General features: G+C 62.5%; 49 protein-coding genes and 6 pseudogenes. 11 read left to right on the top strand and 44 right to left on the bottom strand.

Annotated features, from left to right (window positions below):
* Window positions 1–252 precede the first annotated feature (252 nt).
* Window positions 253–1,343, bottom strand: a pseudogene (locus BVER_RS05520) (amidohydrolase family protein).
* A gap of 478 nt (window positions 1,344–1,821) precedes the next feature.
* Between BVER_RS05520 and uraH the strand changes: the two are divergent.
* Entirely contained in the window at window positions 1,822–2,175 is a 354-nt protein-coding gene (gene uraH, locus BVER_RS05515) for a hydroxyisourate hydrolase (protein WP_050452421.1), read from the top strand.
* Between the two features lie 91 nt (window positions 2,176–2,266).
* A complete protein-coding gene (locus BVER_RS05510) occupies window positions 2,267–3,460 on the top strand; it encodes a urate hydroxylase PuuD (protein ID WP_050452420.1) in 1,194 nt (397 codons plus the stop codon).
* A 72-nt stretch (window positions 3,461–3,532) separates the two neighbouring features.
* Here the strand turns inward: BVER_RS05510 and ltaE are convergent, their stop codons facing one another.
* From ltaE to thpR, 18 genes and pseudogenes are all read right to left on the bottom strand, one after another.
* On the bottom strand, window positions 3,533–4,540 hold the full coding sequence (gene ltaE, locus BVER_RS05505; protein WP_050452419.1) for a low-specificity L-threonine aldolase: 1,008 nt from the start codon (window positions 4,538–4,540) through the stop codon (window positions 3,533–3,535).
* A 103-nt stretch (window positions 4,541–4,643) separates the two neighbouring features.
* Complete coding sequence (locus tag BVER_RS05500; RefSeq protein WP_050452418.1) at window positions 4,644–5,144, bottom strand: ureidoglycolate lyase; 501 nt, start codon at window positions 5,142–5,144, stop codon at window positions 4,644–4,646.
* Window positions 5,144–6,157, bottom strand: a pseudogene (gene alc / locus BVER_RS05495) (allantoicase). The gene BVER_RS05500 and the pseudogene alc overlap by 1 nt, the downstream one beginning before the upstream one ends.
* A gap of 33 nt (window positions 6,158–6,190) precedes the next feature.
* Complete coding sequence (gene uraD / locus BVER_RS05490; RefSeq protein ID WP_050452417.1) at window positions 6,191–6,712, bottom strand: 2-oxo-4-hydroxy-4-carboxy-5-ureidoimidazoline decarboxylase; 522 nt, start codon at window positions 6,710–6,712, stop codon at window positions 6,191–6,193.
* Window positions 6,709–7,656, bottom strand: a complete 948-nt coding sequence (gene puuE, locus BVER_RS05485) for an allantoinase PuuE (protein ID WP_050452416.1) — start codon at window positions 7,654–7,656, stop codon at window positions 6,709–6,711. The genes uraD and puuE overlap by 4 nt, the downstream gene beginning before the upstream one ends.
* A 125-nt stretch (window positions 7,657–7,781) precedes the next feature.
* The gene (locus BVER_RS05480; protein ID WP_050452415.1) at window positions 7,782–8,516 is read right to left on the bottom strand and encodes an aspartate/glutamate racemase family protein; all 735 of its coding nucleotides are present in this window, start codon (window positions 8,514–8,516) and stop codon (window positions 7,782–7,784) included.
* Window positions 8,517–8,571: 55 nt separating this feature from the next.
* Complete coding sequence (locus BVER_RS05475; RefSeq protein WP_050452414.1) at window positions 8,572–10,077, bottom strand: NCS1 family nucleobase:cation symporter-1; 1,506 nt, start codon at window positions 10,075–10,077, stop codon at window positions 8,572–8,574.
* 333 nt (window positions 10,078–10,410) lie between these two features.
* Window positions 10,411–11,166 (bottom strand): GntR family transcriptional regulator, encoded by a 756-nt coding sequence (locus BVER_RS05470; RefSeq protein ID WP_232316398.1) that lies wholly within the window; start codon window positions 11,164–11,166, stop codon window positions 10,411–10,413.
* Window positions 11,167–11,463: 297 nt separating this feature from the next.
* Window positions 11,464–12,393 carry a muramoyltetrapeptide carboxypeptidase gene (gene ldcA / locus BVER_RS05465; protein ID WP_198155162.1) on the bottom strand — a complete coding sequence of 310 codons (930 nt, stop codon included), beginning with the start codon at window positions 12,391–12,393 and terminating at the stop codon, window positions 11,464–11,466.
* Window positions 12,394–12,984, bottom strand: coding sequence for a tRNA adenosine(34) deaminase TadA (tadA, locus tag BVER_RS05460; RefSeq protein WP_050452413.1), 591 nt, complete (start codon window positions 12,982–12,984; stop codon window positions 12,394–12,396).
* The gene (locus BVER_RS05455; RefSeq protein ID WP_050452412.1) at window positions 12,981–13,376 is read right to left on the bottom strand and encodes a DnaJ family domain-containing protein; all 396 of its coding nucleotides are present in this window, start codon (window positions 13,374–13,376) and stop codon (window positions 12,981–12,983) included. The genes tadA and BVER_RS05455 overlap by 4 nt, the downstream gene beginning before the upstream one ends.
* Window positions 13,377–13,661: 285 nt before the next feature.
* Entirely contained in the window at window positions 13,662–14,399 is a 738-nt protein-coding gene (locus BVER_RS05450) for an ABC transporter ATP-binding protein (protein WP_050452411.1), read from the bottom strand.
* Window positions 14,396–15,257 (bottom strand): annotated as a pseudogene (locus BVER_RS05445) (ABC transporter ATP-binding protein). The gene BVER_RS05450 and the pseudogene BVER_RS05445 overlap by 4 nt, the downstream one beginning before the upstream one ends.
* A 1-nt stretch (window position 15,258) precedes the next feature.
* Window positions 15,259–16,158 (bottom strand): ABC transporter permease, encoded by a 900-nt coding sequence (locus BVER_RS05440; protein ID WP_050452428.1) that lies wholly within the window; start codon window positions 16,156–16,158, stop codon window positions 15,259–15,261.
* Between the two features lie 45 nt (window positions 16,159–16,203).
* Window positions 16,204–17,274, bottom strand: a complete 1,071-nt coding sequence (locus tag BVER_RS05435; RefSeq protein WP_050452410.1) for an ABC transporter permease — start codon at window positions 17,272–17,274, stop codon at window positions 16,204–16,206.
* A pseudogene (locus BVER_RS05430) lies at window positions 17,271–18,805 on the bottom strand (ABC transporter substrate-binding protein). The gene BVER_RS05435 and the pseudogene BVER_RS05430 overlap by 4 nt, the downstream one beginning before the upstream one ends.
* A 79-nt stretch (window positions 18,806–18,884) precedes the next feature.
* Window positions 18,885–19,448 (bottom strand): D-alanyl-D-alanine dipeptidase, encoded by a 564-nt coding sequence (gene ddpX, locus BVER_RS05425; RefSeq protein ID WP_050452409.1) that lies wholly within the window; start codon window positions 19,446–19,448, stop codon window positions 18,885–18,887.
* A 92-nt stretch (window positions 19,449–19,540) separates the two neighbouring features.
* Entirely contained in the window at window positions 19,541–20,083 is a 543-nt protein-coding gene (gene thpR / locus BVER_RS05420) for an RNA 2',3'-cyclic phosphodiesterase (protein WP_232316397.1), read from the bottom strand.
* A gap of 53 nt (window positions 20,084–20,136) precedes the next feature.
* Here thpR and BVER_RS05415 point away from each other — a divergent pair, with 53 nt between their 5' ends.
* Together BVER_RS05415 and BVER_RS05410 are read left to right on the top strand one after the other, a co-directional pair.
* On the top strand, window positions 20,137–20,361 hold the full coding sequence (locus BVER_RS05415; protein WP_050452408.1) for a DUF2399 domain-containing protein: 225 nt from the start codon (window positions 20,137–20,139) through the stop codon (window positions 20,359–20,361).
* A gap of 186 nt (window positions 20,362–20,547) precedes the next feature.
* Window positions 20,548–20,820 carry a type II toxin-antitoxin system TacA family antitoxin gene (locus BVER_RS05410; protein ID WP_050452426.1) on the top strand — a complete coding sequence of 91 codons (273 nt, stop codon included), beginning with the start codon at window positions 20,548–20,550 and terminating at the stop codon, window positions 20,818–20,820.
* 420 nt (window positions 20,821–21,240) lie between these two features.
* Here the strand turns inward: BVER_RS05410 and guaA are convergent, their stop codons facing one another.
* The 4 genes from guaA to guaB form a co-directional block, all read right to left on the bottom strand.
* On the bottom strand, window positions 21,241–22,824 hold the full coding sequence (gene guaA, locus BVER_RS05400) for a glutamine-hydrolyzing GMP synthase (protein WP_050452407.1): 1,584 nt from the start codon (window positions 22,822–22,824) through the stop codon (window positions 21,241–21,243).
* Between the two features lie 129 nt (window positions 22,825–22,953).
* Entirely contained in the window at window positions 22,954–23,145 is a 192-nt protein-coding gene (locus BVER_RS33440) for a hypothetical protein (protein WP_232316396.1), read from the bottom strand.
* Entirely contained in the window at window positions 23,142–23,783 is a 642-nt protein-coding gene (locus tag BVER_RS05395) for a hypothetical protein (RefSeq protein WP_232316395.1), read from the bottom strand. Before BVER_RS05395 ends, BVER_RS33440 begins: the two co-directional genes overlap by 4 nt.
* 27 nt (window positions 23,784–23,810) lie before the next feature.
* Window positions 23,811–25,271, bottom strand: a complete 1,461-nt coding sequence (gene guaB / locus BVER_RS05390; protein ID WP_050452406.1) for an IMP dehydrogenase — start codon at window positions 25,269–25,271, stop codon at window positions 23,811–23,813.
* A 213-nt stretch (window positions 25,272–25,484) separates the two neighbouring features.
* Here guaB and BVER_RS05385 point away from each other — a divergent pair, with 213 nt between their 5' ends.
* Complete coding sequence (locus BVER_RS05385) at window positions 25,485–26,465, top strand: DMT family transporter (protein WP_050452405.1); 981 nt, start codon at window positions 25,485–25,487, stop codon at window positions 26,463–26,465.
* A 7-nt stretch (window positions 26,466–26,472) separates the two neighbouring features.
* On the opposite strand, the gene BVER_RS05380 is transcribed toward BVER_RS05385, so the two are convergent.
* Both BVER_RS05380 and BVER_RS05375 read right to left on the bottom strand, forming a co-directional pair.
* Window positions 26,473–26,802 (bottom strand): RnfH family protein, encoded by a 330-nt coding sequence (locus tag BVER_RS05380; RefSeq protein ID WP_050452404.1) that lies wholly within the window; start codon window positions 26,800–26,802, stop codon window positions 26,473–26,475.
* On the bottom strand, window positions 26,799–27,236 hold the full coding sequence (locus BVER_RS05375; RefSeq protein WP_050452425.1) for a type II toxin-antitoxin system RatA family toxin: 438 nt from the start codon (window positions 27,234–27,236) through the stop codon (window positions 26,799–26,801). The genes BVER_RS05380 and BVER_RS05375 overlap by 4 nt, the downstream gene beginning before the upstream one ends.
* A gap of 126 nt (window positions 27,237–27,362) precedes the next feature.
* Between BVER_RS05375 and smpB the strand changes: the two genes are divergently transcribed.
* A complete protein-coding gene (gene smpB / locus BVER_RS05370; protein ID WP_050452403.1) occupies window positions 27,363–27,812 on the top strand; it encodes an SsrA-binding protein SmpB in 450 nt (149 codons plus the stop codon).
* A 36-nt stretch (window positions 27,813–27,848) separates the two neighbouring features.
* On the opposite strand, the gene BVER_RS05365 is transcribed toward smpB, so the two are convergent.
* The 3 genes from BVER_RS05365 to ppsA form a co-directional block, all read right to left on the bottom strand.
* A complete protein-coding gene (locus tag BVER_RS05365; RefSeq protein WP_157055934.1) occupies window positions 27,849–28,775 on the bottom strand; it encodes an SPFH domain-containing protein in 927 nt (308 codons plus the stop codon).
* 22 nt (window positions 28,776–28,797) lie between these two features.
* Complete coding sequence (locus BVER_RS05360) at window positions 28,798–29,226, bottom strand: NfeD family protein (protein ID WP_050452424.1); 429 nt, start codon at window positions 29,224–29,226, stop codon at window positions 28,798–28,800.
* A 97-nt stretch (window positions 29,227–29,323) separates the two neighbouring features.
* Window positions 29,324–31,741, bottom strand: a complete 2,418-nt coding sequence (ppsA, locus tag BVER_RS05355) for a phosphoenolpyruvate synthase (RefSeq protein WP_050452401.1) — start codon at window positions 31,739–31,741, stop codon at window positions 29,324–29,326.
* Window positions 31,742–32,243: 502 nt separating this feature from the next.
* On the opposite strand from ppsA, the gene ppsR reads away from it, so the two are divergent.
* Entirely contained in the window at window positions 32,244–33,062 is an 819-nt protein-coding gene (gene ppsR, locus BVER_RS05350; RefSeq protein WP_050452400.1) for a posphoenolpyruvate synthetase regulatory kinase/phosphorylase PpsR, read from the top strand.
* 7 nt (window positions 33,063–33,069) lie between these two features.
* Here the strand turns inward: ppsR and BVER_RS05345 are convergent.
* The 16 genes and pseudogenes from BVER_RS05345 to rpsB all read right to left on the bottom strand — a co-directional run bounded on the left by BVER_RS05345 (window position 33,070) and on the right by rpsB (window position 49,068).
* Window positions 33,070–33,842, bottom strand: a pseudogene (locus tag BVER_RS05345) (TrmH family RNA methyltransferase).
* A 31-nt stretch (window positions 33,843–33,873) separates the two neighbouring features.
* On the bottom strand, window positions 33,874–34,584 hold the full coding sequence (rnhB, locus tag BVER_RS05340) for a ribonuclease HII (protein WP_050452399.1): 711 nt from the start codon (window positions 34,582–34,584) through the stop codon (window positions 33,874–33,876).
* Window positions 34,584–35,750, bottom strand: coding sequence for a lipid-A-disaccharide synthase (lpxB, locus tag BVER_RS05335; protein ID WP_050452398.1), 1,167 nt, complete (start codon window positions 35,748–35,750; stop codon window positions 34,584–34,586). Before lpxB ends, rnhB begins: the two co-directional genes overlap by 1 nt.
* Window positions 35,751–35,762: 12 nt before the next feature.
* A complete protein-coding gene (lpxA, locus tag BVER_RS05330; RefSeq protein ID WP_050452397.1) occupies window positions 35,763–36,551 on the bottom strand; it encodes an acyl-ACP--UDP-N-acetylglucosamine O-acyltransferase in 789 nt (262 codons plus the stop codon).
* 62 nt (window positions 36,552–36,613) lie between these two features.
* Window positions 36,614–37,072 carry a 3-hydroxyacyl-ACP dehydratase FabZ gene (gene fabZ / locus BVER_RS05325; protein ID WP_050452423.1) on the bottom strand — a complete coding sequence of 153 codons (459 nt, stop codon included), beginning with the start codon at window positions 37,070–37,072 and terminating at the stop codon, window positions 36,614–36,616.
* Window positions 37,073–37,225: 153 nt separating this feature from the next.
* Complete coding sequence (gene lpxD, locus BVER_RS05320) at window positions 37,226–38,311, bottom strand: UDP-3-O-(3-hydroxymyristoyl)glucosamine N-acyltransferase (protein ID WP_050452396.1); 1,086 nt, start codon at window positions 38,309–38,311, stop codon at window positions 37,226–37,228.
* A 29-nt stretch (window positions 38,312–38,340) separates the two neighbouring features.
* Window positions 38,341–38,865: an OmpH/Skp family outer membrane protein gene (locus BVER_RS05315; protein ID WP_050452395.1), complete on the bottom strand. Its 525-nt coding sequence runs from the start codon at window positions 38,863–38,865 to the stop codon at window positions 38,341–38,343.
* Window positions 38,866–38,946: 81 nt separating this feature from the next.
* Window positions 38,947–41,259, bottom strand: a complete 2,313-nt coding sequence (bamA, locus tag BVER_RS05310; protein ID WP_050452394.1) for an outer membrane protein assembly factor BamA — start codon at window positions 41,257–41,259, stop codon at window positions 38,947–38,949.
* Window positions 41,260–41,348: 89 nt separating this feature from the next.
* Window positions 41,349–42,719: an RIP metalloprotease RseP gene (gene rseP / locus BVER_RS05305; RefSeq protein WP_050452393.1), complete on the bottom strand. Its 1,371-nt coding sequence runs from the start codon at window positions 42,717–42,719 to the stop codon at window positions 41,349–41,351.
* A 15-nt stretch (window positions 42,720–42,734) separates the two neighbouring features.
* Window positions 42,735–43,955, bottom strand: coding sequence for a 1-deoxy-D-xylulose-5-phosphate reductoisomerase (locus tag BVER_RS05300; protein WP_050452392.1), 1,221 nt, complete (start codon window positions 43,953–43,955; stop codon window positions 42,735–42,737).
* Window positions 43,956–43,974: 19 nt separating this feature from the next.
* Window positions 43,975–44,787 carry a phosphatidate cytidylyltransferase gene (locus BVER_RS05295; protein ID WP_050452391.1) on the bottom strand — a complete coding sequence of 271 codons (813 nt, stop codon included), beginning with the start codon at window positions 44,785–44,787 and terminating at the stop codon, window positions 43,975–43,977.
* Window positions 44,781–45,563, bottom strand: coding sequence for a polyprenyl diphosphate synthase (uppS, locus tag BVER_RS05290; protein ID WP_050452390.1), 783 nt, complete (start codon window positions 45,561–45,563; stop codon window positions 44,781–44,783). The genes BVER_RS05295 and uppS overlap by 7 nt, the downstream gene beginning before the upstream one ends.
* An 82-nt stretch (window positions 45,564–45,645) precedes the next feature.
* Entirely contained in the window at window positions 45,646–46,206 is a 561-nt protein-coding gene (gene frr, locus BVER_RS05285) for a ribosome recycling factor (protein WP_050452389.1), read from the bottom strand.
* Window positions 46,207–46,318: 112 nt separating this feature from the next.
* Window positions 46,319–47,032, bottom strand: coding sequence for a UMP kinase (pyrH, locus tag BVER_RS05280; RefSeq protein WP_050452388.1), 714 nt, complete (start codon window positions 47,030–47,032; stop codon window positions 46,319–46,321).
* A 261-nt stretch (window positions 47,033–47,293) separates the two neighbouring features.
* Window positions 47,294–48,175, bottom strand: a complete 882-nt coding sequence (tsf, locus tag BVER_RS05275) for a translation elongation factor Ts (protein ID WP_050452422.1) — start codon at window positions 48,173–48,175, stop codon at window positions 47,294–47,296.
* A gap of 140 nt (window positions 48,176–48,315) precedes the next feature.
* Window positions 48,316–49,068: a 30S ribosomal protein S2 gene (gene rpsB, locus BVER_RS05270; protein ID WP_050452387.1), complete on the bottom strand. Its 753-nt coding sequence runs from the start codon at window positions 49,066–49,068 to the stop codon at window positions 48,316–48,318.
* A 437-nt stretch (window positions 49,069–49,505) separates the two neighbouring features.
* On the opposite strand from rpsB, the gene map reads away from it, so the two are divergent.
* The 4 genes and pseudogenes from map to BVER_RS31185 all read left to right on the top strand — a co-directional run bounded on the left by map (window position 49,506) and on the right by BVER_RS31185 (window position 55,265).
* On the top strand, window positions 49,506–50,315 hold the full coding sequence (map, locus tag BVER_RS05265; RefSeq protein ID WP_050452386.1) for a type I methionyl aminopeptidase: 810 nt from the start codon (window positions 49,506–49,508) through the stop codon (window positions 50,313–50,315).
* Window positions 50,316–50,397: 82 nt separating this feature from the next.
* Window positions 50,398–52,980, top strand: a complete 2,583-nt coding sequence (locus BVER_RS05260; protein WP_050452385.1) for a [protein-PII] uridylyltransferase — start codon at window positions 50,398–50,400, stop codon at window positions 52,978–52,980.
* A 6-nt stretch (window positions 52,981–52,986) separates the two neighbouring features.
* Window positions 52,987–54,768: pseudogene (locus BVER_RS36435) on the top strand (pseudouridine synthase).
* A 260-nt stretch (window positions 54,769–55,028) separates the two neighbouring features.
* Entirely contained in the window at window positions 55,029–55,265 is a 237-nt protein-coding gene (locus BVER_RS31185) for a hypothetical protein (protein WP_157055932.1), read from the top strand.
* The last annotated feature ends 124 nt before the right edge of the window (window positions 55,266–55,389 follow it).

The following is a 55,389-nucleotide window of genomic DNA, read 5'->3' as shown; positions in this document are numbered from 1 at the left end:
GCTGCTGCATAGCGGCCGCGCGGCGTTCGGCGCTGCGGGCTACGCCCTTCGCGCCGCACGTCGCACAGAAGGATCAACTGAAACCACCGGCATCCGATTTCTGCACAACTTGACGCACACAACTTGTCAACCATGTCCCCGACAGACCGTTAGCTATGTCCCCGGTCTATACACCGCCGCAAAGAAAGTGACCCCACCGCCGAGGAAGCGGTTACTGCATAAAACCCAGCGACAAGCAAACAAACAGAACCATCACCGCCCAGCAACAAGCGAAGACGAAAGCGCATTGTGCCGCTCAACCACACGCCCAAGATCGACAGTAACCAGCCGTCCATCCCGTACAACAACCCGCCCATCAACAACACTATTAGCCACCTGCGAAGGCGCACAAAACACCAGCGCAGCAACAGGATCGTGCAAAGAACCAGCAAACGCCGGCTGCGAAAGATCGAACGACACGAAATCCGCCGCCATACCCGGCGCCAACGCCCCGATATCATCGCGATTCAAAACCCGGGCCCCGCCCAAAGTAGCGATCTCGAGCGCCTCGCGCGCCGTCATGGCATCAGGTCCAAAGCCCACGCGCTGGAGCAACAAAGCCTGCCGCACTTCGCCGACCATCTGCGCGCCATCGTTGGATGCGGAACCATCGACGCCCAATCCCACAGGCACACCCGCATCGCGCATCGAACGAATCGGCGCGATGCCCGACGCCAGTCGCATATTCGAACAAGGACAATGCGCGACGACCACGCGTGGCATCGCGTAACGTCCTTCGTCGTGGTACGTCTCGATCAGCCGCTGCGTGTCCTTCAAAATCGCGTCTTCTTTTTCGACGACCGAATCCGGCGGCAAACCGCCATCCTTCTGACCGACGCTCATGCTTCCGCGCGCCGCGTGAAAGCGCATGCCGATCTCGCGCGCCGCCGCGATGCTGTCGTCCAGCCGGCTGCCGTTAGATGATCGCTCGACGTCGTGCAGCCCGACAGCAGCAGTTCGGCCATTGCCGTCGTCGTCGAAACATTGATCATCTCGGGCGTCAGATGCGCCCAGATCTTGTACAGATTCGTGAGCCAGCCGAACAACTCGGCGTTCTGCGCGGCGGGAATCGCGCGCGTCAGGCTCTGGTACATATAGTGATGCGTGTTGATCAGGCCCGGAATCACCAGATGCCCGCGCAAATCGAGCACTTTATCGGCCGATTGCGGCAGTTCGCTCGTCGGCCCGACCGCGACGATGCGGTTGCCTTCGACAAAAAGACCGCCGTCGGCGATCTCGCGGCGCTGCGCATCCATCGTGACGAGCACGCGGGCATTCTTGACCAGCAGGGTTTTGTGTTGCATAGACAGCTCTCCCAAAAACGGTGGACGGGTTCCGGTTGAAGCCCCGGTTACCCAGCGTCGATCGCCGTCTTCGGGACGCCGCGAATATCGCGCGCATCGACACTTTCCCCAGCCAAAAATTAGTCCGCAATCAGCCTGGTGTGATGTTCGTCCTCAGGCCCGCAATATATTCGCGAATTTTGGCGCAGGTAGCATCGCCGGAGAAGCCGTTTCGACTCCGTTTGCCTGTGTTTGCCGCCTCGCCGCGCGAGGCTTACGGTGCGCTGTCATGTCGCGGCGATTATCTTTCCTATCGGGGCCGCACAGCGCGTCTCGAATTTCTACAATGCTGTTCACGGCGCGCATCTGATACGCCGACGGGTATGTAGCCACTGACGTGGAGCCTCGATCCGCCGAGAGACGCACCGTATCTATCACGGTGCGGAATTTCGGATCGATGCGCAAAAGCCGGAACTCGCACACACCAAGGAAACTGCGAATGGGCAAGCTCACCACCCACGTCCTCGACACCGCGAACGGCCGCCCCGGCGCCGACATCAAGATCGAGTTGTTCGCGCTGAACGGCGACACGCGCCGCGCGATCAAAACCATCCACACGAATCACGACGGCCGCGCCGATGCGCCGCTGCTCGAAGGCGCCGAGTTCGAAACCGGCGAATACGAACTCGTGTTCCATGCAGGCGATTACTTCGCGGCCATCGGCGTAAAGGTGCCGGAACCGCGCTTCGTCGATCGCGTCGTGCTGCGCTTCGGTATCGCGGATGCGGGCGCGCACTATCACGTGCCGCTGCTGGTTTCGCCCTGGGCGTACAGCACGTATCGCGGCAGCTGAATCGAACACATCGTCAAAGACATCGGCTTGGACCCCACAAGCGCATAACAGACCCCACAAGCGCATAACAAATCGGTAGTTGGAGGAGTACATGGAAGGCTTTGTCACCGACTGGCTCAATCTGGCGTTGCGCTGTCTGCACGTCATCGTCGCGATCGCCTGGACCGGCGAATCGTTCTATTTCGTAGCGCTCGATAACAGCCTCAAACCGCCGACCGATCCCAACGCGCGACGTCGCGGCGTGTTCGGCGATTTCTGGCATGTGCACGGCGGCGGCTTCTATCACATGCAGAAGTATTCGGTCGCGCCGTCCGATATGCCCGAGCATCTGCACTGGTCGTTCTGGCCGTCGTACACCACGTGGATGTCCGGCTTCGGCCTGTTCTTCGTGCTGTATCTGCTCTCGCCCAGCACGTATCTGATCGACAAGAGCGTGCTCGATATGGGTCTGGTCGTCGCGGTATCCGCCGCGCTCGGTTTCCTGATGGCGGGCTGGATCGTCTACGACACGCTGTGCCGCGTGCTCGGGACGAACGACAAGCTGCTCGGCATTTGCGTCGGCATTTATGTGCTGGTTGCCGCGTTTATCGCGTGCCATGTGTTCGCGGGCCGCGCGGCGTATCTGATTACCGGCGCGATGATCGCGACGATCATGTCGGCGAACGTGTTCTTCGTGATCATTCCGGGTCAGCGCAAGATGGTCGCGGCGATGCTCAAGGGCGAAACGCCGAACCCGATCTACGGCAAGCGCGGCAAGCAGCGCTCGGTGCACAACACGTATTTCACGTTGCCGGTAGTGTTCGCGATGCTGTCGAACCACTACGCGATGACCTACACGCACAAGTACAACTGGGTCATCCTCGTGCTAATCATGCTGGCCGGCGCGCTGATTCGTCAGTTCTTCGTGATGCGTCACCGTGGCCAGGTGCTGTGGTACATGCCGGTCGCGGGTCTGGTGCTGGTGTTGGGCGCATTCGCCTGGACGATGCTCGCGCCGACCGTGCCGGTCGCGCAAGCCGCCGGTGCGCCGTCGATCAAGGTCTCGGATATTCAGCCGATCATCCAGCAGCGTTGCGCAACCTGCCACTCCGCGCATCCGACGATGATGGGCAGCGCGCCCGCCGGCGTGTTGCTCGATACGCCCGCCGAGATCAAGCAGAACGCGCAGCGCGTGCATCAGCAGGCTGTGACGCTCAAGGCGATGCCGTTGGGCAATGTCACGCAGATGACGGACGCGGAGCGTCAGAAGGTGGCCGCGTGGTTCGATGGCGGCACGGTGGAGTAAATCGTCTGCTACAAGTAAAAACGCCCCGCGCTCGAAAGACGCGGGGCGTTTTTTTTCGACGAACGATGACGCTCAACGCGACGCGAAATACGCCTTCACCGCGTCAACAGCCGTATCGATATCCTCACGCGACACATCCCGATGCGTGACAAATCGCGACGCATAAAGCATCTGCGTCAGCACGCCGCGCTCTTTCAAAAACGCTTCGAGCGGCGCGCAATGCGCCTGCGGAATCTGCGCGAACACCATGTTCGTCGCGTGCGATTGCACCTTGATCTGATCGATCTGCGCGAGCCCTTCCGCGAGACGCGCCGCATTGTCGTGATCCTGCGCGAGACTCTCGACGTGATGATCCAGCGCATACAGACACGCCGCCGCGAGCACGCCCGCCTGCCGCATGCCGCCGCCCAGCACCTTGCGCCAGCGATGCGCGATATCGATCAATTCACGCTTGCCGACCAGCACCGAGCCGACCGGCGCGCCGAGACCTTTCGAGCAGCAGATGGACACGGTATCGAACGCGGCGCACAATTCGGCGACCGGCTTGCCCGATCCGACCGCCGCGTTGAACACGCGCGCGCCGTCGAGGTGAGTGTTCAGACCTTTGTCGCGCGCAAGCTGCATCGCTTCCGCCACATACGATGCAGGCAGAATCTTCCCGCCGATGGTGTTTTCCAGCGCCAGCAGTTTCGTCCGCGCGAAGTGATCGTCGATCGGCTTGATTGCCGCCGCGATCTTTTCCAGCGGCAGCGAGCCGTCGGCGGCGTTTTCGATCGGCTGCGGCTGGATGCTGCCGAGCACCGCCGCGCCGCCGCCTTCGTATTTGTACGTGTGCGCCATCTGGCCGACGATGTATTCGTCGCCACGCGCGCAATGCGCCATCAACGCAGCGAGATTGCTTTGCGTGCCGCTCGGGAAAAACAGCCCGGCTTCCTTGCCGGTGCGCTCCGCGAGCGTGGTTTGCAGCTCGATGACAGTGGGATCGTCGCCCCAGACATCGTCGCCGACTTCGGCGGCTGACATGGCGGCCAGCATCGGCTTGCTCGGACGGGTGACGGTATCGCTGCGGAGGTCGATCATCGTGATGGGCTCGTCGGGGAAATGAGCCGACTATCATAACGCCATCAAAAGAAAAGGACCGGCCTCGACTGCGCCGGTCCTTTCATGCTTCAGGCATTGACGTTCAACGCAACGCGTCTTCCGTCAGCCAGAGCGATTCTCTCAGGTCTTGCTCGTTCAGATTCTTCCCTTCTCCACCGCGATCCACGACGATGTAATCGCTCACCTTGTCCAACGCGAGCAGCGGATGATGCCAGACGCCCTTCGCGTAATTCACGCCCTGCCAGCCCTTCGTGACGAACGCGCGAATCTCGGATTCGACCAGATCGCCGGCAGGCGCGACGACGACCAGATACGGCCGATCGTCGAGCGGAATGAACGCCTGACTGCCGAGCGGATGCCGCTCCATCATCTTGCATTCGAAGGGCAGCGTGCGCGGCTGTCCGCGAAACAGGTTGACGATGGCATGACCGCCCTGATCTGTCACGTCGACGTTGCAGAGATCGTGAAAGCGCATCGTCGTGCCGAGGTTGATCGGAATCTGCTTCGCGCCATCGAGTTCGATGACATCGCCATAAGGCTTGAACGCAGCGCGCGTCAACGGTTCGATAGCGAGTTTTTTCATTATGCAAGCGTTCCAAAGAGACGCAGACGCGACACGCCACCGTCAGGGAAAATATTGAAGCGAACGTGCGTCACGGGACCGAGCGCCGCGAGTTCCGACTCGTAGACATGCTGCTTGTCCATCTACAGCTTCTGCTCGCCGAGCAGCACCGGCCAGAACATCGCTTGCGTGACGAGCGAACTGTCCGTGCCGCCCTTCACGTGGACCGCCTGCAGCGAGCAACGGTCCGGGAAATTGCCCTTGAAGTGCGCCGTATCGACTTCCACTTTCTTGATGATACCCGGCTGCGCGAGCGCGACGATACACCAGTCGTTGCCCGGCTCGCGACGGCGGCGCGTTTCCCAGCCATCGCCCATGTTGACGCCGCGGCCCGGCATCAGAAGGGTCGAAGCCAAACCGAAGTGCTGGTTGTTGGTGCCGACCATGTACGCGCCGTTTTCCATCGCGCCGAGATCGACCAGCGTGTTCTTGTCGGCGTTGCGCCAGTCGAGTTGCGGCTGACCATACACACGCAGCCGCGCGATGCCGCCATCCGGATAGATATTCACGCGCAGATGCGTGATCGGCTGTTCGGCGCTGACTTCCAGATAGTGGTGGCTGTTGCCTTGCAGCGTCGTCGACGGAACGATTTCGGTCCATTGCGTCGAGCCGCACGGCGCGTCGCCGTTCGGCACATGCGCGCCGTCGATCGATGCCGCCGGCGGGAAATTACCCGTGAAGTGGCTCGTATCGACGTCGATACCCTTGATCACGCCCGGACGCGCCAGCTTGACGATGCACCAGTCATAGCCGGTCGTGCGCTTGCGGCGCGTTTCCCAGCCGTCCATCCACTTGCCGTGATCGTCGAACTTGCCGGGGATGAACACGGCCGGTTCCGGGTTCAGCATGCGCTCTTTCGGCGCGAAGAAATCGTCGCTCGTCTCGAGTGCCTGCGCGCCCAGACGCGGGTCCGCGAGATTCACATAGCGACGCGTGAATTCGGGTGCGTTGGGGTCGAGTGTCGGAATTGCCATGTCTTCGTCCTTTTCGGTTGCGGTGAAAGCGGATCAAGCCTTGATCAGGTCGTTCAACCTGAAGCCGGCGATCCGGTAAATCTGATCGAGACTCGTGCGAAGCTCTTCGGCGCGATCGTGATTCACGCGCGCCTCGAAGTTCGCGATGATGCCGTGACGGTCGTAACCGCGCACGGCGAGAATGAACGGAAAGCCGAACTTGTCGCGATACTGCGCGTTCAGCGTTTGCAATCTGTCGAATTCTTCCTGCGTGCAGAGATTCAGCCCCGCGCCGCTTTGTTCGCGCGTCGATTCGGCGGTGAGTTCGCCGCGCACCGCCGCCTTGCCCGCGAGTTCCGGGTGAGCGTTGATGAGCGCGAGCTGCTTCTCGTTGCCCGATTGTTCGACGATCCGCGACATCGCCGCATGCAGCGCGTCGATGCTCTTGAACGGACGCTGTTGCGCGGCCTGTTCGGGAACCCACGGCGAATGCTCGAAAATGCCCGCGAGCACCGTCACGAAAGTGTCGGACGGCATCGTGTTGATCTGGTCGAGTGTGTAATCCATCGCCTTCATGCCGCCGTCCCGTTGTTGTTATTGAAAGGATGCTGCTCGCGCCAGTGACGCGCGATATCCACGCGACGCGTCACCCACACGCGGTCATGCTTCTCGATGTGATCGAGGAATTTCTGCAGGCCGCGGAAGCGTCCCGGACGGCCGAGCAAGCGGCAGTGCATGCCGATGGACAGCATCTTCGGCGCTTCGTCGCCTTCTTCGTAGAGCACGTCGAACGCGTCTTTCAGATACGTGAAGAAGTGATCGCCCGTGTTGTAGCCTTGCGGCGTGGCGAAGCGCATGTCGTTGGTATCGAGCGTGTAAGGCACGATCAGATGCGGCTTCTTCTCGCCGCCCGTTACTTCGACTTCGGTCCAGAACGGCAGGTCGTCGCCGTAATAATCCGAGTCGTACAGAAAGCCGCCGTATTCCGCCACCAGACGATGCGTATTCGGACTGTCGCGGCCCGTGTACCAGCCGAGCGGACGCTGCCCCGTCACGCGCTCGATCGCTTCCATGCCGAGGCGCATATGCTCCGCTTCGCGCTCCGGCGTCATGTCCTGATAGTGAATCCAGCGATAGCCGTGGCACGCGATTTCATGCCCCAGTTCGACGAACGCGCGCGCCAGTTCCGGATGACGCTCCATCGCCATGCCGACGCCGAAAATGGTCAGCGGCATGTCGCGCTTTTCGAATTCGCGCAGAATGCGCCATACGCCCACACGCGAGCCGTATTCATAAATCGACTCCATGCTCATGTGACGCGACGGATACGCGGCCGCGCCGACGATTTCCGACAGAAACTGCTCGGAGCCCGGATCACCGTGCAGCACGCAGTTTTCACCGCCTTCTTCGTAATTGAGCACGAATTGCACGGCGATGCGTGCGCGTCCCGGCCAGTTGGCCTGCACCGGATGACGGCCGTAGCCGATCAGGTCGCGTGGATAGTTCGGATCGAGTGACATGACGGTAAGCGATGGAAAGACGGGATTGTCAACGATTCAGTGTAGCCAAAACACCCCGGCGCGCCCATACATCAGGGCCAATATTGCGGGTCACGCCGGTGGTATGTGCGCTTGCACAAAAACCATCAGCGCGGGCTGAAATCCGACAAAACGCCGTCGTACCGTTTCGCGAGCGGACGCGCGTAATCGCCGCGTTTCGCCGTGTTCAGCTTCAGCGCGACCAGCGCTTCCGCCCATTTCACGGCCGCCGTCACGCCTTCCACGACGGGCGCGCCGATCGCCTGCTCCACTTCGCGGCAAAACTCCGCCATGCCCGCGCAGCCGAGCACGATGGCGTCCGAGCCGTCTTCGTCGAGCGCGCGGCGGCATTCGTCGATGATCGTCTGACGCGCGGCCGAGCCCGGTTCGTCCAGTTCGAGCACGGCGACATCCGTTGCGCGCACGTTCTTGCAGAAGCGCGTCATGCCGTAGCGTTCCGCCAGGTGCCACGCCATGTTGCAGGTGCGTTGCAGCGTCGTCACGACCGAAAATCCCGGCGCGATGACGCTCGCCGCGTGCATCGCCGCTTCCGCGATGCCGATCACCGGGCCGCGCGCCAACTCGCGCGCCGCGTACAGCGCCGGATCGCCGAAGCACGCGATCACATAGCCGTCGATGCCCTGCTTCTCTCCCGCTTCCACTTCCGCCAGCAGACCGAGCGAGGCGACCGCTTCGTCGTAATAGCCTTCGATGGACGGCGGCCCCATCGTCGGCGATACCGCGATGATTTCCGTGCCGGGCGCGGCGATTTCGCGGGCGCAACGGGCCATCGAATCGGTCATGCGTTGCGTGGTATTCGGGTTGATCAGTTTGATACGCATTGCTGTTCTCCAACTACTTTGGGTGTGCTCTCAGGTTCCGACGTGCTTTATGTGTTTAAACCGGCTGCTTGCGGTCCGCGAGGAACCAGTAGAACACCGCCGCCAGCCCCGCGCCGATAAACCACGAGAAGTTCGCGGAGCTTTCGAGCGACGGCAACATCACGCACAGCGTCGCGATGATCGCGGCGGGCACCAGCGCCATCACCGCACGGCGATTCACGCCCTTCGTGTACCAGTACTTGCCGGTTTCCGACGTCGTATAGAGATCGTCGACGACCAGCTTGCCGCGCTTGACCAGATAGAAGTCGACGATCAGCACGCCATACAACGGTCCGATAAAGCTGCCGAGAATGTACAGCGTGTAGTGAATCACGGCCGGGTTGTTGAACAGGTTCCACGGCGTGATGAAGATCGACGCGGTCGCCGCCATCATGCCGCCCATGCGCCACGAGATCAGTTTCGGCGCGACGTTGGAGAAGTCGAACGCCGGCGACACGAAGTTCGCCACAATATTGATACCGATGGTCGCGATCGTGAACGTCAGCGCGCCGAGAATCACCGCCGTCGGATGATCGATGCGGCCGACCGTTTCCACCGGATCGGTGATCAACTGGCCGAACACCGGCAGCGTCGCGGCCGTCGTGATCACCGTCACCAGCGAAAACGCCAGGAAGTTGACCGGCAAGCCCCAGAAGTTACCGCGCTTCACGCTGCGATAGCTCTTGCAGTAGCGCGAGAAGTCGCCGAAGTTGAGCATCGGGCCGGAGAAATACGACACGACCAGCGAGACGGCGGTGATCATCACCGGAATCACTTCCGCGCCGTGATACTTCACGCCGCCGAGATTCAGCCCGATGTTCTGGATGCCCGCGCGCCACACCATATAACCGGCGAGCGCGAACATCACAACATACACGGCGGGACCGGCGAAGTCGATGAACTTCTTGATCATCTCCATGCCGCGCCAGAACACGACGGCCAGCAACACCCACAGCAGCATGAAGCCCGCCCAGCCGAGCGCCGACAGGCCGACGAAGCCGTACTTGTGGACATCGGCGTAAGGCATCAGCGACGGGATGAACTTCAGCACGACGATCACCAGCGCGCTCGATGCGAGATACGTCTGAATCCCGTACCACGCCACCGCGATCAAGCCGCGAATGACAGCCGGAATATTCGCGCCCAACACGCCGAACGTGGCGCGCGCCGCGACCGGATACGGCACGCCCGCGACCTGACTCGGCTTCGCGATGAGGTTACACAACACGTTGACGAAACCGATGCCGATCAACAACGACACCAGCACTTGCCAGCTCGTCAGACCGAGCGCGAACAGACTGCCAGCGAAAACATATCCGCCGACGCTGTGCACGTCGGACATCCAGAACGCGAAGATGTTGTACGCGCCCCAGGTTTGGGCTTTGAGCGGGGCGAGGTCCTCGTTGTAGAGACGATCGCTGTAGCCGGCGGGCATGCCGTGCTCGGGTTCGCTCGACGGTCCGCCGAACTCCTCTTCATAGGGTGGCAGGGCTGAGCTGCCGGATGCGCTGAACTGGGCCATGACGACTCCTTCGATAGGCGGCTTGCGTGATGAAAAACCTGCAAATACTCGGGCTTTCAAGCTTCGATTGGATACCTTCGCCACGGTCCGGCGGCTCGGCATTCTTTTGGATTTGCGTAGCGTCCATGACGTCTTGCCAAGAGCGCGGGCCGATGCCCGGACGCCCGTCGTGGACGGTTTTCATTGCACGCTCGGATGAGCGTATCGTTCAGTCAGCGCATGCTGCGCTTGTGTTTCTTAGCGTGCTTTGCGCTCGCGCACAGGGCACCGTCTCCATTTATTTAGTCCTGCTTTATTCCTTCGATGGCAGACCGCGTGCGGCCCGCCCCTGCTTCACGCGTCGAGCAGCTTTTCGCGCTCGGCGGGTCGTGCGAATACTTCCCTCAGATCGACCGCGCCACGTGCGGGCCGCTCCAGCATTTTCAATTCGACGTCGCGCAGATGTTGCGCCATCAGATCGGCGGCTTTGGCTGCGTCGCCTGCGTCGAGTGCGGCGAGAATGTGCTCGTGGTCTTCGAACGAACACGAACTCTTGCCGAGCGATTCATACAGCGCCGAAATCAGCGTCGAGCGCGCCACCAGTCCCGACAGGCATTCGCACAACACTGTATTACCCGTCAGCGAAGCCAGTTCCGTATGAAACTCGCCGGAAAGCCGGATCCACGCAGAAAAGTCGTGGTTTTCGAACGCGCGGCGTTCCCGCCCGATGGTCGCGCCGATCGACTTCAAGCGCCGCGTGCCGTGACCCTGCGCGATCCGTTCCACCACCGCCAATTCGATGATCCGACGCATCTCGAACACTTCATGCACTTCCTGCAGCGACGGACTCGCGACGAACGCCCCGCGATTCGGTTCCAGATCCACCAGCCGTTCGCCCGCCAGTTGCGCCAGCGCCTGACGCACCGTGCCGCGCTTGACGGCGAACACTTCGCACAATTGCGCTTCGGTCAGCTTCGCGCCCGGTGCGAGCCGATGCTCGAGGATCGCGGCGCGGATGTTCTCGGCAATCGACTCGGCATTGGCTCCGCCGGCGCCGTTGGCAGCGCCCGATGAAGCGTTCGATGCAGCACTCGGTTTTGGTTCGGACATGATGTGCTCGCTTGCATGTTGACCATCTTAGAATCGACATAAAGATTGTCAACAATTCAATTTAAAAATGGGCGATGTCGCGCCCGGATTTCATGCTGACGGCGCCTGCCGAGCCAATAGATACAAGGCATAGCGGCCATTCATCAAGTTTTTGTCAGCATTGCCGCCACTTTTTTGTCGACAATCACGAGAGCGCGTTTGGTGCACTGCACGTTCGTAAATGGTGCAAAAACATACGATTAGTTGTGCTTTAAAGCTTAAAAGAAGGCGCTCTTTCGAAGCGCCCTCAGTGTAGCGTCAAGCCAGATGCGGATAGTCCGTCATCCGGAGCGTGAAGCCCTGCTCCGTCGCCCTCAGGTGCGCGGATGCACCGAATGGCAACGTCAGCATGTCCTCAATATGCCCGAACGGCAAACCCGTCACGATCGGCACGCCCGTTACGTTGCCAATCTGGTCGATCACCGAATCGAGGGTGAAGCCGTTGTCGTAATCCGACAGCTTGGCGCCCATGAAATCGCCCATCACGATTGCCTGCTGGCGCGACAGCACGCCCGCCTGATGCAGCTGATACAGCATCCGCTCGACGCGAAACGGATGCTCGTTCACATCTTCGAGGAACAGAATCCCGCCTTCGACCGGCGGCAGATACGGCGTGCCGACCAGCGACGCCAGCATCGCCAGATTGCCGCCCCACAGCATGCCGCTCGCGTCCACCGCGCGGCGTTGCGGCGTGTTGCTCGTCACCGTCAGCGTCGATTGAGAGATGGCCTGCCAGAAGTGATGCATCGTGAAATCGCTCAACTCTTCCGCGCCGAAATCGCCGTTGAACATCGGGCCGCCGAAGCTCTTGATGCCCGCCTGCGCGAACAGCGCGCATTGGATCGCGGTGAAGTCGCTATGTCCGACGATGGCGATCGGCTGACCGGCGAGCCGTCGCTGCAAGCCCTGATAATCCAGCCCGTGCAACAGCCGCGACGCACCGTAACCGCCGCGCACCGCCAGCACGATATCCGGCAGCGCGCGCGACGGATCGGCGAGACGGTTCAGATCGGACGCGCACTCGTAGTCCGTGCCGCCGAAGCGCTGAAACTTGCGCTGCGCCGCTTCGACGTTCTCGACGCGATGCCCTTGCTCGCGCAAACGTTTCAACGCCCGCTCGATGTTGGCCGGATCTTGCGGATAGCCGGACGGCGCCACGAGTTCGATGGTGCGTGATTTCACGGTCATTCAGTTCGTTTTGGTTTGGGATGGATCGCCCGACGTCGCTTCGCGCGCACGACGCGCATCGCGTTCCTCGCGCGCAAGACGCCTGCGCTCCGCGAAGAAGTTCTGCAGCGCGCGGCCGCATTCGTCGGCGAGCACGCCGCCCGTCACGCTGGCGTGGTGATTCAGCCGCTCGTTCGCGAACATGTCGACGACGCTGCCGCACGCGCCGGTCTTGGAATCGGACGCGCCGAACACCACGCGCGCGATCCGCGCATGCATGATCGCGCCCGCGCACATCAGACAGGGTTCGAGCGTGACGTAGAGTTCGCAGCCGGGCAAGCGATAGTTCTGCAGCGCCTGCGCGGCCGCGCGCAAGGCGACCATTTCGGCGTGCGCGGACGGATCGTGACCGCGAATCGGATGATTGAAACCGGTGGCGATGACGTCGTCGCCGCGCACGATCACCGCGCCCACCGGCACTTCGCCGGCGCGGCGCGCGTCTTCCGCGGTGGCTTGCGCGATCGCCATGAAACGGCGATCGCGTTCGCTCGCGGTATCCGCGATGGGGGATGGATCAGGAACGGCGCCGCACGGCGAATCGTGCGACGTCAAGGTTGATTCGGCTCCGGCTCGCCACGCGAATGACGTTCGGACAGCCGCTTCGCGATGTGCCGGCGATACTCGTGCGGCACGCAGCCGCCGCCGCGCAGCGACTCGAGCGCCATATCCAGCGCGAGCATCTTGACCTGAATGCGGCAGCGGGCGGCGGGGTCGGTCACGCGATCGAGCTCATCCTGCAGGCCGCGCAGCGCGCGAAGCTGCTCGACGGCCGGCAGGACGAAGCCCGCGTTCTTGAGGATGCGATTGGCGACGCGGACTTCCTCGGGAACGAGGAGATCGTCGTCGAATTCGAGCGGTTTTCCCGCGCCCGGCAGATCGTTGAAGGTACCGCGCGATGCGGCTTCGTTGATCCGCTGTTCGACTAAAGCATCTAGCAATTTCATCGGGGGATAAGACCGTTTCTCGCTGCTGGGCGGAAGCAGTCAGACACGATTTCCGTTGGTTAGCCTGAAGTCGGAGGGCAGCCGGATACTCACGCATAAGGCGTTGGTCGGCGCGTCTCGACACTCTTGTCGCGTATTTTAACAGCGGCTGGCGTTCGGCTTTCGTCGAACATCCGGATGACCGCTGTAAGACATGGTATACCGGTTATACGCGTGGTTTTCACAACAGTGAGCGGCACTGCACAAACAATTTTGGCTTGACATCGCAAAAACTACCGAAACGGTTCACGAGGTCCGCGACTCGCGCGAATAGCCATCCGTCGCCATCAAAAGACGGCGCGTGTACTCGTGCCGGACGTCGCGCGCGCGCACGGCTTCGATCGCCAGTTGCTCGACGATGCCGCCCTCTTTCATCACCGCCACGCGCTGACAGAGAAAGCCCACGACGGCCAGATTGTGGCTGACGAGAATCATCGTCAGCTTGCGCTGCGCGTGCAGCCGGCGCAGGAGATTGAGGATTTCCGCCTGCATGGAGACATCGAGCGCGGAAGTCGGTTCGTCGAGCAGCAAGACGCGCGGCTCGACGATCAGCGCCCGCGCGATCGACACGCGTTGCCGCTGTCCGTCGGACAACTGATGAGGATACCGAAAGCGATACGCCGCCCCGAGTCCGACCTCGGCGAGCGCGGCCAAAATACGCGCATCCTGATCGCCGATGCCGTTGATCGCGAGCGATTCGCGCAAGGTCCTGTCGACCGTGAAGCGCGGATGCAGCGAGCCGTACGGGTCCTGGAATACCATCTGCACGTCGCGCTTATCGGTGTGCGAAGCGATTCGCATGCTGCCTTCGCTGAGCGGCGTGAGGCCGGCGAGCGCGCGCAACAGCGTCGATTTTCCGCTGCCCGATTCGCCGACCAGGCCGAATACTTCGCCCTCCTCCACGCGCAGCGTCACGTCGCGCACGGCATCGACGTGGCCGGTCTTGGTGCGGAAACGGATGGACGCCTTTTCGATGTCGATCATGACTCGAACGACTCGGTGAGCCATGCCGGATCGCGCCGCAAAGTCGGCAATTCGTCGGGCGGATCGGTCAGCGGCGGATTGGCGGCCAGCAAGCCGCGCGTGTACGGATGACGCGCCTGCGCGAGATCGCGCGCGGCGCAGATCTCGACGATACGTCCGCCGTACATCACCGCGACGCGGTCGCAGAAGGACATCACCAGCGGCAGATCGTGGCTGATGAAGACGAGGCCCGTGTCGTGGCGCGCGATCATTTCATCGAGCACGGCGAGCACCTGCATCGACACCAGGACGTCGAGCGCGCTGATCGGCTCGTCGGCGATCAACAGACGGCGGGCCCGCGAACACCATCATCGCGATCATCACGCGCTGGCCCATGCCGCCCGACAGTTCGTGCGGATAGGCATCCGCGACGCGCTGCGGATCGCGGATATGCACGGCGGCCAGCGCCTCCACGATGCGTTCGCGCATCGCCTTCGCGCTGAGCCGTTCGCCCTGCCGCGCGAAGGTTTCGCGCATTTGCTGCGCGACGGTCATCACCGGATTGAGCGAGTATTTCGGGTCCTGCAGGATCATGCTCATCTGCGTGCCGCAGAGTGTGCGGCGCTCTTTCGGGCGCATTGCGAGCAGATCGCGGCCGTCGAAGCGCAGCGCATTCGCGGACCATTTCGCCTCGGGCGGCAGCAGTCCGAGCAGCGCGCGCCCCGTCAGCGATTTGCCCGATCCCGATTCCCCGACGATACCCAGCCGCTCGCCGCGCCGCACCGTCAGCGACACACCGCGAACGGCGGGCGCGAGTTCGCCGTCGTGACCCGCGAAGGCGACCTGCAAACCATCGATTTCGGCCAGGACGTCGGACATCTCAGCCTCCGTGACGCGGATCGAAGACGTCGCGCAGACCGTCGCCGAGCAGGTTGAACGCGAGAATCGCCAGGCCCGGAATGGTCGCGACCCACCATGCGTCGAGCAGCACGTTGCGGCCCGACGCGACCATGTAGCCCCACTCCGGGCTCGGCGGCTGCGCGCCCAGCCCCAGAAAACCGAGACCGGCGACCGCGAAGATGATGCCCGCCATATCGAGCGTCGCGCGCACGATCACGGACGACGAACACAGCGGCACGATATAGCGCAGCAAGATCCGCGTATGCGATGCGCCCGCCAGCCGCGCCGCGTGGATATAGTCCGCGTTGGCCAGCCGCAGCGATTCGGCGCGCGCCAGCCGCGCATACGGCGGCCACGCGGTGATCGACAGCGCGATCACCGCGTTGAGCACGCCCGGCCCGAGCGCCGCCGCGAACGCGAGCGCGAGCACGATCTTCGGAAACGCGAGCGCGATGTCGGTGATCCGCATGAGGACCGTATCGACGAAACCGCCGCAATAGCCCGCGACCGTGCCGATCAGCAGGCCAAGCGGCACGACCAGCACCACCACCAGCATCGCGATGCTCAAGGTCAGGCGCGAGCCGTGCACGAGCCTCGACAGGATGTCGCGTCCGAGCTGATCGGTGCCGAACCAGTGCGCGGCGCCCGGCGGCGTCAGACGTTCGGCCAGCACTTGCCGGAACGGATCGTCCGATACGACCGACGGCCCGATCAACGCCACCACGACCAGCAGCAGCAAAATTGCCAGCCCGAGCATGCTCAGCGGATTCGACGAAAACCGTCGCCAGCGCTGATACGCGCGCCCGAACGCGGCCTGACGCGGCGACGCGGGCGTATCGGTCAAAAGCCAGGCGCGCCAGTTCGTGGACGATGGTTTCATCGGCGCGCTCTCGACAGGCAATGGCATGCGTAAGCGGTCTCCATGTCAGCGTGCGCGCGGATCGAACACGCGATACAGCGCATCCGTCAGCAAATTGAGCGCGATGAAGGTCGCGCCGATCACGAGCGTCGAGCCGAGCACGGCGTTCATGTCGGCGTTGAGCAGCGCGCCCGTCAGATACGAGCCGATGCCCGGCCACGCGAACACGATCTCCGTCAGCACCGAGCCTTCGAGCAGATAGCTGTACGCGAGCGCGATCACCGTCAGCAGCGGCACCGCGATATTGCCGAACGCGTGCCGCCAGATCACGCGCGGCTCGGTCAAACCTTTGGCGCGCGCGGTCGTCACGTATTCCTGACTGAGTTGTTCGAGCATGAACGAACGCGTCATCCGCGACAGATACGCGATCGAATAGAACGCCAGCACGCTCGCCGGCAGCGCGATATGCAAGAACGCGTTTCTGAACACGTCCCACTCGCCCGCCAGCGCCGAATCGATCAGTAAGCTGCCGGTGCGCGTATCGACCATGCCGTCGTACATCGGATCGATGCGCCCCGGTCCCGATACCCAATGCAGACGCGCGTAGAACAGCAGCAGACCCATCAGCGCGAGCCAGAACACCGGCACCGAACTGCCCGCCAGCCCGATCACGCGCGCGATGTGATCGACCGCGCGATCGTGCTTCACGGCCGCCGCGACGCCCAGCGGCACACCGATCGCGATGCCCAGAAAGGTCGACAGCGTGGCGAGTTCGAGCGTGGCGGGAAACACGCGCTTGATATCGTCGATGACAGGATTGGCCGTCAGCAGCGATACGCCGAGATGACCGTGCAGCACGTCGCGCGCGTAGATCGCGAACTGGTCGATGAGCGGCTTGTCCAGCCCGAGCTGCAGGCGCGCCGCCGCGTACGCCGCCGCCGACGCGCGATCGCCGAGAATCGCCAGCACCGGATCGATCGGAATCTTGCGGCCGATAAAAAACGTGATCGCCAGCAGCCCCGTGAAGGTGATCACGAGCATCGCGATCCAGCGCAGCAGCGCGAACGCCACACGCACGCCGCCGCGATGCGCGTTCGCGGCGCGCACGCGGTCCGCGAGGATCGTGAAGGCGCTCACTGCTTCTTGATGTTCCGATATGACACGAGATCGTTGATCGGCCCGACTTCGAGACCCGTCACGCCCGGCCGCGCCGCCACTTGCGACACTTTCTGGAACATGATCACGAACGGCGATTTCGCGAGCACTTCCTTCTGCATCGACAGATACAGTTGCGCGCGCTTTTTCGTATCGCTTTCGGCGAGCGCGGCGTTGGTTTCCTTCTTGAGACCGGGAATGTCCCACGCGTTGCGCCACGCCAGCATCTTGTAGCTCGATGCATCCGAGTTGTCCGGGTTCCAGACGAATCCCTGCGCATTGCTGTGCGGATCGATATAGTCCGCCGACCATTCGCCGATGTAGATATCGTGCGCGCGTGCGCGATAGCGTCCGAGCGTCTGCTTGTTGTCGTTCGGCATGAGTTGCACCTTGATATTGGCGAGCGCGAAATTGGCCTGCACCGCCTGCGCGATCTCGCTATACGGATAGTCGTTGCGCACGTCCATCTTCACGGTGAAGCCGTTTGCGAGACCCGCTTTTGCGAGCAGCGCCTTCGCCTTCGCGACATCCTGGTGTACGGATTCTCGTTGTCCGCGCCGAGAAAGCCCTCGGGCAAGAACGCCTGATGCACCTTGTACGTCGTGCGGATCACGTTCTTCTGGATGCCCTGATAATCGATCAGCCACTTCATCGCTTCCCAGACTTCGGGCTTGGCGAGATTCGGGTTCTTGTTGTTCAGACCGAGATACATCAGCGTCGCCTGCGGCACGGCGGTCGCGTTGATCTTGCCCGCTTTCGAGAGCGTGTCGAGATCGTCGGGGCTGAGATCGCGCGCCACGTCGATATCGCCGTTTTCGATCATCAGACGCTGGCTCGCGGCTTCGGTCACGTGACGCAGTACGATGCGCTTCATCGCGAGCGGAATGCGATAACCGTCGAAGCGCTGCAACACGATGCTGTCGTTCGCCGTCCATTTGACGAGCTTGTACGCGCCCGAGCCGGCTTCATTGGTCTTGAGCCATTCGTTGCCGTAGTCGCTGCCCTTCGCGTGCGATTCGACGAGCTTGCGATCCACCACCGACGCCGGCCACGAGCCGAGCACGTTCAGCACGAACGTCGGCGCGTAACGCTGATCCGTCATGATGGAGACCGTGGTGTCGTCGATCTTCTTCACGTTCTGCATCGCGTTGGCCTTGGTCAGCCCGATGCCCGCGAGCACCGCGGCCGCGCCTTTGTCCAGCAGCGCCGTGCGTTGAATGGACCACGCGACGTCATCGGCCGTCAGCGGATTGCCCGAATGGAACTTGAGGCCCGGGCGAAGCTTAAAGGTGAACGTGAGACCGTCCGGGCTCACGGTCCACGACTGCGCGACATCGCCGTTGAATTTCGAAGGATCTTTCAGATCGACGCGAATCAGCCGGTCGTAGGTATTCGCGACGTACTCTTCCGGCACGAGTTCGTAGATTTCGCCCGGATCGAGCGAAGTGAATTCGTCGAGCAGCGTCGCCATCACGAACATGTCCTTCGGCGTTGCCGCGTGCGTCGTCTGCATACCGGTCAAACCCAGCGCCGCTGCGAACAGGACCGCTGCCCATGCTTTTTTCATGTGATTTCGTCCTCGTGAAGTCGGATTACATCAGCCGCAGCGGGCCGCTTTCGTCGTTGTCGATCAAAGCAAGTTCGCGCGAGCCTGGCAATTCGTAATGCCACCACTCGCTCTTGATATGCGTGAAGCCCGCGCCGTGCATCACGCCCAACAGCAGCGTGCGATTGCGCTGGACATGCTCCGGCAATCCCGCATGAAAATGTTCGGACTCGGGGACCATCGCGTCGAAACCGGTGCCCATGTCGAGTTCGTGGCCGTCTGCATCGACGAGCGTGAGATCGAGCGCGGTGCCGCGACTGTGATTCGAGCCGCGATCGAGCGGCGCGACGAAGGTCGGATCGGGCAGAAAGTCCCACAGTTTTTGCTGCGCTTGCGGCGGACGATAGGCATCGAAAATCTTGATCGACATGCCGAAGCTCTGCGCGATGCCGACCGCGCGGCGCAACGCGGCTTCGGCCGGTGCGAGCAGCAGACAATGCGCGGCTTTGTAGATGGGCTTGCCGGTGAGATTGCGATCGGTCGCGTAGACGAGATCGATCTGGACGTGATGCGTGTCGGGCGTGATGTGCAGCAGCGGGGATTGGGTCATGTAAGCGGTTCGTATCGATTCATTCCGATAGACGAACCATAACCCGTTAGAAAAATCCGCGAAACCCTCCTGTACGGGTAGTTTCGTTCAATTCACGCGCCGAGCGGCCAGCGCACGACGATTTCATACCGCGATTGGCCGAGAAAACTGCGCACGAGCGCGAATTCGGTCGCGGTCCATGTCACGGGTTGCACCGTTTGCCGGGCGATGCGGCGTTCGTCGTAAAGCAGCGTGACGTGCGGGGTGAAATGCGGATGGCGTTTGCTGTCGATGCGCGCTGCGTCGAGCGCTTTTCCGAGCGTCTGCTCGAGTTCGACAAGCGATTCGCTTGCGTTTCCCGCGAGGACGAGCGGATGTTTGCCGCGTCCGCCCGAGAAGCTTTCGATGTGGTCGAGCGTGATGTCGACGGCAGGCAGCCGGATGGTCGATGCGACGCGTCGCGCGTGCTCGACGATATCGGCCGGCCGGCCATCGAACGCGCCGAGGTGATGCAGCGTGACGTGCAGGCGATCGGATGGAATCGCCCTCGCCTTCAGTGCGTGTTCGACGCGAAGCCGCGCGGCCAGATCGGTGAGACGAAGGGCGGTGGCTTCGTCGGGGTAGAGGGCGAAGAAGAGCGATGTGTTCGGACGCAATATGTCTGAATGCGGTGCTGTAGTGATACACATATCGTCACGCAAGTTGACGGATGGCGTGCGCTGCATTTGCTTTGAATCCCGCCCGCCACTTCTCGCTCAACATAGATGCCGGTGACAACCTGATCATGCGCATCTGGAATGCCAGTCCCTGGCGATTCAGCTCCGCCGATTACGACGCTGCAGTCGCATTGGCATCACCGGAACGGCACGAGTTGATTGGCAAACCGGTGGGCGCGTCCTGGGATGCTGCGCTGAGCATCACTATGGAGCGATGAGGCTTGGCTATCGCTGAAGAAGCGGTTGGGACCCAATTGCTCAATGACTTGCGCAATGGCTGAATACTGTAGCGCACCCGACCCGACACGATATGTCGCGCTGTCCGCCCCCTCAGGCTGCGTATTGACAATACTACACGCAGACATAAAATGTGTAGCTGTGTCTTTACAACAAAGGAGGATGCCATGCGTGACGCTTCTATCAACTTGCAGGCGCTGCCCGAACAGCGCGACTTGATTGACCACGCTGCTCGGCTGCTTGGCAAGAATCGTTCGGACTTTATGCTGGAAGTCGCCTGCGAGCGTGCAAAAGCAATCGTGCTGGATCAAGTCTTTTTTGCGCTGGACGAGAACAAGTTCCAGCAGTTCACTGCTTTGCTCGATGCACCACAAGAAAGTAACCCTGGCCTTGAGCGCCTCATGGCGATTAAAGCTCCGTGGAGTACAGGCAAAGCGTAACTATGCAGCTTTCAGCACCGACGTCACTCACTGCAACACATTTACTCGATGAGTTTACTTGTGGCGAACCATCCTTGGACGATTGGCTAAGACGACGCGCCTTGACGAATCACCTCAACGGAGCCAGCAGGACGTTCGTCGTAGAGGATGCGGATCAGCGCGTGGTCGGGTATTACGCACTCGCTGCAGGTGCCGTTGCTCACCAGGAAGCCACAAGTGCCGTCAGGCGCAACATGCCAGATCCCGTGCCGGTGATGGTACTTGCGAGGCTTGCAGTCGATGTCCGCGCTCAAGGTATCAAGCTGGGCGCGGCCTTGCTAACCGTTTCTACTACTAAGCGTTAGTCCCAGAAAAATGCCGCAGCGTAGTCGGCATGAAACCAACACGCTGCGACAATTTCCTATACTTAATGCGGCGAAATCACTCCCACTCAATCGTCGCCGGCGGTTTCCCCGAAATGTCATACACAACACGATTCACGCCACGCACTTCATTGATGATCCGATTGCTCACATGTCCGAGCAATTCATGCGGCAGATGCGCCCAGTGCGCGGTCATGAAATCGAGCGTTTGCACCGCGCGCAGCGCGACGACGTATTCGTAAGTGCGCTCGTCGCCCATCACGCCGACGCTCTTCACCGGCAGGAACACCGCGAACGCCTGACTCGTGAGTTCGTACCACGACTTGCCCGTCTCCTTGTCGATGGTATTGCGCAGCGTCTCGATGAAAATCGCATCCGCGCGACGCAGCAAATCGGCGAACTCGCGCTTCACTTCGCCGAGAATCCGCACGCCAAGGCCCGGTCCCGGGAACGGATGGCGATACACCATCGCGGGCGGCAGACCGAGCTTCACGCCGAGTTCGCGCACTTCGTCCTTGAAGAGTTCGCGCAGCGGTTCGAGCAGCTTCAGGTTCAGCGTTTCCGGCAGACCGCCAACGTTGTGGTGGCTCTTGATCGTGTGCGCGCCCTTCTTTCCCTTGCCCGCCGATTCGATCACGTCCGGATAAATCGTGCCCTGCGCGAGCCACTTCGCGTCCGTCAGCTTGTCCGATTCCTGATGGAACACTTCGACGAATTCCGCGCCGATGATCTTGCGCTTCGCTTCCGGATCGGTCACGCCGGCGAGCTTTTGCAGGAACACTTCGCTCGCGTCGACATGGATGACCTTCACGCCGAGGTGATCGGCGAACGTCGACATCACCTGTGTGGCTTCGTCCTGACGCAGCAGACCGTGATCGACGAACACGCACGTCAGCTGATCGCCGATCGCGCGATGCAGCAGCGCCGCCACCACCGACGAATCCACGCCACCCGACAGGCCGAGAATCACGTGTTCCTTGCCGACTTGCGCGCGAATCTTCTCGACGGCTTCATCGATGTAATGGCCCATCTCCCAGTCGGCGTTCGCGCCGCACAGTTCGAGCACGAAGCGGTCGAGCATCTGCTTGCCCTTCACCGTGTGCGTGACTTCCGGATGCCATTGCACGCCGTAGAAACGACGGTCGTCGTCGGCCATTGCGGCGATCGGGCACGACGGCGTCGACGCCATCAGCTTGAAGCCGGCCGGCATGTCCGCGACCTTGTCGCCGTGGCTCATCCAGACCTTGAGCATCGGTTCGCTCTGCGCGTTCGCGAAATCGGCGATGCCTTCCAGAAAGCCCGTGTGATTGAGCGCTTGCACTTCCGCATAGCCGAACTCGCGGAGCTTGCCGAGTTCGACCTTGCCGCCGAGCTGTTCGGCCATCGTCTGCATGCCGTAGCAGATGCCCAGCACCGGCACGCCGAGATCGAAGACGATTTGCGGCGCGCGCGGCGAATTCGCTTCGGTGACCGAGTTCGGGCCGCCCGACAGGATGATGCCCTTCGGCGCGAATTCGCGGATGAACGATTCGTCGACGTCGTACGGATGAATTTCCGAATAGACGTGCGACTCGCGGATGCGCCGGGCGATCAGCTGGGTGACTTGGGAGCCGAAATCGAGGATCAGGATTTTGTCGTGCATGGCTGCGGCCAAAGGCTAAGTGAACGAATGATGTGGGCGCCGACACGACGCGCTGGCGCGCCACGACGGCAGATAAATCGACGGCCGGCGCAGTGGCCGACCGTTCTGGTATGTCCTGCATGCGCGCGCTCAGCGCGGCGCTCCGCTCGCCGGATCGGCGGTGGCGCGGCCGGTCAGCGGATCGATGCGCCGGCCCGTCGCCGGATCGATATCCCCGCTGATGACCGGCTCGATGCGCTTGCCCGTCACCGGATCGATTTCTCGTCCGCTGACGGGATCGAACGTGCGGCCCGTGAGCGGATCGAGCGTGCCGCCCGTCACGGATCGACCGCGCCGCCGTCCATTCCGTGGTGCGCCACGATAGGCGCCGTCGAATCGACGACGCGTCCGGTGACCGGATCGACCGCCGACGCATTCGGCGCACGCGCCGACGGACGCAGTGCGGAATCCGGCGGCGATACCGTGCTCGTTTCGACGGCGGGCGTAGTCTTGCGCGTCTTGGCGGCACGCTTTTCCGCGCGATCCGCCGATGCCGCGCCGGCCTTCTCCGCGCGCTCGCGCCGCCGCACCGCCGACGACAAGCGCACGCTGCCGAGCCCGACCACCAGCAACACGACGCCGACGGCCGCCGCGCTCATCTGGCCGAAGCCATCGACTTGCGGCGTGTGCAAACCGAGCAGCCAGACCATCACGACGATGCCCGACAGCCACTGCACATGCCCCGCCACTCGCGCCGCGCGGGCGGTTAGCGCGCCGTCGATCGCCGCGTGAAACGCGAGCCACGCCAGACCGAGCAGCGCGATGCCGAACAACTGCCCGGCGAACACCGGCTCCACGCGCATCGAAGCCAGTTGCAACGCGTCGTACAGCCCTGACCAGGGCGTCAGCACGAACAGCACGCCGAACGCCAGGAAAATCAGGGCATTGACGAAAAGCACGACCCGCAGCAACGGTTTCATGATCGGCCTGCGCGATGAGCGACTGGGTTAATCGACGTGATAGTTGGGCGCTTCTTTCGTGATTTGCACGTCATGGACATGCGATTCGCGCATGCCCGCCGCCGTGATCTGCACGAATTCCGCCTTGTCGTGCAGTTCGGCGATGGTGCGGCAACCGCAGTAACCCATGCTCGCGCGCACGCCGCCGACGACCTGGAACAGAATGGCGTTGACCGAGCCCTTGTAGGCCACGCGGCCTTCGATGCCTTCCGGCACGAGCTTGTCGATATTCGCCGAATTGTCCTGGAAGTAGCGATCCGCCGCGCCGTCCTTCATCGCGCCGACCGAACCCATGCCGCGATACGCCTTGTACTGGCGACCCTGATACAGAAACACGTCGCCCGGCGATTCTTCCGTGCCGGCGAGCATGCTGCCCATCATCACGACATTCGCGCCTGCCGCGAGCGCCTTGGAGACATCGCCCGAAAAGCGCACGCCGCCGTCCGCGATCGCCGGAATGCCCGTACCGCGCAGCGCTTCCGACACGTTGGCGATCGCCGTGATCTGCGGCACGCCCACGCCCGCGACGATCCGCGTCGTGCAGATCGAGCCCGGGCCGATGCCGACCTTGACCGCATCCGCGCCGTATTCGACCAGCGACTTCGCCGCCGCCGCCGTCGCGATATTGCCGCCGATCACCTGCACCTTCGGATAGTTTTGCTTGACCCAGCGCACGCGCTCCAGCACGCCCTGGCTATGGCCGTGCGCCGTATCGACCACGATCACGTCGACGCCCGCCGCCGCGAGCAGTTCCACGCGCTCTTCGTTGTCGGCACCGACGCCCACCGCCGCACCCACGCGCAGCTTGCCGTCTTCGTCCTTGCAGGCATCCGGGTTTTCGGTCTGCTTGGTGATGTCCTTCACCGTCATCAGGCCGCGCAGTTCGAATGCGTCGTTCACCACCAGCACGCGCTCCAGACGATGGCTGTGCATCAGCGCCTTCGCCTCGGCCAGCGACGTGCCTTCGCGCACCGTCACCAGACGTTCGCGCGGCGTCATGATGTTGCGCACCGGCTCGTCCAGACGCTCCTCGAAACGCAAATCGCGATTCGTAATGATACCGATGAGCTGCGCGCCCTCCACCACCGGAAAGCCCGAGATGCCGTGCTGCTGCGTCAGCGCGATGACGTCGCGCACGCGCATGGTCGGCGGCACCGTGATCGGATCGCGCACGACGCCGGACTCGAAGCGCTTCACTTTCGCGACTTCGCGGGCCTGTTCCTTGGCGGTGAGATTCTTATGGACGATGCCGATGCCGCCCATCTGCGCCATCGCGATGGCGAGCCGGCCTTCGGTGACCGTGTCCATTGCGGCGGACACGAGGGGCATATTCAGGGAGATGTTGCGAGTCAGCTGGGATTTCAGGCTGGTATCGCGCGGCAAAACGTTGGAAAAGGCGGGCACGAGGAGCACGTCATCGAACGTGAGTGCTTTCTGGATCAGACGCATGGCAAATCCTATGGGCGCAAAAGCAAGATTATACCGATACTTCTTCGGGTTTTCACTGTCCGAACAGCAGCTTAGGCCGATTTGATGCAAAAACCGCACCGCCCGCGCGCGTCGTTTCTGCGTCATCGCGGTGCACGTTTGAACAAGACGGGTGCCTATAGCCGCATGCTAAGCTTCGCGCCGTCAAATGAATTCGAAGCAGGGAGTCGGGCAATGCGGCGCGGTGTGTTCTACGGGATGGGTGCGGGTGCGATCTGGGGTTTCATCTTTCTCGCGCCGCGACTGCTGCCGGATTTTTCGCCTCTGACGCTGAGCGTCGGGCGCTATCTGATGTACGGAATCGTGTCGCTGGCGGTCGCGTTGCCGTTTGCGCGGCGGCTCACGGCCAAACTTACCCGCGCGGATCTCGTCGCGCTGGCCAAGCTCGCGCTGGTCGGCAACCTGCTGTACTACATGCTGCTGGCCAGCGCCGTGCAACTGGTCGGCATCGCGCCGTCGTCGCTGATCGTGGGGGTTTTGCCCGTCACGGTGACGCTCGCCGGCCGGCGCGACCACGGCGCGGTCGACTTGCGACGACTGGTTGGGCCGCTGGCGCTGGTGGTCGCGGGCATCGCGTGCATCAATCTCGACGTGTTCCGCGACGTGCTCACCCACGCCGACGACGCCAACGCCGCGAGCGTCTTCACCCGGCTGGCGGGCCTCGCGTGCGCGGTCGGCGCGCTGGCCGCGTGGACGTGGTACGCGGTCGTCAACGCGCGTTATTTGCAGGCCAACGATCACTTCGACGGCAACGAATGGTCGGTGCTGTGGGGAATCGTGACGGGCGTGCTCGGCGCGCTGCTCGGCCTGATCGTCTGGATGCTGCCCGCCGGGACGGTGCAGGCGACCGTGTCCGCCGAGCGCTGGCAGTCGTTCTGGATCGTCTGCGCCGCGCTTACGACGATCGGATCGTGGGTCGGCAATATTATGCTGTGGAATGCGGCGGCGAAGCGTCTGCCGCTCACGCTTTCCGGACAGATGATCGTCTTCGAGACGCTCTTCGCGTTGCTGTACGCGTTCGTCTACGAACACCGCATGCCGCGCCTGCCGGAAGTGCTGGCGGTCGTGCTGCTGGTGACGGGCGTGTGCTGGTTGGTGCGGCAGCATCGGACCGACGCGCCGCCTTCCGCGGGCCACGAAGCGCCCGCGCTCTAGCGCCGGTTCAGCGCGATTCCTTCGACTGCCACTTGCGCCCTTCGATCGATCCGGCCTTGCGCGTCTTGTCCACGCGACGTTGCCGCGCGGTTTTCGGATCGACTTTCAGCGGACGATAGATTTCCACGCGATCCAGATCGTCGAGCGCCGCGTCGAGCGCGCGCAGCTTGCCGAACACGCCGACCTTCTGCGTTGTCAGATCGATGTCCGGATGCCGCACCAGCACGCCGCTCGCGTCGATCGCCTCGCGCACGGTCGCGCCGTCGGCGAGATCCACGCGCCCCGAAAAACTCGCGCCATCGGGCAAGCCGTAACACACATCGATATGCAGACTCATTTCTTGCCGTAGCGTTGATCCGCGCGCTTCACGAAGGAATCGACGAAAGTATTGGCGATATGGTTGAACACCGGCCCGATAAGCTTCTCCAGAATCACGTTGGAGAACTCGTAATGCAGCGCGAATTCGATCTTGCAGGCGTCCGCGCGCAGCGGAATGAAGCGCCAGGAACCGGTGAACTTCTTGAAAGGGCCGCTCAGGAACTCCATATCGATGGAGGTCGGCCGTTTGTTCACATTGCGCGTGGCGAAATGCTGCTTGATACCCTTGAAGCTGATGTCGATCTTCGCTTCCATGCCCGTCTCGTCGTGCCGGCCGATTTCCACGCCGCCGCACCACGGCAGGAAATTGGGGTAATCGGCGACATCGGTGACGAGGTCGAACATTTCTTCCGCTGAATGGCGGATCAATACGGTTTTTTGGACGTCTGCCATAGGCGCGGCGGTGGCTTCGGGTGACTTTTTCGGGCTGCGGCGCGACGAACGACGCGGCGTGGCTTCGTCTGCGGGACGACGCGCTGCTAAAATCGTGATTTTAAACGAGTTGAGCACTTTCCATTCATGAGCATCATCGACAACAGAAAAGCCTTCTTCGATTACTTTATCGAAGAGCGCTACGAAGCCGGTCTCGTGCTCGAAGGCTGGGAAGTCAAGGCGCTGCGCGCCGGGCGCGGGCAGATTAAGGAAGGTTACGTCGTCATCAAGGCGGGCGAGCTGTTTCTGATCGGCACGCATATCAGCCCGCTGCCCGAGGCGTCGAAATTCGCCAATCTCGATCCGGTGCGCACGCGCAAGCTGCTGCTGCATCGCGATCAGATCGACAAGCTGATCGGCAAGGTTGAGCAGCGCGGAAATACGCTCGTGCCGCTGAACTTCCACTACAAGGAAGGCCGCGTGAAGTGCGAGATCGGTCTGGCGAAGGGCAAGAAGCTGCACGACAAGCGCGAGACCGAGAAGAAGCGCGACTGGGATCGCGAGCGCGCGCGGTTGATGCGGACGGCGGCACGGTAAAACGAAACGGGGCGCTTCAAGGCGCCCCGTTTGCTTTTAACTCTTCTTGATCAGACCGCCGCCATCGCCCTTCACGATCGCCAGCGCCGACGCGATCATCGAGCTCATATCGGACATGTTGCCCGGCACGATCAGCGTGTTCCCCTGCTTCGCCAGATTGCCGAACGCGCCGACATACTGCTCCGCTACTTTGAGATTCACCGCCTCCATGCCGCCCGTCGTCTGAATGGCAGCGCCAATTTTTTCGATGGCATGCGCGTTCGCCTCCGCCACCGCGAGAATCGCGGCCGCCTCGCCCTGCGCCTGATTGATCGCCACCTGACGTTCGCCTTCCGACTTCTGAATCGCCGCCTCGCGCGCCCCCGACGCCAGATTGATCTGCTCCTGCTTGCGCCCTTCCGATGCCGCGATCAGCGCGCGTTTTTCGCGTTCGGCCGTGATCTGCGCCTGCATGGCGTGAAGAATTTCCTTCGGCGGCGTCAGATCCTTGATCTCGTAGCGCAGCACCTTCACGCCCCAGTTCGACGCCGCTTCGTCCAGCGCATTGACGATGCTCTGGTTGATGAAATCGCGCTCCTCGAAAGTCTTGTCGAGTTCCAGCTTGCCGATGACCGAACGCAGCGTGGTCTGTGAAAGCTGCGTGATCGCGAACACGAAGTTGCTCGATCCATACGAGGCCTTCATCGCATCGGTGACCTGGAAGTACAGTACGCCATCGACCTGCAATTGCGTGTTGTCGCGCGTGATACAGACCTGACTCGGCACTTCGAGCGGAATCTCCTTGAGCACGTGCTTGTACGCGATGCGGTCGATGAACGGCAGCACGATATTCAGGCCAGGCGAGAGCGTGGCGTGATAGCGGCCAAGCCGCTCCATGATCCAGGCATGCTGTTGAGGCACGATCTTGACCGTTTTCGAGACGATCACGATCGCGATGATGAGCACGATCAGCGCGAAGTACATGGACATTCTTCTCCTTATCAGACTAGCGTTTGGCCGCGACGATCAGGCGATTGCCCTCGAGCGCCGTGATGCGATAAATCCGCGCGCCCTCCGTCTCGCCCGGCGCGAGCTCCACGTCCCACTGCGCGCCGCGATACATCGCACGCGCGCGGCGATCGCGCCATTGATCGACTTCGAGCGTCGCGCCGATGTCGAGATTGACGGCGGCATCGTGCGAGGCATCGCGGCGCTTCCAGTTGCCGAAGCGCGAGCGCCACAACACCGCGACCGCGATCAGCGCGATCAACGCCGCCGCGCCCATCTGCACATGCGGCATCGCGCCGATCACATAGGCGATGCCGCCCGCGATCATCCCAAGCGCGATCATGAGCAGATAGAACGTGCCGGTGAACAACTCCGCGAAGATCAGCGCGCCCGCCGCGACCCACCACATCAGCCCGCCCGTTTCCATCATCGGTCTCCAAACGAAAATACCCCGGAACGTTCCGGGGTGTTTTTTATATCACGCTGCACCAATCCGAAAGCAAGTGGAAAGGTGCGTCATCGACCTATTTTGACAAGGTCTTCGCCAATTGCTGCCACGTATCGATGATCGTGTCCGGATTTAGCGACATCGATTCGATGCCTTCCTTCGCCAGCCATTCGGCCAGATCCGGATGGTCCGACGGACCCTGACCGCAGATACCGACGTACTTCTTCATCCGCAGACACGTTTCAATGGCGCGCTTCAGCATGAACTGCACCGCTTCGTCGCGCTCGTCGAAGTCCGCCGCGAGCACTTCCATGCCCGAGTCGCGGTCGAGGCCGAGCGTCAGCTGCGTCAGGTCGTTCGAGCCGATCGAGAAGCCGTCGAAGCGCTCCAGGAGCTGCTCGGCGAGAATCGCGTTGGACGGCACTTCGCACATCATCACGAGCTTGAGGCCGTTCTTGCCGCGCTCCAGACCGAACTTCTTCAGCAGTTCGACCACGCGATCCGCCTGCTTCAGCGTCCGCACGAACGGCACCATGATCTCGACGTTGTCCAGACCCATTTCCTCGCGCACCTTCTTCAGCGCGATACATTCCATATGGAACGCTTCGGCGAAGTCTTCCGCGATGTAACGCGATGCGCCACGGAAACCGAGCATCGGATTTTCTTCGTCCGGCTCGTAGCGCGAACCGCCGATCAGCTTCTTGTACTCGTTCGACTTGAAGTCCGACAGACGCACGATAACGGGCTTCGGATAAAACGCCGCCGCGATCGTGGCGATACCTTCGGTCAGCTTGTCGACATAGAACGCACGCGGCGATGCATGACCGCGCGCGACGCTCTCGACCGCCTTCTTCAGGTCGGCGTCGATGTTCGGGTACTCCAGAATCGCCTTCGGATGCACGCCGATGTTGTTGTTGATGATGAATTCGAGGCGCGCGAGACCCACACCCGCGTTCGGCAACTGCGCGAAGTCGAATGCGAGTTGCGGATTGCCGACGTTCATCATGATCTTGACGGGAATCTTCGGCAGTTCGCCGCGCTGCACTTCCGTCACTTCGGTTTCGAGCAGGCCGTCGTAGATCTTGCCTTCGTCGCCTTCCGCGCACGACACGGTAACCAGCGCGCCGTCCTTCAGCACGTCGGTCGCGTCGCCGCAGCCGACCACCGCCGGCACGCCCAGTTCACGCGCGATGATCGCCGCGTGGCAAGTACGCCCGCCGCGATTCGTCACGATGGCCGATGCGCGCTTCATCACCGGTTCCCAGTTCGGGTCGGTCATGTCGGCAACCAGCACGTCGCCCGGTTGCACGCGTTCCATTTCCGACGGATCGTGAATGACGCGTACCGGACCCGCGCCGATCTTCTGACCGATCGCGCGGCCCGTCGCCAGCACTTGCGACTGGCCCTTAAGCTTGAAGCGCATTTCGGCCTTGCCGGTCGACTGGCTCTTCACCGTCTCCGGGCGCGCCTGGAGAATGAAGATCTTGCCGTCGCGGCCGTCCTTGCCCCACTCGATGTCCATCGGACGCTCGTAGTGCTTTTCGATGATGACCGCGTACTTCGCCAGTTGGATGACGTCTTCGTCGGTGATCGAGAAGCGGTTGCGCTGCTCGTGCGCCACATCGACGGTCTTCACGCGGCCCGGTTCGCCCGGATTGGTGAATTCCATCTTGATGAGCTTCGAGCCGATCGAGCGACGGATGATCGGATACTTGTCCTGCGCGAGCGTCTGCTTGAAGACGTGGAACTCGTCCGGATTCACGGCGCCCTGCACGACCGTTTCGCCCAGGCCGTAGCTCGACGTGATGAACACGGTTTCCTTGAAGCCCGATTCGGTGTCGATGGTGAACATCACGCCGGCCGCGCCGACGTCCGAACGGACCATGCGCTGCACGCCCGCCGACAACGCGACTTCCGCGTGCGTGAAGCCCTTGTGGACGCGATAAGAAATGGCGCGGTCGTTATACAGCGACGCGAACACGTGCTTCATGCGATCGAGCACGTCTTCGATGCCGACCACGTTCAGATAGCTTTCCTGCTGACCGGCGAACGATGCGTCGGGCAAGTCTTCCGCGGTCGCGGACGAACGCACGGCGAACGAGAGTTCGTCGGGCGAGCCGTTCTGCAGGATGTCGAACTGACGGCGGATTTCGTCTTCGAGACGCGGCTGCATCGGCGCGTCGACGATCCACTGGCGGATTTCCTTGCCGCATTCGGCGAGCGCTTTCACGTCGTCGACGTCGAGCGTCTTGAGACGTTTGGCGATGCGGTCCGTCAGATCGTTGTGCTGGAGGAAGTCGCGAAAGGCGAGCGCGGTCGTCGCGAAACCCATCGGCACCTGAACGCCGGCTTCGGAAAGCTGGCTGATCATTTCGCCGAGCGACGCGTTCTTGCCGCCGACGATTTCCACGTCGGTCATTCGCAACTGCTCGAATGGAACTACATACGCCTGATCCTTTGCGACATCGTTCGCAACATTAACTGCGTTAGTCATACAAGCCCCTAAGGTGGATGGAATTCTCGATCGCACGAGTGGGCTCACATGCGCGGGCGTTCATTGGAAACGCACGCGCATCTCGCACAACCTGTTTGATAAGCATTCGGGGAGACTCGCGCCGTCAGAACGAGGCACGATCAAAAAGAAACGGGAGGTCGGGAAATCTGCTCGAAAACGTGGCTTTGAGTAACGAAAAGCAACGAAACGACCGCGATTTGACGAAAATCCGAATCAATTTGTCCGCAATTGCTTATCGAACAGGTTTCCCGCTATTCTACCTTGCCGGTTTTCAAAATAGTCTCGGCCAAGGCAGTCATTCCGAGGCAAAATCGAGATCTTTGACGCCTGTTGGTGGGACAGCGTACACGCTGCCGCCTTGAACCAAAAGGTCAGTTACCTTAACACAGGTCATTCCGGCGCCATGACCCTGGCGTGATTGTTTGACAGCATTTGAGCCGCTTCGCTTCAACTCGTTCCCTCTTTACGATTCCATCCGCCGATGCCGCCTTCCGTATTCATCGTTTCCGACGGTACCGGGATCACTGCCGAAACCTTCGCGCATTCGATCCTCGCCCAGTTCGACCAGAAATTCCGGCTCGTGCACGTGCCCTTCGTCGATTCGATCGACAAGGCCTATGCGACCGTGCAGAAGATCAACGAAGCCGTCGCGCTCGACGGGCGCAGGCCGATCGTGTTCACCACGCTGGTCGATAGCGCCTCGAACGAAGTCGTCAAGGGATGCAACGCGCTGGTGCTGGACATGTTCCAGACCTTTATCGAGCCGCTGGAACACGAACTCGAAATCAAGTCGACGCACGCAATGGGCCGCGTCCACCAGAACGCGGACACCGAGGAATACAAGAACCGTATCGAGGCGATCAACTTCTCGCTCGCGCACGACGACGGCCAGTCGAACCGCAATCTCGCCGAAGCCGATGTGATTCTGGTCGGCGTATCGCGCAGCGGCAAGACGCCGACGAGCCTTTATCTTGCCATGCAGTACGGCGTGAAGGCGGCGAACTATCCGCTGATTCCGGAAGACTTCGAACGCGGCAAGTTGCCCACGCCGCTGCTCGAACATCGCACGAAGATGTTCGGGTTGTCGATCGATCCGCAACGTCTGGCCGAGATTCGCAACGAGCGCCGGCCGGGCAGCAAGTACGCGGCGATCGAAAACTGCCGCTTCGAGATCAACGAAGCCGAATCGATGATGAAGCGCGAAGGCATCAAGTGGCTGTCGTCGACGCACAAGTCGATCGAGGAAATCGCCACGACGATCCTGCAGGAAATCAAGCCAGAACGCCCGTCCCACTATTGAGCGTTCACTAGCGCTGCTGGCGGCACTGCTCGAACAGACAGATCGCCGCCGCAGCCGCCACGTTCAGCGATTCCATGCCGCCCGGTTGAGGAATCGTCACGCGATGCGTCACGGCATCGCGCCAGATTTGCGACACGCCCGCGCCTTCGTTGCCGAACACCCACGCGAGCGCGCCCGACAGATCGCAATCGTAGATCGCGGTGGCGCCATGCGAATCGGTGATGGTGACCGGCGCATCGAGACGCGCGATCAAACCGTCCGGCTCAACATCCTCGAAGATATCCAGCAGAAAATGCGCGCCCATGCCCGAGCGCAGCACCTTCGACGACCACGCGTAAGCCGTGCCCGGCGCGCAGAACACATGCTTGATGCCCGCCGCCGCGCTGCGCAGAATCGAGCCGACGTTGCCCGCGTCCTGAATGCCGTCGAGAATCACGCAGGTGTCGGTCACGCGTTCGGGCATCGCGGCGTCGATTTTCTCGACCAGCAACAACATGCCGACGCCGTGCACGACGCTCGATAGCTGACCGAACAAGGCATCGGGCAGCACGATCACACGTTTTTCCTCGATGCGGGCGACGATCTCGCGTGCTTCGTCGTGAGCGAGCGCGCCTTCGGGACGACGCAGCTTTCCGGCTAGCCCGCCGTATCGAGATAAGCGGAGGCGAGATGCAGGCCTTCGAGCAATGCGTGCCCGCTGCGACGCTGCTGCGCCGTCGAACCGGCGAGCGCCTTCAGGCGTTTGTAGAGCGGGTTGTCCCGCGAAGTGATGGATTTCACGTTGAGATGAATGACAGACGCGGAACGCCGCTCAGAACGCGAGCGCGTCCGAGTCGCCTTCGAGGTCGGCGCTGACTTCGAGCACTTCCGGCGCGATTTCCGGCAACACCGAACCCAGGCGCGCATGCGCCTCGCGTACCGGCGCAAACGAACGCCGATGATGCACGCACGGCCCATGTTCGCGCAGCGCCTTCAGATGCTGCGGCGTGCCGTAGCCCGAATGCACGTCGAAGCCGTACATCGGAAAGGTTTGATGGAGGTCGACCAGCATGCGATCGCGCGTGACTTTCGCGAGAATCGACGCCGCCGAAATCTGCTTGATCAGCGCATCGCCGCCGATGACCGCTTCCGAGCGGATCGACAGCACCGGGCAGCGGTTGCCGTCGACCTTGACAAGCGTCGGCATGACGGACAGGCTTTCCACGGCGCGCTTCATCGCGAGCATGCTGGCGTGCAGGATGTTGATGGTGTCGATTTCCTCGACGCTCGCCGACGCGATGCAAAACGCCAGCGCGCGATCGACGATCTTCTCGTACAACTCCTCGCGCCGCTTGGCCGAGAGCGCCTTGGAATCGTCCAGTCCGTTGATGCGCGGCTTCGCCGGATCGAAGATCACGGCGGCGGCCACGACCGGTCCGGCGAGCGGCCCGCGCCCTGCTTCGTCGACGCCGCAAATCACGTCCAACGGCGAACTGAAGTCGAGTCCGCCCTGCGTCGAATTGGCTTTGGCAGCACGCGCCATTATCGCGGTCTCCGCGTTTCCAGCACCCGCGCGACGGCTTCCGCCGCCTTCTGCGACGTATTCTGCCGCAGCGCGATATGCATGTCGGTGAAGATTTCCGTCAGGGTACGGCGGTTGGCGTCGTCGTTCAACTGTTTCAGCGTGGCGTCGGCAAGCGCCTCGGGCGTCGCGAAGTGCTGGAGGATTTCCGGTACCACGAAGCGGCCCGCGAGAATGTTGGGCAGACCCACGTACGGCAGATAGCCTTGCCGGCGCATGATCTGACCCGTCAGCCAGGGTACCTTGTACGAGATGACCATCGGCTTCTTGAGCAGCGCGGCTTCCAGCGTGACCGTGCCGCTTTTCACGAGGATCGCGTCGGCGGCGGTCATCGCGGCTTGCGCGCGGCCATCGGTGATCGTCAGCGACAGATGCGGATGCGCGTCCATCAGCGGCTGCAACAATTCGCGCAGCGCGGGATTGGCGGCAGGCATCAGAAAGCGCACGCCGGGTTCGCGGAGTTGCATCAACTCCATCGCGTCGAAAAACGTCGGGCCGATCAGTTCGATTTCCGATCGACGGCTGCCCGGCAGCACGGTGATCACCGGCCCGCCTTCCGCGATACCCAGTTCGCGCCGCGCGCCCGCGACATCCGGCTCCAGCGGAATTTCATCGGCCAGCGGATGGCCGACGTAGCTCGACGCCACGCCCGCCTTGTCCAGAATCGCGGTCTCGAACGGGAACACGCAGAGCATGTGATCCACGGCCTTGGCGATCTTCTTGATGCGCCCGCCGCGCCACGCCCAGATCGACGGACACACGAAATGCACGGTCGGAATGCCGGCTTCGCGCAACGGCTGCTCGAGCCCGAAATTGAAATCGGGCGCGTCGACGCCGACGAACACCGACGGCAGTTCCGCAAGCAGTTGCCGCTTGATCTCGTTGCGGATGCCGAGAATCTCGGGGATATGCTTCAGCGCTTCGACGTAGCCGCGCACGGTGAGCTTGTCCATCGGCCAGTGCGCTTCGAAGCCGACCGCCTTCATGCGCGGCCCACCAATGCCGCTATAACGCGTGCCATCGGGCAGGACCCGGCGAAGGCCGTCGAGCAGCGACGCCGCGAGCAGGTCGCCAGAAGGCTCGCCGGCGACCATTGCGACGCGCGGCGGAGAAATGATCTGCGTCATCGGGCGGCGTGATTAGCGGATGATGCCGCGCTGCGAGGTGGCGATGAAATCGAGGAAGTCCTTGACGGGCGCGTCGCCCTCGCCGCCGGCCGCGCCGAGATCGGCGAGTTGCAGCTTGGCTTCTTCGAGCGACAAACCGCTCTTGTACACGATGCGATACGCCTGACGCAGCGCCGAGATGGCATCCGGCGTAAAGCCGCGCCGACGCAGTCCTTCGACGTTGATGCCGTGCGGCTCGGCCTTGTTGCCCGCCGCGATGACGAATGGCGGCACGTCCTGCACCAGCGCCGATGCGCCGCCCAGCATGGAATGCGCGCCGATCCGCACGAACTGATGCACGCCGGACATGCCGCCGACGATCGCGTGATCGCCGACGATGACATGGCCCGCCAGTTGCGCGTTGCTCGACATGATCACGTTGTTGCCGAGCCGGCAATCGTGGCCGACGTGCACGTACGCCATGATCCAGCAGTCGCTGCCGATCGACGTCACGCCCTGATCCTGCGTCGTGCCGGTATGCAGCGTGGTGAATTCGCGGATTGTGTTGCGGTCGCCGATTTCGAGCCGCGTGGGCTCGTCCCTGTACTTCATGTCCTGCGGACGTCCGCCGATCGACGCGTAATGGCCGATGCGGTTCTTGCGTCCGATGGTCGTGTGACCTTCGATCACGCTATGCGACCCGACCGTCGTGCCCGCGCCGATGACGACGTGCGCACCGACGATCGCGTACGGCCCGATCTCGACGGATTCGTCGAGTTGCGCGCCCGCTTCGATGATCGCGGTAGGGTGAATCTTGCTCATGCTGCCTCGCCTATGCTGTTCGTGCTGCTCGTATCCAGGAACGCAAAACGCTCGAGTCAGACTCAGGCGTCGGTGTTCTTCACGGTACACATGAGCTCGGCTTCGGCGGCCAGCGCGCCATCCACTTCGGCACGCGCCTTGAACTTCCAGATGCCTCGCATGTACCGCTCGAACGTGACGTTGAGCACCAGCTGATCGCCCGGTTCCACGACCCGCTTGAAGCGCGCGCCGTCGATGCCGACGAAGTAATACAGCGTCTTCTCCGGATCGTGCGGCTCTTCGGCGAAGGTCAGCAGCGCCGCGGTCTGCGCGAGCGCTTCCAGAATGAGCACGCCCGGCATCACCGGCCGCGTCGGGAAATGGCCCTGAAAATACGGCTCGTTGATCGTCACGTTCTTGATCGCTTTGATGCTCTTGTGCGGCTCAAGTTCGAGCACGCGGTCCACGAGCAGGATCGGATAGCGATGCGGCAGCAGCGTGAGGATCTTGTGAATGTCGAGATTGATTTTTTCTGTGCTCATGGTCATTCTGCTCGCGCGCGTGTCATGCGCGGAAATTTGACTGCGGACGCGGCCCGATGGCGCACGTCCGCGTGGGATACCTTGTCTGCGTCTCTGCTCTGGCGGCTCGGGCCGGTCCGCTCTTGCTTGCTGCTGTGATGCGTGTCTGCGTGCTCAGGCTTTGTCCGGCGCGTCGCCGTCGCGCTCGGCAAGCGCCGTTTCCAGCGCCTTGATGCGGTCGCGAAGCTTGTCGAGATTGCGCACCACGGCGGCGCTCTTGTTCCAGTCCGCGTGCGGCACGGCCGGAAACGCGCTGGTGTACATGCCCGCCTTCGTGAGCGATTTCGACACGCCTGACTGCGCCGTGACGATCACGTAATCCGCCAGCGTCACGTGTCCCGCGATACCGACCGCGCCGCCGATCATGCAGTGCTTGCCGATCGTCGTGCTGCCCGCGATGCCCGCGCACCCGGCGATGACCGTGTACGCGCCGATGCGGCAGTTATGGCCGATCTGCACGAGATTATCGATCTTCACGCTGTGCTCGATGACGGTATCCGCCATCGCGCCGCGATCGATTGTGGTGTTGGCGCCGATTTCGACGTCGTCGGCGATATCGACCGCGCCGACCTGCGGAATCTTCACCCAGGTGCCAGTGCGCGAATCGCCTTCGCCCACGAAATCCGGCGCGAATCCGAAACCGTCCGCGCCGATCACCGCGCCCGCGTGAACGATTACACGCGCGCCCAGCTTGCAGCCGTGATAGACCGTGACGTTCGGATACAGATGCACGTCGTCGCCCAGCGTCACGCCGCGTCCGACCACGATGCCCGCGTCCAGCTTCACGCGCTCGCCGACCACCGCGCCCGCTTCCACCGTGACGTGCGGCCCGATGACGGCGCTCGCCGCGACCTTGGCCGCCGGATCGACATACGCGCCTGGATGCACGCCCGGCACCGCCTTCGGCGCGGCCAGGTCGATGAACGCCTGCGCCACGCGCGCGAAATAAGCGTAAGGATTCGGCGTGACGATGAAATTACCGCCGTCGCGCTTGCTGAGTTTTTCGATATCCGCGGGCGAGATCAGGACCGCGCCGGCGGCCGTGGTCTCCACCTGCGGCAGATACTTCTGATTCGCGAGAAATGCGAGTTGCGCGGGCCCCGCCTTGTCGAGCGGCGCCAGCCCACCGACGCGATGCGCGCCATCGCCGACCACTTCGCCGCCGAAGCGCTTCACCAGTTCGTCGAGCGTGATCGCCATGCCTGCTGCCATGCGTATGCTGCTCCTGGTCAGTTCTGGCTCGTGCCGCTTGCGCCGCCCGGCGACGCGGCGGCGAGCGCCTTCAGCACCTGATCGGTGATATCGATGCGCGGGCTCACGTACACCGCTTCCTGCACAATCAGATCGTAATGCTGCTGTTCCGCAATCTGCTTGATGACCTTGTTCGCCCGGTCCAACACCGCCGCGAGTTCCTCGTTGCGGCGCTGATTCAGGTCTTCGCGGAATTCGCGCTGCTTGCGCTGGAAATCCGCGTCAAGCTGGGCGAGGTCGCGCTGACGCGCCGCGCGATCGGTCGGCGCCATGCTCGCGCCGTTCTTGTCGATGTTGTCCGACATCGCCTTTAGACGCTGCGCCATGTCCTGCAAGGCCTTGTCGCGCTTGGAGAATTCCTGCTCGAGCTTGGACTGTGCCGCCTTGGCCGCCGAAGACTCGCGCAGGATGCGGTCCGAATTGACCGCCGCGATGCGCGCTTCCTGAGCGCTCGCGCTCGCCGCCGCGCCCAGGCCGAGAAACATCGATAACGCAAGCGCCATGTGTTTCGAAAGCTTACCGGTTCGCAAAGTGTTCCTCACAGTACGTCGAAATGATGGAAGTCCGCACGTTGGGCCGGGGCGTCAGAACGCCGTACCGATCTGGAACTGGAACTTCTGATACTGGTCGCCTTCATGCTTCTGCAGCGGGAAACCCAGGCTCAGCTTGAGCGGGCCGATCGGCGAAATCCACGCGAGACCCAGACCGTAGCCGTAACGCAGGCCGTTCGCACCCGAACTCGTGCCGCCCTGATTCGGGTCGCCCCAGACGTTACCGGCATCGAGGAAGGTGAAGACGCGCAGCGTGCGGTCGTACCCCGTGCCCGGCAGCGGGAACGTCAGTTCGATATTACCCACCGCCATGCGCGAGCCGCCGATCGGGTCGTTGGTCTTCGCGTCGCGCGGACCCAGCGAACTCGGCGAGTAGCCGCGCACCGAACCGATACCGCCCGCGTAGTAGTTCTTGAAGATCGGGTACGTCTGGCCGTCGAGACCCTTGCCGTAGCCGCCCTGCAAGTTGAAGCCGAGCACGAAGCCGCGCGCGAACGAGTAGTAATACTGGAACTGCGCGTCGAACTTGGCGTAGGTCGTATTACCGATCGGCGTGCCGTATTCCGCGTTCGACTGGATGTAGTAACCGCGGCTCGGCACCAGCGCGCTGTCGCGATTGTCGCGCGACCAGCCCACCGTCAGCGGATAGTTGTTCACCACGCGGCCGAATTCGTTCACGTAGTTGATGTACGACTGCGGCGTGGCCGAATCGACGTCCATCGTGTTCTGTTCGGCGCCGACGCCGAAGAACACCGTGTCCTGCTCCGAGAACGGGATACCGAACTTGGTGTCCGCGCCCATCGTGACGATCTTGAAGCTCGAATCCGTCGAGTAGTACAGCGGCTGATACGTGCGGTAGTACGCGTCGGTAATGCGCTTGATACCGTCGATGGTGAAGTACGGATCGACCTGCGTGACCGTCAGCGTGCGGTACGTCTTGGCGGTGTTGATGTTCACCGACAGACTCGTGCCCGAACCGAACACGTTGTCCTGCGACACGCCCGCCGACAGCACGACCTTGTCCGTCGACGAGAAGCCCGCGCCCAGCGTGATCGCGCCGGTCGGCTTTTCGGCGACCTTCACGTCCACGTCGACCTGGTCGGCGGTGCCTTCGACCGGCACGGTCGTGACATCGACGTCCGTGAAATAGCCGAGACGATTGATACGGTCCTTCGACAGCGCCAAACGGCTCGAATCGAACCACGAGCTTTCGAGCTGACGCATTTCGCGGCGCACCACTTCATCACGCGTACGCGTATTGCCGACGATATTCACGCGGCGCACATACACGCGGCGGCTCGGATCGACCTGCAGCGTCAACGCGACGGTGTGATGAACCTGATCGATTTCCGGCTGCGCATTGACCTGCGCGAACGCGTAGCCGTATTCGCCGAGCTTGTCGACGATGGCCTTGGTGGTGGCCTGCAGCTTCTCGGCCGAGAACAGCTGGCCTTCCTTCACCGTGATGAGCTTCTTGAGCTCCGTCTCGCGATCCAGCAGATTGCCCGCGAGCTTCACGCTGCTGACCTTGTACGGCTCGCCTTCGTGCACGGCGATGGTCAGGTACATATCCTTCTTGTCCGGCGAAATCGACACCTGCGTGGAGTCGATGCTGAACTCGAGGTAACCGTGATTCAGATAGTACGAGCGGACATTTTCGAGGTCGCCCGTGAGCTTTTCCTTCGCGTAGAGGTCGCTCTTCGTGTACCAGGAGAACCAGTTCGGCGTGGACAACTGCATTTCGCCGAGCAGCGTGCTCGAGCTGAACACCTTGTTGCCGACGAAGTTGATCTGGCGAATCTTCGCGCTCGGGCCTTCCGCCACGGTGAACAGAATGGCGACGCGATTGCGGTCCACCGGCGTCACGGTCGTGGTGACTTCGGCCGCGTAGAACCCGCGCGTCAGATATTGGCGCTTGAGCTCCTGCTCCGCGCGATCGAGCAGCGCCTTGTCGTACGAGCGGCCTTGCGACAGACCGACCGAACGCAGCGCCTTGCCGATGGTGTCCTTGTCGAACTCGTGCAGACCGGCGAAATCGATATTCGAAATAGCGGGACGTTCCTGCACCTGCACGATCACGACGTTGCCTTCCGTCGCGATCTGGACGTCGTTGAAGAAGCCGGTTGCGTAGAGCGCGCGGATCGCTTCGGAGGCCTTGTCGTCGCTGAACGTATCGCCTTGCTTGATCGGCAGATACGCGAACACGGAGCCCGGTTCGATGCGTTGAAGCCCTTCGATCCGGATATCCTGCACGACGAACGGCGTGGTGGCGTGTGCCGCCATGCCCGTTGCGGCGAGCGCCGCGGCCACGGCCGTCTTAGGAACAAAGCGATGAGGTTTGAACAACGTGCTTCCCCAGTATGTAAAGCTGCATTCGTTCCGGCGGCCGCCCCATGACATACACCATGAGCGACGCCAGAATTTGTCAACGTGGATCAAAAACGGATCAGGCGAGCGAAGTCGTTGAACAGGGCGATCATCGATAACGAGACGATGCAGACCAGACCCGCCCGTTGCAGAACCAGCTGCCAGCGATCGGACACCGCTTTGCCGGTTACGGCCTCAACCAAATAATATAACAGATGACCACCGTCCAATACCGGAATCGGTAACAAGTTCAACACGCCGAGACTGATACTGACGAGCGCCAGAAAGGAAATGAAAGCGGTCGGACCGAGCCGCGCGCTCTTGCCCGCGTAATCGGCGATCGTGACCGGACCGGAGAGATTCTTGAGCGACGCCTCGCCGGTGATCATGCGGCCGAACATGCGCAGCGAATACGTGCTGATGTCCCAGGTGCGATTCACGCCCAGCCGCAGGCTTTCGAACGGGCCGTAGCGAACGTCGACGGTCGGCAGCTGATTCGCCAGCGCCGCACCGATCCGGCCGATATCCTTGCCGCTCGACGCATCGCGCTTGAGTTCGGGCGTGATCGTGATGGCGTCGCTCTTGCCGCCGCGCTCGACCGTCAGCGTGACCGGCTTGCCGCCGTGGCCCTTCACGTAGTCGATGAAACTCGTCGCGTTGTCGACCGGACGGCCGTCGATCGCGCGCAGCTTGTCGCCGGCCGCGAGCCCGCCTTTCTGCGCGGCGCTGCCCGCCTCGATACCCGCCACCGTCAGCGTGCCGCCGCCCGGCGTAAAGCCGAGCTTGTCCATGAAATCCTGTTCGGCGTCGGCATCGGTGATGCCCGCGACGTTCACCGGAAAGTCATACGCGCCGTCGTGCGTCTTCGCCGTCAGCACGACCTGGCGATGATCGAACGACGCATCGAGCAGTTTCCAGCGCAGATCGGACCACGAACGGATCGCGTGCGATTCGCCGCCGGAGGCATCGCGCATCGACAGAATCTGTTCGCCGCCTTCGAAGCCCGCCCGCGCCGCCGCGGTATCCGGCGCGGGCGCGGAGACGATGGCCGCCGGCTCGGTCACGCCGCCCGCGAACACCGCCGAAAACAGCGCGATCGCCAGCAGAAAGTTGGCGATCGGCCCGGCCGCGACGATCGCGATGCGCTTGAATACCGACTGCCGGTTGAAGGCGCGCGGCAGGTCCTCGGAGGGAATGCCGTCCTCGGATTCGCGCTCGTCGAGCATCTTCACGTAACCGCCGAGCGGCAGCGAAGCGATCGTCCATTCGACGCCCGTCTTCTTGCTCGTCCATTGCACGAGCGGCTTGCCGAAGCCGACGGAAAAACGCAGCACCTTCACGCCGCACATTCGCGCGACGCTGTAATGACCGAATTCATGCACGACGACGAGCACGCCAATCGCAACGACGAAGGCAACGATTTCGGTCAGAAAGTTCATGACGGCCTCGATGGGCTATGAATGGGCTATGGGTTGGACGCTCGGCGCGCTCGCGGTCAGCCCGGCGACGATACCGGTTGCAAGACGACGCGCGTTCGAATCGGCGGCGAGCACGTCTTCGAGCGTGCCGGCGCCGGTGTTCGGCAGGGCGTTCAGCACGCGATCCACGACTTCGCCGATCGCCATGAAGCCGATGCGGCGTTCGAGGAACGCCTCCACCGCGATCTCATTCGCCGCATTGAGCGCCGCGCTCGCGATGCCGCCCGCCTCCAGCGCCTGAATGGCCAGCGCGAGACACGGAAAGCGCTCGAAATCGGGCTTTTCGAACGTCAGTTGTGCGATCTGCGCGAGATCGAGTTGCGCGACGCCCGAATCGACGCGATCCGGAAACGCCAGCGCGTGCGCGATCGGCGTACGCATGTCGGGATTGCCGAGCTGCGCGAGCACCGAGCCGTCGGCGTACGACACCATCGAATGAATCACGCTCTGCGGATGAATCAGCACCTCGATGCGCGAGCCCGGCAGATCGAACAGCCAGTGCGCTTCGATCACTTCGAGGCCCTTGTTCATCATGGTCGCGGAATCGATGGAAATCTTGCGGCCCATCGCCCAGTTCGGATGCTTGCAGGCTTCGTCCGGCGTGACATCGACGAGCGTCGACGGCTCGCGCGTGCGGAACGGGCCGCCGGATGCCGTCAGAATGATCTTCGACACGCCGCCGTGCAGTTTCGCTTCCTTGTCCGCGCAAGGCGGCAGGCACTGGAACACCGCGTTGTGTTCGCTGTCGACCGGCAACAGGATGGCGCCATGGTCGCGCACCGCGTCCATGAAGATCTGGCCGGACATCACCAGCGCTTCCTTGTTCGCGAGCAAAATGCGCTTGCCGGCGCGCGCGGCGGCAAGCGTAGGCGCGAGACCCGCCGCGCCGACAATGGCCGCGACCACCGTATCGCACTGCGACGCCCGCGCGACGTCGACCAGCGCGTCGGGCCCGTGCGTCACCTCGGTCTTGCAGCCTTGCGCACGCAGCGCCGACGCGACGCGTTCGGCCGTTTGCACATCGCCGACGACGGCGATTTCCGATTGGAACCGCAGGCATTGCGCGACCAGCTTGTCGCCGTTGCGATGCGCGGTAAGCGCATAAACCGAAAACCGGTCCGGATGCCGCGCCACGACGTCGAGCGTGCTATCGCCGATCGAGCCCGTGGAGCCGAGCAAAGTAAGACGTTTTTGCATAAATTCTTCTCTGGCCGATTTAGCCGAGCAGCAGCAAGGCGATCGGCAATACAGGCAACAATGCGTCGATGCGATCGAGCACGCCGCCGTGTCCGGGCAGCAGACCGCTCGAATCCTTGAGGCCCACCTGGCGCTTCAGAAGCGACTCGAACAGGTCGCCGACGACGCTGAATACGACCAGCACGGTCAGCGCGACAAAAGCGCGATCCCAGCCGAGATGCCCGACGAACGCCGTGAACACGGTGGGCGCATAAAAACCGGTGGAGGCGGCGAGCGCGCCGATCACGATGACGGCGAGCCAGCCTCCGAGCGCGCCTTCCCAGGTCTTGCCCGGGCTGATCGACGGAGCGAGCTTGTGGCGGCCGAGCGCTTTTCCGGCGAAGTATGCGCCTATATCAGCCAGCCAGACTACTAGCAGAAGCGATAGCACGAAAGCCACGCCGCGCGCGCGGGCATCCACGACCGCATGCCAGCACGCCAGAAACACGATGATGCCCGCAAACAGCAGAAACGCGCGCCACGCGCCGGCCGACAACGTAGGTTTGCACAGCAGCGCGTACGGCCCGGCCAGCACCCAGAAAATCGCCGCCATCTGATACAGCGGACGCGATTCGATGCCGAGAAACCCACTGAGGATCAGCGCGACGCCCGCGACCAGCGCATACGCGACCGGCCCTGCTCCGTTGAGCTTGAGCAGCCGCCCCCATTCCCAGGCGGCGAACACCACGACGAAACCGATCAGCGCTCCGAACGCTCCGATCGGCGCGAACAGCGTGACCGGGACGAGTACTGCCAGCAGGACGATTGCCGTGATGACACGGGTTCTTAGCATGAAAGGGTGTCGGCCTTCTGCGATTGGGAGGCGAGTTGCGCGCTGGTGCGCCCGAAACGGCGCTCACGGCCGCCATACGACGCGATCGCGCGATCGAGTTCCGCGGCGTCGAAGTCCGGCCAGTAAGCGGGAGTGAAATAGAACTCGGTGTACGCGAGCTGCCACAGCAGGAAGTTGCTGATGCGCTGCTCGCCGCCGGTACGGATAAAAAGATCCGGCTCCGGGGCGTAGGCCATGCACAGATGCTCGGCGAAGGACTTGTCGTCCACGCGCGCCGGCACGCCCTTTTCGAGCGACTCGGCGATCAGCTTCTTGGTCGCCTGCATGATGTCCCAGCGCCCGCCGTAGTTGGCGGCGATGGTAAGCGTCAGACGCGTGTTGCGCGCGGTCTTGGTCTCGGCGCGGTTGATGGCCGCGCGAATCTTGTCGTCGAACATGGCGATGTCGCCAACCACGCGCAGACGGATGCCGTTGGCGTGCAGCTTGCCGACTTCGCGCTCGAGCGCGGTGACGAACAGCCGCATCAGGAAGGAGACTTCCTCGTGCGGACGACGCCAGTTTTCGGAACTGAACGCGAAAAGCGTGACGAATTCGACGCCACGCCGAGCGCAGCTTTCGACGGTCGCGCGGACCGCGTCGACGCCGCGCGTGTGACCGGCGACGCGCGGCAGGCGCCGCTCGGTCGCCCAACGGCCGTTGCCATCCATGATGATCGCGACGTGACGCGGGACGGCTGCGATATCGGGCACGGTAACGGTGGAGCTGGTATAGGTCATGGCCGCTGAATCTTGTAATCGGGAGGATGTGAGAGCCAGCCGACTGTATAGAAACGCGGCTGGCGGAACCGTCTCAACGGCCTCACACCGTCATGATTTCGGCTTCTTTGGTCTGCACGAGCTTGTCGATTTCGGCGACGAACTTGTCCGTCAGCTTCTGGACTTCGTCGCTCGAACGACGCTCGTCGTCTTCCGAGATTTCCTTGTCCTTGACGAGCTTCTTGAGCGCATCGTTGGCGTCGCGGCGCAGATTGCGCACGGCGACCTTGGCGGTTTCGCCCTCGCCCTTGACGACCTTCGTCAGTTCGCGGCGGCGTTCTTCCGTCAGCGCGGGCATCGGCACGCGGATCAGATCGCCCTGCGTCGCCGGATTCAGACCGAGGTCCGATTCGCGGATCGCCTTCTCGATGACGGCGACCATCTTCTTTTCCCACGGCTGCACGTCGATCGTGCGCGCATCGACGAGCGTCATGTTCGCGACTTGCGAGATGGGCACGTTCGAGCCGTAGTAGTCGACCTGGATGTGATCGAGCAGGCCCGTGTGGGCGCGGCCCGTGCGAATCTTGGCGAGATCGGCCTTGAATGCTTCGATCGACCGTTGCATCTTCTGGTCGACGCCCTTTTTAATGTCAGCCACACTCATTTGAACCTCCAAAACCTGAGTTTTACTTGCGATAACGACGCGTTCCGCGCATGCCCTTGGCCAAAGCCGGCCCCATTCGGGCCGGCCACGCGCCGCCTGATACCGCGAGAGTTTACACGTGGACGAGCGTACCTTCGTCGTCGCCCTGCACGATACGCTTGAGCGCACCGGCCTTGTTGATCGAGAACACACGAATCGGCAGTTTCTGATCGCGGCACAGCGCAAAGGCCGTCGCGTCCATCACCTGCAGATTCTTGCCGATCGCTTCGTCGAAGCTGATCGTGGTGTAACGCGTCGCGTTCGGGTCCTTCTTCGGGTCGGCGGAGTATACGCCATCGACCTTGGTCGCTTTCAATACCACTTCGGCGCCGACTTCCGAGCCGCGCAAGGCGGCTGCCGTATCCGTCGTGAAGAACGGGTTGCCCGTACCGGCCGCGAAAATCACGACGCGGCCTTCTTCCAGTTGACGGATGGCGCGCGGGCGAATGTACGGCTCGACCACTTGATCCATGCGCAGCGCCGACTGCACGCGTGCTTCGATGCCCGCGTGACGCATGGCGTCCTGCAGCGCGAGCGCGTTCATCATCGTGGCGAGCATGCCCATGTAGTCGGCGGTCGCGCGATCCATGCCGGCCGCGCCGCCCGCGACGCCGCGGAAGATATTGCCGCCGCCGATCACGACGGCCATCTGCGTTCCGAGGCGCACCACTTCCGCGATATCCGCCACCATCCTTTCGATTGTTGCTCGATTGATGCCGAACGCATCGTCGCCCATGAGGGCTTCACCGGAGAGTTTGAGGAGTACGCGTTTGTAGGCTGTGGGCATATGAGGTTCCGATCGCGCCGAGGAGGGTTGCAACAACGTAGAACTGTAGGGGTGAAACATTATTTACTGCAAGCGCACCGCATCGGGCGGCGGGCGCGGCAGCGTCGGGTTAACCCTCGATCTGTCGCGCCCGCTGTGCCTGGCGAAGCCGTTTGCGTCATGCGCGCGGCGGAGGAGATCCGCCGCGAGTACTTCGGTCCTGCGAGCGCGGGCGCTGCGTCATGTCAGCACACGCGCCTTAAGGCTGGCTTAGCGCTGCAATTACGACTGCTTGGCCGCAGCGACTTGCGCCGCCACTTCTGCCGCGAAGTCGTCCTGACGCTTCTCGATGCCCTCGCCCACCACGAACATGGCGAACTTCTGCACCGATGCGCCGGCAGCCTTGAGCATCTGCTCGATGGTCTGCTTGTCGTTCTTCACGAACGGTTGGTTCAGCAGCGACACTTCCTTCAGGAACTTCTGAACCGAACCGTCGACCATCTTCGCGACGATTTCAGCCGGCTTGCCCGATTCGGCGGCCTTCTGCTCGGCGATGCTGCGTTCCTTGGCGATCAGGTCGGCCGGCACGTCGTCGCTCGACAGCGAGACCGGCTTCATTGCTGCGATGTGCATCGCCACGTCCTTGCCGACTTGCTCGTCCGAGCCGCTGTAGTCGACCAGCACGCCGATACGCGTGCCGTGCAGGTACGACGCGACCTTGTTGGCCGACTCGAAACGCACGAAACGGCGGATCGACAGGTTTTCACCGATCTTGCCGACCAGCGCCAGACGCACGGCGTCGACCGTCGAGCTTTCCAGCGGCAGCGCCGACAGCGCGGCGACATCGGCCGGGTTGTGCTTGGCAACCAGTTCGGCGATGGTCTTGCCGAATGCCAGGAATTCGTCGTTCTTGGCCACGAAGTCGGTTTCGCAGTTCAGTTCGACCAGCGCGCCCACGGCGCATTCGACGTGCGACGTCACGATGCCTTCAGCCGTCACGCGCGATGCTGCCTTGCTCGCCTTGTTGCCGAGCTTCACGCGCAGCAGTTCTTCCGCGCGCGCCATGTCGCCGTCGGCTTCCGTCAGCGCCTTCTTGCATTCCATCATCGGCGCATCGGTCTTCGCGCGCAGTTCTGCCACCATGCTTGCGGTAATTGCCGCCATCATTTGCTCCTTGAGTCTGTTTGATACGTGCCGCCGGCATGTTGAACCACGCCCGCGACAGAAAAATGGATCACGCCGTTTCGCCGACTAAAAAAAAGGGCCCTTCGCAAAGCCCCCTTTTTTGTCGGCCGCAGACTCGATTACGCCTCTGCGTTGACCTCGACGAACTCGTCGCCTTCGCCGCTGCGAACGGCTTGAACCACGTCGTTCACTGCGTTGGCACGGCCTTCGAGGATCGCGTCGGCCACGCCTTCGGCGTACAGCGACACGGCCTTCGACGCGTCGTCGTTACCCGGGATGACGTAGTCGATGCCTTCCGGCGAGTGGTTCGTGTCGACCACGGCGATGACCGGAATGCCCAGCTTCTTGGCTTCGGCCACAGCAATCTTGTGGTAGCCGACGTCGATGACGAACATCGCGTCCGGAATGCCGCCCATATCCTTCACGCCGCCGATCGACTTTTGCAGCTTGACCATTTCGCGTTCGAACAGAAGCGCTTCCTTCTTGCTCATGCGCTCGGTTTTACCCGATTCTAGCGCCGCTTCCATGTCCTTCAGGCGCTTGATCGACACCTTCAGCGTCTTGAAGTTGGTCATCATGCCGCCGAGCCAGCGGGCGTTGACGTAAGGCATGCCGGCGCGCGCTGCTTCCTGAGCGATGGTGTCGCGCGACTGGCGCTTTGTGCCGACGAAAAGGATCGTGCCGCGATTCGCTGCCAACTGGCGCACGTACTTCAGCGCGTCGTTGTAGAGCGGCAGGGTCTTTTCGAGGTTGATGATGTGAATCTTGTTGCGATGACCGAAGATGTACGGGGCCATCTTGGGGTTCCAGAAGCGCGTTTGGTGACCGAAGTGGACACCGGCTTCCAGCATTTGACGCATCGTGACTGCCATGAAATTCTCTGCGAGGGTTGGGTCTTAAGCCGGCTGCCGCATCCCGCATTGAGCGCGAGACACCCTGGGTGCTGCCGGCTTGAGTTTCGATTGCTTCTTTCAGTTACTTGCGAACGGGTGATCACACCCTAATTCGCGCGACTTCATTCGCGCGACTTCACTTCCTAAGCCCGATCCGCTCTGTATTCGCTCTGTATTGATTGTCCGACGAAATCGTGACGACAGTGTACCACTGTACAGTGTGGAATAGGACTTAGTCTATGAGTATAGCATGTGAGGATTAACCGGCTCAAGCTGCCCGTATGCGCCCGAAAACGGGCTTTCGCCGGCGGCGGCACGGCCACGAGCCCGAGAATCCCGCTGCGGCCCCTTTCCTAAGGTGCGATAATGCGCAATTCGCGGCTCACTGCCGCACACACGCATTTTCGAGCACAGTCATGTCTATTACGCTGAAAAACGACCACGATATTACGCAGATGCGCGTCGCTTGCCGGCTCGCCAGCGAAGTGCTCGATTTCATCACGCCGCATATCGCGCCTGGCGTGACGACCGAAGCGCTCGACCGGCTCTGTCACGAATTCATGGTGAAGGAACAGGGAACGGTTCCCGCACCGCTCAATTATCAGCCGCCGGGCTACCCGCCTTATCCGAAGGCCACCTGCATTTCCGTCAACGACGTGATCTGCCACGGCATTCCCGGCGAAAAGGTGCTCAAAAACGGCGATGCGCTGAATATCGATATCACCGTGATCAAGCACGGTTATTTCGGCGATACGAGCCGCATGTTTATCGTGGGCGAAGGATCGATTCTGGCCAAGCGCCTCGTGCAGACGACCTTCGACTGCATGTGGCTCGGCATCGATCAGGTGCGCCCGGGCGCGCATCTCGGCGATATCGGCGCGGCGATTCAGAAGCATGCCGAATCGCAAGGCTACAGCGTCGTGCGCGAATATTGCGGCCACGGTATCGGGCAGGTGTTCCACGAGGAGCCGCAAGTACTGCATTACGGCCGTCCGGGCACGGGCATCGAATTGCAGGCGGGCATGATTTTCACCGTCGAGCCGATGATCAACGCCGGCCGCCGCGAAATCCGCACCATGCCCGATCAATGGACCGTCAAGACACGCGATCGCAGCCTGTCGGCGCAGTGGGAACATACCGTGCTCGTCACACCGACGGGCTATGAAGTGCTGACCGTCTCCGCCGGCACGCAAGCGCCGTCGCAATTGATAGCGGCCACGGCCTGATCGTCGCGTTCGTCTCCGGCGTGCGGCCCGATGGCCGGGCGCCGCTCCTTTTCCTCGCCTTCGCCTTCCACTTTTCGATCTCATGAGCGTCACCGTCGCCGTCGCCACGCCCGTCGAATCGCTGCGCAACGTCTACAAGGCGGAGAAAGCCGCGTTGATCGAACGTTTCCAGACGGCGTCGAACGTCGAGCCGCTGATGCGCGCCCTCGCCCTCGCCACCGACGACGCCCTCAAGGGAGCGTGGGCCGCGTGCGAGATGCCGGAAGACGCCGCGCTGGTCGCGGTCGGCGGTTACGGGCGCGGCGAGCTTGCGCCCTATTCCGACGTCGACATCCTCGTGCTGCTGCCCGATTCCGCGCCCGCCGACGATGCCGAACTGAACGGCCGCATCGAGCGTTTTATCGGCATGGCGTGGGATCTGGGGCTGGATATCGGCAGCAGCGTGCGCTCGGTCGAGCAATGCATCGGCGAGGCAGCGAATGACATTACCGTGCAGACGTCGCTGCTGAAAGCGCGGCGCATTTGCGGCGACATGCGTCTGTTCGAGCGCTTCTCCGCGCGATACAACGAGACGCTCGATCCGCGCGCGTTCTTCCAGGCGAAAGTGCTGGAAATGCGTCAGCGTCACGCGAAATTTCAGGACACGCCGTATAGCCTGGAGCCGAACGTCAAGGAAAGTCCGGGCGGTCTGCGCGATCTGCAACTCATCTTGTGGATCACGCGCGCGGCCGGTTTCGGCAGCACCTGGCGCGAACTGGATACGCGCGGCCTGATCACTGAACGCGAAGCGCGCGAACTGCGCCGCAACGAAGCCTTTCTGAAGACGCTGCGCGCGCGCCTGCATGTGATCGCCAAGCGTCGGCAGGACATTCTCGTCTTCGATCTGCAGACGCCGCTCGCGGAAAGTTTCGGCTTCAAGGCGACCGCCGCCAAGCGCGCCAGCGAGCAGCTGATGCGCCGCTATTACTGGGCCGCCAAGGCCGTCACGCAGCTCGCGACGATCCTGATTCAGAACACGGAAGCACAGCTTTTCCCGTCGACGAGCGGCATCACACGCGTGATCAACGGGCGCTTCGTCGAGAAGCAAGGGATGCTGGAAATCGCCCGCGACGATGTGTTCGAACGCGAGCCGCACGCCATCCTCGAAGCCTTTTTGCTGTACGAACAGACGCGCGGCATCAAGGGTTTTTCGGCGCGCACGCTGCGAGCGATCTACAACGCGCGCGACCTGATGGACCGCAATTGGCGGCGCGATCCGGAAAACCGCCGGCTCTTCATGGAGATTCTGAAGCAACCCGAAGGCATCACGCACGCGTTCCGCTTGATGAACCAGACGAGCGTGCTCGGGCGTTATCTGCTGAATTTCCGGCGTATCGTCGGGCAGATGCAGCATGACCTGTATCACGTCTATACGGTCGATCAGCACATCTTGATGGTGCTGCGCAATCTGCGCCGTTTCGCCATCGCCGAACACGCGCACGAGTATCCGTTCTGCAGCCAGTTGATCGGCAACTTCGATCGCCGCTGGGTGCTGTACGTGGCGGCGCTGTTTCACGATATCGCCAAGGGACGCGGCGGCGATCACTCGACGCTCGGCATGGCCGATGCGCGCCGCTTCTGCCGCGAGCACGACATCGCCACGGAAGACAGCGATCTCGTGGTTTGGCTCGTCGAGCAGCATCTGACGATGAGTCATGTCGCGCAGAAACAGGACACGAGCGATCCCGAAGTCATCAAGCATTTCGCGTCGATCGTAAAGACGGAGCGGCGGCTGACGGCGCTGTATCTGCTGACCATCGCGGATATTCGCGGCACCAGTCCGAAGGTCTGGAACAACTGGAAAGGCAAGCTGCTCGAGGATCTGTATCGGGCGACGCTCGCCGTGCTCGGCGGCGCGCGGCCCGACGCGCATTCGGAACTGAAGTCGCGGCAGGAAGCGGCGATCGCGCTGCTGCGGCTGGAGACGGTGCCGGAAAACGCGCAGCAGAAGCTGTGGCACGAGCTCGACGTCGGCTACTTCCTGCGTCACGATCCCGCCGATATCGCCTGGCAGACGCGCGTGCTGTATCGCCACGTCGAAAGCGATACGCCGATCGTGCGGGCGCGGCCTTCGCCGATCGGCGCGGCGCTGCAGGTGCTGGTCTACGTGAAGGATCGTCCGGATCTGTTCGCCGGCATCTGCGCTTATTTCGACAAGAGCGGCCTGTCGGTGCTCGATGCGCGCGTGACGACGACGCGTCACGGCTACGCGCTCGATAACTTCCTCGTGGCTCATCCGGATCACGACGGCAGTTATCGCGATATCGCCAATCTCGTCGAACAGCAACTGAGTTCGCTGCTGACGGCCGACAGCTTGCTGCCGGAGCCGTCGAAGGGTCGCGTATCGCGGCTCGTGCGGACTTTTCCGGTCACGCCTCGGGTGGATTTGCGTCCCGACGAACGTGGCCAGTATTACATCCTGTCCGTGTCGGCGAACGACCGGCAGGGCCTTCTTTATTCCATCGCGCGCGTGCTCGCGCAACACCGGATCGGCGTGCAGGCGGCGCGCATCAACACGCTCGGCGAACGCGTCGAGGACGTGTTCCTGCTCGACGGCAAGAGTTTGTCGTCCAACCGCACCCAGATCCAGGTCGAAACCGAACTGCTGCGCGCGATCGCAGCCTGAGAATTTATGCGCGTCAAACTGACAGCCAAACATCCGCGTCCGACTTCGGCGACGCGTTCGCCGGTGCGTACCGGCAGTTCCACCGGGCGCAAGCCTGTGCGTGCGGAAGCGCCGCCGGAGCGGTCCGAACGTTCCGAACGGCCGCAAGGCGGCGGTGGGAAGCCGTTTAAGGCACGTGAAGGTGAAGCGCGTGGTGAGTTTGGTGGGCGTGGCGGCGATGAGCGGCGGCCGTTTAAGGCGCGTGAAGGCGATTCGCGTGGCGGTTTCGGCGCACGCGGCGAACGCGGCGGCGATGAGCGACGCCCGTTCAAGCCGCGTGAAGGCGATTCGCGTGGTGGTTTCGGCGCGCGCGGCGAACGCGGCGGCGATGAGCGACGCTCCTTCTCTCGCAGCGACGATTCGCGCGGGAGTTTCGGTGCCCGAAGCGAACGCGGCAGCGATGAACGACGCCCGTTCAAGCCGCGTGAAGGTGATTCACGCGGCAGCTTTGGCGCGCGCAACGAACGAGGCAGTGATGAGCGACGCTCTTTCTCCCGCAGCGACGATTCGCGCGGGAGTTTCGGTGCCCGAAGCGAACGCGGCGGCGATGAGCGGCGCTCGTTCAAGCCTCGCGAGGGCGACTCGCGCGGCGGCTTTGGTGCACGCAGCGAACGCGGCGGCGATGAGCGGCGGCCGTGGCGGCGACGAACGTCGCCCGTTCAAGTCGCGTGAAGGTAATTCGCGCGGAGGGTTTGGCGCACGCAGCGAACGTGGCGGCGACGAACGTCGCCCGTTCAAGCCGCGTGAAGGTGATTCGCGCGGAGGATTTGACGGACGCAACGAACGCGGCGGTGATGAGCGACGCTCTTTCTCTCGCAGCGACGACTCGCGCGGTAACTTCAGCGCACGCAACGAACGCAACACCGACGACCGTCGCCCCTTCCAACGCGACGACCGCGCAACCGCCGCAAAGCGCCCCACCCAGGAACCACGCGCCCACGTAGACAAGCCGACCAAAACCGACCGCCCGCACGCCCATCACGCGCACAAGGACGGCCTCGTTCGCCTGTCGAAGGTCATGTCCGACTCGGCCTTTGCTCGCGCCGCGAAGCCGACGAGTGGATCGAAAAAGGCTGGGTGCTGGTCGACGGCGAGGTGATCGACACGCTCGGCATGCGCATCGATCCGAAAGCGGACATCCAGATTCTGCCCGCCGCGCATTCGGCGCAGGCGCGCCTCGTCACGATCCTGCTGCACAAGCCGATCGGCTATGTTTCCGGACAGGCCGAGGACGGCTACGAACCCGCCGTCACGCTGATCAATCCGGCGAATCAGTGGAGCGAGGACCGCTCGGGCATCCGTTTCGCGCCGGGTCATCTGCGCTCGATCGCGCCCGCCGGACGACTCGACATCGATTCGACCGGTCTGTTCGTGCTGACGCAGGACGGCCGCATCGCCAAGCAACTGATCGGCGGTCATTCCGATGTCGACAAGGAGTACCTCGTGCGCGTGCGCCTCGGCGAGCACACGACCGACGTCGACCGCCAGTTGGCGCCGGAAAAGCTCGCGCTGCTGCGTCACGGCCTCGAACTCGACGGCGTGCCGCTCAAGACCGCGCAGGTCAGCTGGCAAAACGGCGAACAGCTTTGCTTCGTCTTGCGCGAAGGCAAAAAACGTCAGATTCGTCGGATGTGCGAACTGGTCGGGCTCGATGTCGTCGGACTCAAGCGCATCCGCATGAGTCACGTCACGCTCGGCGATCTTCCGCCGGGCCAGTGGCGTTATCTCGGACACGACGAAACCTTCTGACGCGGCCGGAGCGACGGCCTGACGCCCGAACGTTCGGGCCGAACGCTGCTCGCCCGACGTGCTGCGTCGCGGAAAAATGACTGTATAACGTTTCAGACTGGCGCGATCGCGGTTCGGATCGCGCCATTTTATTTTGGCCGCTTTTTGGTTAAAGAGAATGAGCCATCGGACCGTTAATCAGGTAAGCGCGCGGATGATCCGAATTCCGCCGCGCCGCGAATCAGCGGTCACACGCATTGAACGGCATCAGGAGAAACGCCATGTCAGTTGAGATCATCGTTCGTGAAACGGGAACCGGTCTTGAGATCGTGAGCGGCCGACGACGGCTCGAAACCCTCCTCGCATTGCGCGACGAAGTCGTCGTGATGAGCCCCGGCGTCGGCGAAATGGTGATTGCGCGCCTGCCGGACGGCCGTCTCCAGGCATCGGCAAATCCTGAACATGTCGCGCTGTTCCGTCAGCCGGATATCAGCGGCAACCCGAAGTCGTTCGCGTAATCGGCATAGGGGCGGCCAGCAAGCTGGCCGGTCCCCTGCCACACCACCCGGCGTGCGGGTCCGCACCGGGCGGTTCGGGAAGTTGAGGTTATGTGAGGCGAGGCATGCCAAGACGATCGAAGTA

This window comes from Candidatus Burkholderia verschuerenii (genome assembly GCF_001189365.1).
In the GTDB taxonomy this organism is placed as follows: domain Bacteria; phylum Pseudomonadota; class Gammaproteobacteria; order Burkholderiales; family Burkholderiaceae; genus Caballeronia; species Caballeronia verschuerenii.
Note: the sequence above shows the minus strand (reverse complement) of the source record. Positions and strands in the feature narration are given on the sequence as shown.

Coding starts and splice junctions, on each gene's coding strand:
- uraH (WP_050452421.1), top strand. CDS start 1,822: ATGGGCAAGCTCACCACCCACGTCCTCGACACCGCGAACGGCCGCCCC.
- BVER_RS05510 (WP_050452420.1), top strand. CDS start 2,267: ATGGAAGGCTTTGTCACCGACTGGCTCAATCTGGCGTTGCGCTGTCTG.
- ltaE (WP_050452419.1), bottom strand. CDS start 4,540: ATGATCGACCTCCGCAGCGATACCGTCACCCGTCCGAGCAAGCCGATG.
- BVER_RS05500 (WP_050452418.1), bottom strand. CDS start 5,144: ATGAAAAAACTCGCTATCGAACCGTTGACGCGCGCTGCGTTCAAGCCT.
- uraD (WP_050452417.1), bottom strand. CDS start 6,712: ATGAAGGCGATGGATTACACACTCGACCAGATCAACACGATGCCGTCC.
- puuE (WP_050452416.1), bottom strand. CDS start 7,656: ATGTCACTCGATCCGAACTATCCACGCGACCTGATCGGCTACGGCCGT.
- BVER_RS05480 (WP_050452415.1), bottom strand. CDS start 8,516: ATGCGTATCAAACTGATCAACCCGAATACCACGCAACGCATGACCGAT.
- BVER_RS05475 (WP_050452414.1), bottom strand. CDS start 10,077: ATGGCCCAGTTCAGCGCATCCGGCAGCTCAGCCCTGCCACCCTATGAA.
- BVER_RS05470 (WP_232316398.1), bottom strand. CDS start 11,166: ATGTCCGAACCAAAACCGAGTGCTGCATCGAACGCTTCATCGGGCGCT.
- ldcA (WP_198155162.1), bottom strand. CDS start 12,393: ATGACCGTGAAATCACGCACCATCGAACTCGTGGCGCCGTCCGGCTAT.
- BVER_RS05455 (WP_050452412.1), bottom strand. CDS start 13,376: ATGAAATTGCTAGATGCTTTAGTCGAACAGCGGATCAACGAAGCCGCA.
- BVER_RS05450 (WP_050452411.1), bottom strand. CDS start 14,399: ATGATCGACATCGAAAAGGCGTCCATCCGTTTCCGCACCAAGACCGGC.
- BVER_RS05440 (WP_050452428.1), bottom strand. CDS start 16,158: ATGAAACCATCGTCCACGAACTGGCGCGCCTGGCTTTTGACCGATACG.
- ddpX (WP_050452409.1), bottom strand. CDS start 19,448: ATGACCCAATCCCCGCTGCTGCACATCACGCCCGACACGCATCACGTC.
- BVER_RS05415 (WP_050452408.1), top strand. CDS start 20,137: ATGGCGTGCGCTGCATTTGCTTTGAATCCCGCCCGCCACTTCTCGCTC.
- BVER_RS05410 (WP_050452426.1), top strand. CDS start 20,548: ATGCGTGACGCTTCTATCAACTTGCAGGCGCTGCCCGAACAGCGCGAC.
- guaA (WP_050452407.1), bottom strand. CDS start 22,824: ATGCACGACAAAATCCTGATCCTCGATTTCGGCTCCCAAGTCACCCAG.
- BVER_RS05395 (WP_232316395.1), bottom strand. CDS start 23,783: ATGAAACCGTTGCTGCGGGTCGTGCTTTTCGTCAATGCCCTGATTTTC.
- guaB (WP_050452406.1), bottom strand. CDS start 25,271: ATGCGTCTGATCCAGAAAGCACTCACGTTCGATGACGTGCTCCTCGTG.
- BVER_RS05385 (WP_050452405.1), top strand. CDS start 25,485: ATGCGGCGCGGTGTGTTCTACGGGATGGGTGCGGGTGCGATCTGGGGT.
- BVER_RS05380 (WP_050452404.1), bottom strand. CDS start 26,802: ATGAGTCTGCATATCGATGTGTGTTACGGCTTGCCCGATGGCGCGAGT.
- BVER_RS05375 (WP_050452425.1), bottom strand. CDS start 27,236: ATGGCAGACGTCCAAAAAACCGTATTGATCCGCCATTCAGCGGAAGAA.
- smpB (WP_050452403.1), top strand. CDS start 27,363: ATGAGCATCATCGACAACAGAAAAGCCTTCTTCGATTACTTTATCGAA.
- BVER_RS05365 (WP_157055934.1), bottom strand. CDS start 28,775: ATGTACTTCGCGCTGATCGTGCTCATCATCGCGATCGTGATCGTCTCG.
- BVER_RS05360 (WP_050452424.1), bottom strand. CDS start 29,226: ATGGAAACGGGCGGGCTGATGTGGTGGGTCGCGGCGGGCGCGCTGATC.
- ppsA (WP_050452401.1), bottom strand. CDS start 31,741: ATGACTAACGCAGTTAATGTTGCGAACGATGTCGCAAAGGATCAGGCG.
- ppsR (WP_050452400.1), top strand. CDS start 32,244: ATGCCGCCTTCCGTATTCATCGTTTCCGACGGTACCGGGATCACTGCC.
- rnhB (WP_050452399.1), bottom strand. CDS start 34,584: ATGGCGCGTGCTGCCAAAGCCAATTCGACGCAGGGCGGACTCGACTTC.
- lpxB (WP_050452398.1), bottom strand. CDS start 35,750: ATGACGCAGATCATTTCTCCGCCGCGCGTCGCAATGGTCGCCGGCGAG.
- lpxA (WP_050452397.1), bottom strand. CDS start 36,551: ATGAGCAAGATTCACCCTACCGCGATCATCGAAGCGGGCGCGCAACTC.
- fabZ (WP_050452423.1), bottom strand. CDS start 37,072: ATGAGCACAGAAAAAATCAATCTCGACATTCACAAGATCCTCACGCTG.
- lpxD (WP_050452396.1), bottom strand. CDS start 38,311: ATGGCGATCACGCTCGACGAACTGGTGAAGCGCTTCGGCGGCGAAGTG.
- BVER_RS05315 (WP_050452395.1), bottom strand. CDS start 38,865: ATGGCGCTTGCGTTATCGATGTTTCTCGGCCTGGGCGCGGCGGCGAGC.
- rseP (WP_050452393.1), bottom strand. CDS start 42,719: ATGAACTTTCTGACCGAAATCGTTGCCTTCGTCGTTGCGATTGGCGTG.
- BVER_RS05300 (WP_050452392.1), bottom strand. CDS start 43,955: ATGCAAAAACGTCTTACTTTGCTCGGCTCCACGGGCTCGATCGGCGAT.
- BVER_RS05295 (WP_050452391.1), bottom strand. CDS start 44,787: ATGCTAAGAACCCGTGTCATCACGGCAATCGTCCTGCTGGCAGTACTC.
- uppS (WP_050452390.1), bottom strand. CDS start 45,563: ATGACCTATACCAGCTCCACCGTTACCGTGCCCGATATCGCAGCCGTC.
- frr (WP_050452389.1), bottom strand. CDS start 46,206: ATGAGTGTGGCTGACATTAAAAAGGGCGTCGACCAGAAGATGCAACGG.
- pyrH (WP_050452388.1), bottom strand. CDS start 47,032: ATGCCCACAGCCTACAAACGCGTACTCCTCAAACTCTCCGGTGAAGCC.
- tsf (WP_050452422.1), bottom strand. CDS start 48,175: ATGGCGGCAATTACCGCAAGCATGGTGGCAGAACTGCGCGCGAAGACC.
- rpsB (WP_050452387.1), bottom strand. CDS start 49,068: ATGGCAGTCACGATGCGTCAAATGCTGGAAGCCGGTGTCCACTTCGGT.
- map (WP_050452386.1), top strand. CDS start 49,506: ATGTCTATTACGCTGAAAAACGACCACGATATTACGCAGATGCGCGTC.
- BVER_RS05260 (WP_050452385.1), top strand. CDS start 50,398: ATGAGCGTCACCGTCGCCGTCGCCACGCCCGTCGAATCGCTGCGCAAC.
- BVER_RS31185 (WP_157055932.1), top strand. CDS start 55,029: ATGTCAGTTGAGATCATCGTTCGTGAAACGGGAACCGGTCTTGAGATC.